The sequence below is a fragment of the Alloprevotella sp. Lung230 genome (genome assembly GCF_014385435.1).
GTDB lineage: Bacteria > Bacteroidota > Bacteroidia > Bacteroidales > Bacteroidaceae > Alloprevotella.
Map to the genome: position 1 here is coordinate 1 of NZ_JACSUD010000014.1, position 57,671 is coordinate 57,671.

Consider the following 57,671-nt stretch of genomic DNA (forward strand, 5'->3'; position numbering starts at 1 on the left):
GTGCAATTTTTGCCTTCATTGCCTTCACCTCTGTCCTAACCATCACTTTCACAGTAACTTATGGGTGAAGGCAAAGCAGGAATTTGCCTTCACCTCCTCCCTCTGTTTTTCGGCAGTTTGTCGATGCGGTGAAGGCAGTGAAGGCAAAAAACACAACTATTATAGTGTATACGCGCGCGAGGAACATCCCATTTTCATCGCCCGCTCGATGCGCATGAGGAGTACGATGAGCGGATAGACATCAGGAGCAACCCATTTTCATCTTCTGTGCTTGTCGTGACAACTATCTCCCATGTAGTTTCATCTACCTCTGAGGTAAATCAAATTACCTCAGAGGTAAATTTTACTCCCGATAGGCGTCCCCTTCGGGGGCGTTCCTTGCAGCGTTGGGCGATCCGTAGGTTCGTCGGGCAAGCCCTCCTCACGCTACGGCTATTCAAATTCGCCCCCTTCGGGGACGCCACAGCCCACAGACACCGCAGCCCACACGAAAAACTCTAATGACCGATTTGGGTTTATCTTAAAAAAAACTTCGCCGTTCCTTTGGTGGGGGCGAAGTTTTATGTACTTTTGCAATGATGTTCTTAGGGAAAGGCTAACTGGCAATTGGAATGCCTACTTGTCGCCCGAAGCGCACTAAGAAAGAGAAGGTTTTGCCTTCTCTTTCTTTTTTTTGTGCCTGCCCGACAGCGGGGGATTATTGGAAATAGACCCGCTTCACACGGTCGCTCACGGAGGTGAGGATTTCGTAGGGGATGGTGCCGAGGCAGTCGGAGAGTGTGGCGATGGGCAGATGGTCGCCAAAGATTTCCACGCGGTCGCCTTCACGGCAGGGGATGTCCGTGACATCAATCATGCACACGTCCATGCAGATGTTGCCCACATAGGGCGCGCGCCGGCCATTGACGAGGCAGAAGGCATTGCGATTGCCCAAGCGGCGGTCGAGTCCGTCGGCATAGCCAATGGGGATGGCAGCGATGCGCGAGGGACGGTCCACGATGGTGCGGCGCGAGTAGCCCACGGAAGTGCCCGCCTCGATGTCGCGAAGCTGGAGGATGGTGGTGTGGAGAGAGGCCACGTTGGAGAGCGTGCGGTTGTCGATGGGGTCGATGCCGTAAAGTCCCAACCCCAGGCGGCACATGTCGAGATGACGCTCGGGGAAGCGCTCGATGCCTGCCGAGTTGCAGATGTGGCGGAGGATGCGGTAGGAGAAAGCCGCTTGCAGTTGGCGCGAAGCCCGGTCGAAGCGGGCAAACTGCTCTGCGGAGAAGGCATCGAAATCCGGCGAGTCGCTCCCGACGAAGTGAGAGAAGACGGAGCGCGGACGGAGTGCCTGCTGGCGGTGGAGACGTTCGATGAGGGGAAGGAGGTCGTGCTCGGGATTGAACCCGAGGCGGCACATGCCGGTGTCGAGCTTGAGGTGGATGGGGAAGTCGGTGATGCCCTCTTGTCGGGCAGCGGCCACCAGCGCATCGAGCAGGCGGAAATTGTAGACTTCCGGTTCTAAGCGATACTTAAAGAGCGTGTGGAGGGCACTCATCTCGGGATTCATGATGAGGATGCCGGCGGTGATGCCCGCCCGACGGAGTTCCACGCCCTCGTCGGCCACGGCCACGGCCAGATAGTCGACCCCCAGGTCTTGGAGCGTGCGTGCCACCTCGACACTGCCGCTGCCATAGGCCGCTGCCTTGATCATGCACGTGAGTTTCGTGCCGGGGCGCATGAAGGAGCGGTAGTAACGCACATTTTCGGCCAGTGCCCCCAGATTGACTTCGAGGGTGGTCTCGTGCACTTTGAGCTGGAGTTCGTCGGCGATGCGTTCAAAGTGGAAGTTGCGGGCGCCTTTGAGCAATACCACCCGGTGGGAAAGGCTGTCGAGCAGGGTGCTGTCGAGCAGACTTTGCGTGCTGTCGAAGAAGTGCTTTTCGCCCGAGAAGAGGTGGTGCATGGCGCTGATGTGCGGCCCGATGCCGATGAGCACATCGACCTGCCGATGGTGCAGCATTTCGGCCACGCGACCGTAGAGGGCGGCATCGTCCTGTCCCGTCTGGCAGAGGTCGCTCAGCACGACCACCGAGGGCTGTTGCTCCTTGCGGCGCGCCAGGAAGTCGAGGGCAATGTCAAGCGAGGCGAGGTCGGAATTGTAGGCATCGTCGATGAGGGTGAGGCCGCGCACGCCGGCTTTCACTTCGAGGCGCATCGAGACGGGTTGTAGTTGCGCCATGCGTTCCCCCAGTTCGTGGAGTGCGGGGAGGGGCAAGGCTTCGCTCGGCAAACTGCACACGGTGACAAAAGCGGTGATGGCGTTTTCGATGGAGGCTTCGTCGGAGAAGGGGATGTGGAAGTCGCACAGCGGCTGCCCGACGTGGTGGCAGACGATGCGTGTGCTGTCGCCCTCGGGATGCACCTTGAAGGTGTAGGCCGCCCGCGAAGAATGGCGCGACCAACTGATGCGCTCGCCGGCAAAGTCGGCCTCTGCGAGACAGCGCACGATGAGTTCGTTGTCGGCATTGTAGACGAGGGCATCGGCATGCTTGAAGAGTTTGAGTTTTTCGAGACACTTCTCTTCGAGCGTGGCAAAGTTCTCCTGGTGTGCCGGTCCGATGTTGGTGAGCACTCCCAGCGTGGGGCGGATGATGTGGCGCAAGGCCGACATCTCGCGTGGCTGACTGATGCCGGCTTCGAAGATACCGAGCCGACTGCGCTCGTTGAGCAGCCACACCGAGAGCGGAACGCCCACCTGCGAGTTGTAGGAGCGTGGCGTGCGGGTCACGGTGGGAGCGTGGTCGAGGAGTTGGTAGATCCACTCTTTGACGATGGTCTTGCCGTTGGAGCCGGTGATGCCCACCACGGGGATGTCGAAGCGGCGGCGGTGCTGTTCGGCCAGCAGTTGGAGGGCTTTGAGGGGCGATGCGGTGAGGAGGAAGGTGGCTTCGGGATATTGTGCAGCGTAGTGGTCGGGGAGGACGCCTACCACGAAACTGCGCACGCCGCGATGGTAGAGACCGTCGATGTAGCGGTGGCCGTCGCCCGTTCGGGTGTGGAGGGCAAAGAAGAGGGAAGTTTCGGGATAGGCCAAAGAGCGGCTGTCGGTGAGCAGCCATTCGATGGTCGGGTTGGTCGTTCCAAAGATTTGGGCGCCTGTGAGCGTCGCTACTTGCTGAAGAGTGTAGGACATGAGGAAAAACGGAATATTTGAAAACAATGGTGCAAAGTTACGACTAAATCGCGGCTGTCCCCCACTTTTGCCGGAAAAGTTGGAGGCGCTCCCGGTGTTTCTGTTCAAAAGTCCGATGGGCGTCGCTGTCGGGATGGAGGGGGCGGTGGGCAGCCTCGCGGCGAAGGGCGGCTCGCTCGCACTCAAACTCCAGCAGCGCCGGCGAGAAGCACCAGTCGCGGAGGCGCTCCCAGATGTAATGGACTGCCTGTTCGGAGGGATGGAGCATGTCGGGCTTGTAGAAGCGGTAGTCGCGGAGCTCGTCCATCAAGATTTCGTAGGCCGGGAAGTAGCTGCTGTGGACATCGGTTGCCGTGAGGGCGTCGATGAGGAGGAAGAGTTTGGCTTTGTCCACTTGCGACGTGTGGAGGCCATACTTCCGATAGCGATAGGGGCTGAGGGTGAAGATCACCCTGAGGTCGGGGCGATGGGCACGCAGCAGTTCCAAGGTCGACCGCCAGAGGTCGAGCAGAGCCGCGAGGGAATCGTTGTCCTCTACAAAGGTGTCGGCCGACGCCTTGTGGCAGTTGGCCACCACCACATCGGGCCGCTCGGCGAGGCGATAGAGATGCGTGGTGCTGAACGTGAGGAAAAGCACATCGGCCTGCGCCAACATTTCGGCACCGGCGTGCAGATGGTCGGTCACGAGCGTGCGGCATTGCGCGCGAGTGTCGCCCACGAACGCTCCCGAGTGCAACCAACTGCGCCAAAGCCCGTCGTGCCCCTGGAAGAGGAAATCGTCGGAAGGCGGTGAGCACCGGAGCAGCGTGCGGAGCAGGAGGGCGATGCTCCGTGCATTGTAGAGCACACCAGAGGGATTGACCAAGGCGTGGCCTTGGGGGAGGGCATCGGTCATGTGCCGCCCCACTTCCTCGGCAAAGCAAGAGCCGATGAGGAGGACGCGGGAGGAAGGAGTGAGCCGAAAGGGAGCGGCATCGAGGAGGACGGGCGTGGTGAATTGCATGGGCAGGGGAGGGGGAGATGAAGGGGAAAAAGAAGAGGACATCAAAGATAAAGTTGTTTTCGTCAAAGATAATCTATAAACCAAACCTTGGTTTATGTAATTCAAAGTTTAGTTTATAGTTTACGCCTTGACTTTTGAACTTTTCTTGCTGAAGCGGCAAACTTTGTCTACGTCGTAGGCCGTTTTCTACTTTGAGCCTATCCCTTCCCGTCGGATATCTACTTAAAAAAACGGCGAAACGAAAGCGGGGATCTCGCTTTCGTTTCGTCCGTCAGTGTCAGGAGGGGATTTTAGTCGTCGCCGGGTACGTCGTCATCGCCGAAGTCGGGCACATCGGGAGCGCCCTTCATGGCGGCCACCACTTTGGCGGTGATTTCTTCCGTCAGTTCGGGATTGTCGGTGAGAGTGCGCTTCAAGCCTTCGCGGCCTTGTCCGAGCTTGGTGTCGCCGTAGCTGTACCACGAACCACTCTTATTGATGACGTCGTATTTCACACCGAGGTCGGCCACCTCGCCGATGTGCGAAATGCCGTGGCCGAAGGAGAGTTCAAACTCGTAGCGCTTGAAAGGAGGCGCGAGCTTGTTTTTGGCAATCTTCACGCGCACCTGGTTGCCCACGATGTTGTCGCCATCCTTGATGCTGGTGATGCGGCGGATGTCGAGGCGCACGCTTGAGTAGAACTTCAGCGCGTTGCCGCCGGTGGTCGTCTCGGGGCTGCCGAACATCACGCCAATCTTCTCGCGCAACTGGTTGATGAAGATGCACGTGGTGTTGGTCTTGGAGATGGTGGCGGTGATTTTGCGCAGCGCCTGGCTCATCAGGCGCGCTTGCAGGCCCACCTTGTTGTCGCCCATGTCGCCTTCGATTTCGGCCTTGGGGGTGAGGGCGGCCACGGAGTCGATGACGATGATGTCGATGGCCGACGAGCGGATGAGTTGGTCGGCGATGTCGAGCGCCTGTTCGCCGTTGTCGGGCTGGGAGATGAGGAGGTTGTCGATGTCTACACCGAGGGCTTGGGCGTAGAAGCGGTCGAAAGCGTGCTCGGCGTCGATGAAGGCCGCGATGCCACCCATCTTTTGCGCTTCGGCGATGGCGTGGATGGCGAGCGTGGTCTTACCGGACGACTCGGGGCCGTAGATTTCGATGATGCGGCCGCGGGGGTAGCCGCCGATGCCCAGTGCGTTGTCCAGACCGATGGAGCCGGTGGGGATGACGGCGACATCTTCTATCTGCTGGTCGCCCATTTTCATGATGGAGCCTTTGCCGAAGTCCTTTTCGATTTTGGCCATGGCCGATTGCAGCGCTTTGAGTTTGGCGGCTTGCGAGTCCTGTTCTATCACTTCTTTCTTTGCCATATTGTTGGAGTTGTTTTGTGGTTTTGCTGTTTTTATTGTTGTTCTGTGGGGCGTTGGAGCTTGGTGTTGTTATGGTGTCGGTCGTGGTCGCGGGCGGTCTTCTTGCGGAGGTTGGCGGCGAAGGCTTCGGTGAGGTCGACGCCCGTCTGGTTGGCCAGGCAGATGAGCACCCACAGCACATCGGCCATCTCGTCGGCCAGGTTGTCGTGCTCGCCCGCTTTGAAGGACTGGTCGCCGTAGCGGCGGGCCATCACGCGTGCCAGTTCGCCCACCTCTTCGGTGAGCACGGCCAGGTTGGTGAGTTCGGAGAAGTAGCGCACGCCGTAAGTCTTAATCCACGTGTCCACTTGCTGTTGGGCTTCTTGAAGGGTCATAAGTATGCGTTTGTGGGCAACAAAGGTACGTATTTCTTTTCAGATGTCTATGCCGCACGGCAGAGGAAATGTGCGAGGCTATTGTTGCTCTTCGTCCATTGGTGCAAAGGTGACGATGCTTCGGGCGATGATGGTCTCGCTGCCGTCGGACGCGGGGCGCACGATGCGCACGGCAAACTGATGTTCGCTCAGGGCGTCGCGGAAGATGTGGAAGCGGTCGCCGCAATAGCCTTCCAGGCCGTAGCTCATTTCGATGCGCGCCACGCGGTGCCGGTCGTGCCACGCTTTGGGGAAGGTGTCGAGCACCATGTCAATGTAGCGGATGGAATTGACGTGCCCGTTGATGTCGAGGTCGCTGTAGACGGCCGTGTGCTTGAGCACCGGTTCGGCCGCCACGCAGCGTCCGCGCGAGGGACGCGCCACCGGCACCTCTTCGGGCAGTACCACGTGGGTGAAACCGCCGTCGGGGAGCGTTTCGAGATTGACGGGCTGGCGCGTGGCGTAGTCGATGAGCGCCCAAGTGGACGTGCCGTGGCCGTAGATGCGTCCATCTGCACCACTGATGGTGTAGAGGCGGTCGGTGAACTGTCCGAAGATGCGCTTCACCCACGTGGCAATCGCATAGTCGTCGCCCGTGCGCGGCAGGGCGCTCACTTCGAGGATGAGGCGCGCCAGCACCCATCCTTGGCGGTGCTCCTTCATGTAGGTGTGCCCGAACCCATGGGCTTCAGCGTGGAGCGAGGAGGCGCGCAGGATTTGGTTGCCCAGGTTGCTCCACGAGAGTCGCCCGGTGTAGTCTTCCTGAAAGGGTTCGACCCGAAAGGGGAAAGCGAGTTTTTTCTCTATCATAAAAAGGAGGGTATTAAAGAGGTAAAACACATTTTTTCGCAGCGGTCGGCGGTGGTTTGCAGCAAAAGTCGTACTTTTGCGCACGATTTAACTGCACAAAACCTCACCCTTCAACCCTCACCGAACCATGGCAAAATACAACTACGAACCCTACCCTCCCGAGGCCATCGACGAACTTCTCCAATGGTATGAGGAGCGCATGGACCGCATCCCCCACACCGCGCTCGACCTCAAGAAAGATATGCATATCCCCGACGTGGCCTTCATGGTGGGGCAATACCTGCCCTTCGTCAAGCGCCATCGTGAAAGCCTGACCTACACACCGCAAATCCGGCACATGTTCTGGCTTCGCGATAAGCTCCGCGAGATAGGATTGTAGACTTTCAGCCGCGCCGCGTCAGTCGGCTTTTCAGCCGCCGCCATCCCTCCACACCGAGGATGGTGAGCCCGGCATACTGGAAGGTTTTGGCCAGTCCGAACCACACCACCCACCACGCGCCTTTTGCACCGCCGCTCATGCCGGCTCCCAAGAGGAGCGGTGCAAAGGAGATAAGGTAGCACGGCACGCAGAGACCCAGCACGACGACGCCGGTGCGAAAGGAAAGCCGACCGAGCCAAGCCTTCACGCGAAGGAGGATTGTACGCATAAGTTGAGGTTTGATTTACAGCGGCAAAGGTACGACTTTCTCTCGGTCCAACCAAACCGCTACCACACCGATTGCACCACGCGCCCCGCTCACAGTTTTGCTGTGAGCGGGGCGTGTGCTGTGGAGCACCTATGGCAGGGCAGAAACTTTGGCATACTCGCGACGGAAAGGATAGTGTCCGCGCTGCTGCTCAAACGTCGAAGGGGCAGCTTTCAGGCGCTGAGAGTCGGTGTGTGGGTTGTAGAGGCGCAGTTGCTCAAGGGCACGGGGAGAGAAAGCGCTAGTGGGGTAGGGGAGTTCGCCGTAGGCAAAGTGAGGAGGTAGGGCAGGAGGCAGGATGTCGAAGGTCAAGGGCAGGTGGAAATATCGTGCCACGGCTTCGAGTGCCATCTGCGTGCCACACGCTTTGCCGTCGGCACTGTAGCCGGCGATGTGGGGCGTGGTGATGAAGGCTGCTTCCAAGAGTTCGCGGTCGATGTCGGGCTCTTTCTCCCACGTATCAATAATCGCTTGACGGATGAGCCCTTCGCGCAGGGCGGTTTTGACAGCAGCAGTGTCCATACATTCGCCACGGGCAGCGTTGAGAAAGAGGGGACGTTTGCGAAGACTGCGGAAGAAAGCTTCGTCGGCTAAATGGAAGGTTGGGCAGGGGCCTGTGGTGGTGAGCGGTGTGTGCAAACAGATGACATCGGCTTCACGGGCTAAATCATCGAGGGTGCAGGGTGCGCCTTTGGGAGGGTCGCAGTGGAGGGTGCGACAACCTTCGGCTTCGAGGGCACGAATGACGGCCGTACCTACATGGCCACAACCCACAATGCCCACCGTGAGGGGATGAGGGAGCGTGTCGAGGGCAAAACGCGGGTCGAGATGTCCGGCTGCCGATGCCAAGCGGAGCGCATTGCGGACATATTGCCCTACACTCGTGGCGTTGCAGCCGGGACAGTTGGCCCAGGCGATGCCGGCCGCCGACAAATAGGCTTTGTCGATATGGTCGTGGCCGATGGTGGCAGTGACAACCAACTGCACACGACTCCCTTCGAGCAAGGCGCGGGTGCAGTGGGTGCGGGTGCGAACGATGAGCACATCGGCGTCGCGCACATCCTCGGCCGTGATGGCGGATCCCGGCAGATAGGTGCAGGTGCCTAAGCGTTCGGCTTGGCCTTCGATGAAGGGGATTTTGTTGTCGATGACGAGGTGCATGAGTGGAGCGTAAGTGGGAGAGAGAAAGAAGGATTTAGAAAGCGGGTAGGGAAGGGTGGCTATCGGCGCAAATTGGCTTTGGGAATGCCCAGTGTTTCGCGATATTTGGAAATGGTGCGGCGTGCCACTTTCAATCCTCGTTCGGCCAGTAGGGCAGCCAAGGTTTCGTCGGAATAGGGGGCAGACTTGTCCTCTTCGGCTATGAGTTCGAGGAGAGCGGCACGCACTTGACGTGCGGCTACGGTGTCGCCGGTGGAATTGGTGAATTGTGTGGAGAAGAAGTGGCGTAGGGAGTAAATGCCGAAAGCAGTTTCTACATATTTTGAATTGACGGCGCGCGAAACGGTGCTGACATCGACTTTGGCGCGTTCGGCCACATCTTTGAGCACCATGGGACGGAGCAGACTTTCGTCATCGTCGGCCAAAAAGAAATTGCGCTGCAAGGCCACGATACTCTCCATCACCGCTTGCAGGGTGTGGTGACGGCGGTGGATACTCTCGATGAAGGCTTGGGCAGATTCCACCTTTTGGCGCGCATAAACAAAGGCGTCTTCCTGCGCACGACTCAGTTGGGCCTTTTCGCCCGATTTTGCTGCCCGCTCTTGGGCATGGCGGTGCATGACGATGGTTTCGGCAAAAGCCGGACTGACCCGAAGTTCGGGAATGCGTCCGCGCAGTTGATGCACCACAGGTTCGCCGTCGGCATCGATGTCGACGCGAAAGTCGGGAAGTACGCTCGGTGCCGTGCTGCGGGTGTTTTCGGCGAGCAGGCTTCCCGGACGTGGATTAAGATGGGCGATGTCGTGACGAATATTGTCGATGGTGGCATCGTCGACATCCAGGCGCTCTTGGATGCGCTTCCAACGGGAGTGCATGAGGTCGTCGAAATGCTCGGCCACCACTTGTCGCGTCCAGCCCGAACGAGGGAGTTGCAGGAGGAGGCATTGTTGCAAATTGCGGGCGCCGATGCCGCGCGGCTCGAATTGTTGGAGCAGATGGGCGAGGTGCTCGATTTGCTCGGGTGTGGTGTCGATATACTCCTTAAAAGCGAGTTCGTCGCAAAGGGTGTCGTTGTCTTTGGAGAGAAATCCGTTGTCGTCGAGCGAACCTACGAGATAGGTCATCACAGCCGCTTCTTCTTCTGTGAGTTGGAGTTCTCCAATTTGCCGATAGAGGTCTTCGTAGGAAGTTTCTTCGTCGGAAATCTGGCGCTCGCCACGTCCTTCCTCTCCTTGTTGGTTGTAGGCTTCGCGGATGTTCTCCGGCACATCATCGAGGGTGCGATAATCGCTCAGGGCATCGCCGATGGGGTCGGTTTCTCGAGGCTCGCTGCTTTCGCCCTCCATCTCCCAACTGCTCTCTTCATGCTCGTTCACTTCAAGGGCTTCGTTGTCCATCAATTCGTTTTGCAAGCGCTCTTCAAAATCGGCCAAAGGCATTTCGAGGAGCGAAGAGAGAAGCACCTGTGCGCTTGATGCAATCTGCACCTGCGCTTGCTGTTGTTGCTGTTGAAGACTTTGGTGGTTGGCCATGGTGGGAAGAGATGAAAGGAAGAAAAGAAAGAAAACGGAAGCCGTCAGGCTGCGGCGAGGGTGTCGGTGGGAAGTGCCTCGTCCTCATCCTCGTCGCTGTTGTCGACAGGTGCAGGAATGAGGGCATTGTAAGGAGCGGTGAGAGCTTTGCACACGCGGTTTTGAAAGCGTCGGCCTATGGCTGCTTTGGCAATGCCTTGGTTGATGATGGCAAAGGCGAGCAAATGGCCGTTGGGGGCGGTGGCATAACCTGCCAGCGAACTGACCCCATCGACGGTGCCGGTTTTTGCCCAAACGCGGTTTTGCGCTGAGGAGTTGAGACACCGCTTTCGCAGTGTGCCGTCGCGCCCCATCACCGGCAGACTCGGAACGAGGGAGTTGAAGACGGCTTCATGTCGATAGGCGTAGCGGAGGGCGGCTACAAGGAGTTCGGGGCTGACGTAGTTGTAGAGCGAAAGCCCGCTGCCGTCGGCAAACTGGTAGTGGTCGGGAGAGAGTCCGATTTTGCGGACAAAATCCTCCATCACCTTTACCGCTTCGGAACGACCTGCATAGAGTTTTCCTGCGGAGGCCGCGATTTGATAGAAAAGGCTTTCGGCAAAAAGATTGTCGGAGCGCTTCATCATCGGCACCAAAACTTGTTGGATGCTGTGGGTGCGGATGAGCAGTAGTTCGGCATCGCCGGTGACGACCCCTTCGTGGATGTTGCCCTCAAGGGTGATACCGGCTTCGGCCAGTACTTTCTCAAGTTGGATGATGAAATGATCTTCGCCCCGATAGAGCAGAGGATTGAGGGGAACGGTGTTGTCGTCCCAACACCAGCCCCATCCCATTAAGTTGGCATCCTTCATGGAGAGGTCAAGCAGGATATTACCTTCGATGCGACGCACACCTGCATTGCGCAGGATGCTGATTATGGCGCCGAGGTCGTCGTGGGAGAAGAGGGGGTCGAAACCGCCGTGGATGATGAGGTGCCCACGCACGATGCTGTCGAGTGGGGCTGTGGTGTAGAAACGGGTGTGATAGCGGTAGTCGCCTCCGAGTTTGTCGAGCGCAACTATGGCCGTGATGACCTTCATCGTGGAGGCGGGACGCATCCGCTGCCGATGGCCGTAGGTGTAGAGGGAGCGGTCGGCAGTGAGATCATAGACGTACAGCCCCAACTGTGAGCGTTGGAGCAGTTCGTCGGTGGTGATGGCGTCAAGTCGCCGCTTCATCTCCTGCCCTAAGGTGTCGAAAGGCACGGACGCAGTGGCCTCTTGTGCTTTCATGCCGGTGGAAGGCAGGAGAAGCAAAAGAAGGAACGAAAGTAGAAAACGTAACATGGTCACGAGAGGTAAGAATTAGCACCTGCCTTCACTCAACAATCTGAGGAGGGCAGGTGCTCATTTCATAGGCTTTGCCCTGTCCGGGCAATGTTACTGATATTTACTGTTTTATTTGATACCCAATTTGGCTTTCACCTGTGCAGTGATGTCGGTGGAGAGGGCTTCGTTGATGGTGACGCCTTGCACCATGGCCTTGTCTACGGCATAGACGTAGCCACCTTCTTTGAGCACAGCATCAAGGGCTTTGTAGACAGCGTCTTGGATGGGCTGCATCTTCTTGATTTGCTCTTGGCGGAAGGCTTGCTCGTTGTCCTGATAGGCCTGCTGAATGCGCTGCTGCAACTCTTGCAGTTCCTGGGTGCGGCGTTGGCGCATGTTTTCAGGAGTCTTTTCATTCACTTCTGCTTCAAACTTTTGTCCTTTGGTTTGAAGTTCCTTTTGCATGGCTTCGAGGTCGGCTTGATACTGCTTTCCGAGGTTTTCAAGCTCCGTTTGCACGGCCTTGGCGGCGGGATAAGCCGTGAGGACATCGTTGGAATTGAAGTGAGCAAACTTTTGAGCAAAGATGCTGAGCGGCGCGGCCATAAGCGCCATAAGAATGAGTTTCTTAAACATATTAGGTGATGAATTTATTTCTGGAGACAAAGTTACGACTTTTACTTGGAATAGCCTAATTTTGAGAGTACTTCATTGCTGATGTCGATGTTGGGCGAAGCAAAAATAATGCCTGCTCCTTCGCTGGCACGATCGAGGATGAGCTGAAAACCGCGGCTTTGTGCCACACCTTTCACGGCATTGTACACCTCTTCCTGAATGGGCTCGAGTAGGGAGGTGCGCTTCTTGTAGAGTTCACCTTGTGGCGAGAAGTACTTCTTTTTCAATTCGGCAGCTTCCTTCTCTTTGGCGACGATGCTTTCTTCACGTTGCTTCTTTTGGGCTTCGCTCAAGAAGACGGCTTCGTTCTGATAGTTGCGGTAGAGGGTCTTGGCTTCGTTGTCGAGGGCTTCGACTTCGGCTTGCCATTTCTTGGAAATCTGGTTGAGTTGCTCGTTGGCGCGTTCATAGGCTGGAACGTTGCTCATGATGTATTCCATATCGATGAGGGCGAACTTTTGGGCTTGTGCACCGGCGACAAAAGCCAAGGTGAGCAGGAGAGTGGCAAAAATCTTTTTCATTGTCTTGGGATTGTGAGATTTGCAATACGTATATCTGTCCACAAAAATAGGGGATAATGTGCGAAATCAAAAAGATTACGTACTGAAAAAGGGAAATTTGTGCTGTTTTTTAACACAAAGTGGATTTCAACTTCGAGTATAAGCGACTTATGGGCTGTGGGTCAGGATAATCCTAATACACTTTTGATGACGGGGAGAATGCTGTGGTTGAGCACTTTGTCGTTCAGTCGATGTCCGCCTTCAAAAAGGATGAAGTGCTCGCGGTCGTAGTGCTTGAGAAAATCTTTTTGGTGGTTGACACTTTCGTCTTTGTCGCCAAAACAGCCCCATACCATGGCTTTATCGGCAGTGGTGATGCCTTTGAATGCTTCTTTTTCGATGACCTTGAATTGTTCAATCATCGTTTTGTCGACCTTGAAATCTTTGGCACCATCTTCGCGTTTGTTGAGAAATTCTCTGCGCCCGATGCCGCGAAAGGTGAGCAGGCGAGAGGTTTGAAACGAGGGATTGACCAAAATGCGGGGAACACCGCGCAACTGTTCGGCATAAAATCCTCCCATTGAGGTGCCGATAATTAGATCGGGGTGCTCCTGCGCTACGATATTTTGCAAAAAAGGAAAAGCTTCGGCCGGCATGACAGGCACATCGGGCGAAAGCACTCGGACACCTTGTGGGTAGAGCATTTGGCGCAACATCTGTGGCGTTCCCGAATGGCCGCTTGATGCAAAACCATGGATATAGAGAATGGTGAGCATGGCAAAAGAGATATGTTTTACACCTCCAACTTCCACGTTGCGCCATCCTTGGTGTCTTTGACCAAGAAACCGAGGGCGGCCAGATTGTCGCGAATCTTATCGCTGGTGGCCCAGTCTTTATCGGCTTTGGCTTTGGAGCGCATTTCCAGCAAAAGGTCGACAGCACCACCGAAAGCCACTTCGCGTTGGGCATTGCCGTTCTCCTCTTGAGCCAGTCCGAGGATGTCGAAACAGAAGGTGTGGAACACTTTGGCGAGTGCTTCCAAACCCGCAGCGGTGATGCTTTCTTTGCCATCGGCCAGTGTGTTGATGGTGCGGCAGGCATCGAAAAGATGACTGATGACGATCGGCGAATTGAGGTCGTCGTTCATCGCATCATAGCACTTCTGTTCAAGCGTGGCGGCATATTCCTCCGTGAGGTTTCCTTGTGCAGAGGGCGTGATACGTGAGAGTTGGCGCACAGCATCCATCAAGCGGTCAAGTCCTTTTTTGGAAGCTTGGAGGGCTTCGTTGCCGAAGTCGAGCGTCGAGCGGTAGTGAGCTTGCAGGATGAAGAAGCGAATGGTCATCGGCGTGTAGGCTTGCTCCAAGAGTTCGTGTTGGCCGGTGAAGAATTGTTCGAGGGTGATGAAGTTGTTGTACGACTTACCCATCTTTTTGCCGGCGATGGTAATCATGTTGTTGTGCATCCAATAGTGTACCATCTGCTTCTTTTGCGAGGCCACGGCTTGTGCAATTTCGCATTCGTGGTGGGGGAATACCAAATCCATACCTCCACCATGGATGTCAAACTCTTCGCCCAAGTATTTGCGCCCCATAGCGGTACACTCGCAGTGCCAACCGGGGAAACCTTCGCCCCACGGTGACGGCCAGCGCATGATGTGTTCGGGGGCTGCCTTTTTCCATAGGGCAAAATCCACTTGATTGCGCTTTTCGCCCACGCCGTCCAATTCGCGACTGGCATCATAGACATCTTCGAGGTTGCGTCCCGAAAGAATGCCGTATTTGAAATCTTCGTTGTATTTCACCACGTCAAAATAGACCGAACCGTTGCTTTCGTAGGCATAGCCGGCCTCAAGGATTTCCTGCACCAAGCGGATTTGCTCAATGATATGTCCCGAAGCGTGCGGTTCGATGGAGGGTGGCAGGCAGTTGAGTCGTTCCATCGCATGGTTGAAGCGGTTGGTGTAATACTGCGCCACTTCCATGGGTTCGAGCTGTTCAAGGCGTGCTTTTTTGGCAATCTTGTCTTCCCCCTCGTCGGCATCGTGTTCCAAATGCCCCACGTCGGTGATGTTGCGCACATAGCGCACCTTGTAGCCGAGGTGTTGGAGATAACGGAAGAGGAGATCGAAAGTGATGGCAGGACGTGCGTGTCCGAGATGCGCGTCACCGTAGACCGTAGGGCCGCAAACGTACATTCCCACACGGCCTTCGTGAAGGGGCTTGAAGAGTTCTTTCGAACGCGAGAGGGTATTGTAGACAAAGAGTGGTGGTGTCATATCAGTGATTGTTTTCTTACAATCTGCAAATATAACAAATCTGCGTGAGATTACAAAATTTCAAGTCGGCAGAAGACAAAACGACCACTGCCGACCTTTTCAGGCGAAAAGGTCGGCAGTGGGGGAAATGGGTTCTTCACGGAAGTAAAGAAATACCCGTTTTTGTGAGCAGTTACTTATGCTTTATGTGCTTGCAGAAAGCGGCGTCCGGCTTCGGCGGCTACGAGCAAACCACCGGCGCTCATAATGATGTCCTTAATCACCAAACGTCCGGCACCTGAGAGATAGGGGAATCCATAGTTGGGGGTGGGGAGGTCGCCGCCGAGATTGGGCACCCAACATTCGGGCGTGGTGATGAGGAAAGAGAGCGTAACGATGCTCATGCCGAAGGTGAGCAGACCGCCCAGCATACCCAAGCGCGGACACCAAATGCCGAGCAGCACGAGCAGGCCGATGCAGACAATCATTGTGCCGAGGCCATAGGAGAAGAGGTAGGTGCCGTTTTGCTGGTGCCATTCGATGTTTTTGGCCACCATTTCGCCTTCCTTGTTCTTGTGAACCACATATTCTTTCACTGTCTTTCCTTCTTTATTGACGGTTGTCTTATTGGAATTGTGGTAGAAGAAACTCATGAAAGGGCTGTTGCTGACGAAAGGCACGATGCCGTCGGCTTCATATTGAAAGGCTTTCAAACCACCAATCCAAGCCATAACCACGAAGATGGCGATGCGCAGGTAGGTGTAAAAGTGACGTTCTAAGCAAGTGAGCAGTTGAGCTGCAAATGTAAAAAGAGAATGAAACATAGGAGTTGAATAAAAGGATTGAATAAAATGTAGGTTATAAGTAGGTGTTCAAAATTAAACGCGGCTATCTTAATTGTAGAATGTTCTCTACTTTCAATTCATTTTGAACACCTACTTAGGTTTGGAAAACGCTCGTTTTACAGACGTTGCCTTACCACAGTCTTGCTCAAAACTCGTGGTTTCGTTTGGGCATTACTCATCCGACCGGCCGTGTTCCGTCAAATTAGAGTCAAACTAATTCATAAGCAAAGGTAAGCATTAAAACTAAATTATAGACGCATACCTCTGCATTTTAACATCGGTTTGTGCAAAGTGCTGATAAAGATAAATCCGGTGAGGGAAAGCGGTAGATTTAGCTCAGAGGTAGTTTGATTTATCTCTGAGCTGCGTAAAACTACCTCTGAGGAAAAATATTTTACTTCCTTTGCGTCTTTCGCGCGCGCCCACGCGCGCGCTACACTACATAAGGGCGTATTTTCCTTCACTGCCTTCACCGCATCTATTAAAGTGCTTGATAAATAGGTGTTTAGGAGGAAACAAAGATAATGTCGAAGTAGAGTACAGTCTATAATTAAGATAGCCACGTTTAGTATTGAAGACCTGCTTATGTGTCGTTTATAGTGATGTCTTTCGTGTACTCTCGTGAGCCCACCACAAGCGAAGGCGGGAAGGGTGAACGTTTTCCTTCCGACATCTTTCACCCATAACTGCAAGATCAACAGAGGTTTATCACCATTGGTGAAGGCAGTGAAGGCAAAAAACACGCACTATATAGTAGAGTACACGCGCGCGAGAGAGAAACAGTGGGTAGTGGTAACCTGGGTTTGGTTTAAGAAAGCGCCTCAAAAAAGATTCTGCCGGCTGTTTAGGGCGTTGGCAGAATCTTTTTAGAAAGGGAAGAGCCGAATCTTGTCGTTTTTTGGGTGAATATGATACAAAAGTTTTGGTAAGTTGTAATTTCTATGTAGCTTTGTACGCTAAATTGTGAGCGCCTACTTATAATCTCAAATTCCAGTATTAAGTTATGAAAAAAGAACTCCTCACCGGAGCGTTGTGCTTAGTGGTAGCTTGTGCCTGGGCACAAAGTGAAAACACCATCAACAAGATGGACAACCGCTTGGAGCAGTTGGTGCAAAATTATCACCAACAAGTGAAATCAAAAACTCCGAACCGTCCTATCCTCAAAAGTCAGGGACAGCATTTCTCAACAGCCGCTGTCGTGAGTCTGACGATAAGCACCCACGACGGACAGGCACAGACTGTGGCCGATGCCATCGTAGCCGCCGGTCATTCGGCCACAAAAATCACTGATAAGTTTGTCGTGGCACGTGTGCCGTTGAGTTATGTCGAACAACTCACAGCGATGCCCGAAGTGAAAAGCGTGGCACTTTCGCGCAAATATAAGCCCCTCCTGAATAAAGCACGTGCGGCAACGAATGTTGATAAGGTGCGCAGTACGAGCGAGTTTACCACTCCGTTTACGGGTAAAGGTGTTGTGCTGGGCGTCATCGACCAAGGTTTCCAATACGACCATATCGCTTTCCAAAAGGAGGGTAAATCACGTGTGGTAAGTGCATGGGATCGCAGCAATTCTAAAAAGAAGACCCAACCTTCCACTACATTGCCCAAGAATGAAACCGAGGGTTCGCACGCCACGCACGTGACGGGTATTGCCGCCGGTACGGATGTGGGCAACAACTTCGGTGGAGTGGCTCCCGATGCAGAACTGGTATTGATTTCTTCCGGTTTGGAGGCTGCCGAAGTGGCGGAAGATGTGGCTTATATCAAGAAATTTGCCGAAACCCAACACAAACCTTGGGTGGTGAACATGAGTTTCGGTTCGCAGATGGGTGGACACGATGGTACTGATCCCACGGAAAACGCGACCAGCGAACTGACGGGCAAAGGCGGATTGATTACCGCAGCCATGGGCAACGAAGGTGAACAGCGCATTCACGGTACTGCAGTGGTACAACCGGGAGAAACCTACTACTTGGTGGTTGAACCCGACGTTCGCGATACTGAACTTTCCGATGTGTTCTATGGTATTTGGGGACAGACCAACGATGGCAAAGAACACTTCAAATTCACTCCGATGCTTTGTGTCGATGATGAGATTTTTGAAGCAAAGCAGGCCTTTTGGGATGAGGTGTTGAAGCGAAATTCCAAAAATGAAGCAATCGCAGAGCACTATAAGGGCATCGAAGACGGAAGTCATAAGCAGTTTTTCCAAGGTTACTATACTTACAAAGGCTTCAGTGAAAAGGCCATTAAATATAATAAATTAGGAAATGATGCCGATGTTCAACTGATGCTTAAAATCGAACTGGCTCCCGGTGAAACTCAGCCCCAAACTTTCCACACTTGGGTGGAGAGCGGCTACGGTCACATCTCTACGACCTCTTTCGATGGTGAACTTATGGTGAAGGGCGATAGCGAATACCTCTGCGGACAAGGTGGCGCGAGCATCCCCAAAGCCATTGCAGTGGCCTCCTTCAACACGGCCGACCGCTGGAAGGCTGTCCTTGAAAACAACGATGAGTATAAAACGCAATCGGGCAAACTCCACGATATCAGCTCTTTCTCCAGCCATGGCCCTTCGCTCGACGGAACCTACAAACCCACGATTGCGGCTCCGGGCAGTATCTTGTCGAGTGCAGTGAACGGTGAGGACAAAGATTGGGAGCGCGAAAATGGAAAGATTGTAGACAACTACATCACCCATGTTAAGACCATCAACAACAAGCCTTATTATTATGGTGCGATGGAAGGTACTTCGATGGCTTCGCCCTTTATGGCCGGTGTGCTGTGTCTGTGGTTGCAGGCTAATCCTGAACTGGACTACGACGACATTATCCATGTCCTCAAAACAACTGCACAGCACGATGAGTTTGCCCAAAACAAGGACTGGAATCCTACGTGGGGCTTTGGTAAGGTGGATGCTTACGCAGGCTTGAAAGAAGTGTTGCGTATGGCGAAAACCACCGGTGTTGAGCGTGTCAATAACTCCGATGCTCCTGTGTCTATCCAAAAGACCGATGAGGCTTGGCGTATTCTTTTCAACAACGCAGAGCGATATGCCGAACTGCGCCTCTTCAATGCCGAAGGTAAACTTCTCTCTTCGCGCCGTATGGAGCAGGTACAGCAAGGTGACGAAACGATGCTCAGTTTCGAAGGGCTTTCGGCCGGAGTTTACCTCGTCAATCTTCGCACAGCAGGCAGCAACACGACCCAACGTGTGCTGGTGAAATAAGGCGGATGGCCTAAACCTAAAAACGACCGCGTCAGAACGATGAGTTCTGACGCGGTCTATTTTGTTGTTTTGGTGACATCTGAGATGAGGATAGCGTAAGTCTCCGGACTACCTCTTAATGTGGCCTTAGTAGGAAAATAAAAACGGCTCACCGCTCCTTAAAGGAGTGATGAGCCGTTGAGGGTAGGGTGTCTTATCGACTTAGTCCTTGAACTTAGCCACAACAAACTCGCGGTTGAGGCGGGCAATGTTGGCGATGCTTTCGTTCTTGGGGCATACAGCTTCGCAAGCGCGGGTGTTGGTGCAGTTGCCGAAACCGAGTTCGTCCATCTTGGCCACCATGGCTTTGGCACGTTTTGCGCCTTCTACACGACCTTGGGGAAGGAGGGCGAATTGCGACACCTTAGAGGCTACGAAGAGCATGGCAGAACCATTCTTACAAGCGGCAACGCAGGCACCGCAACCGATGCAGGTGGCGCAGTCCATCGCTTCGTCGGCATCGGCCTTAGGAATGAGGATGGCGTTGGCGTCTTGTGCTTGTCCGGTGCGGATGGTGGTGTAACCGCCTGCGGCTTGGATTTGGTCGAAAGCGGTGCGATCGACCATGCAGTCCTTGATGACGGGGAAGGCGGCCGAACGCCAAGGTTCAACGGTGATGACATCGCCATCGTTGAAACGGCGCATATAGAGCTGGCAGGTGGTGGCACCGCGCTCGGTTTTGCCGTGGGGCGTTCCGTTGATGTAGAGCGAGCACATACCGCAGATGCCTTCGCGGCAGTCGTGGTCGAAGACGAAAGGCTCTTTGCCGTCGTTGATGAGTTCTTCGTTGAGGATGTCGAGCATTTCGAGGAAGCTCGTATCATCGGGGATGTTCTTCATCTCGCGCTGTTCGAAATGACCAGCATCCTTAGGACCATTTTGCTTCCAGTATTTTACTGTGAAAGATATATTCTTTGCCATTGTTTTGTCTTGTTAGGGTTGGTCAAATTCGATTAGCTCTTGTAGTTACGGGTCTGAACCTTGATGATTTCGTACTCAAGGGGTTCTTTCGAGAGTACAGGAGCAGTGTCGTCGTTGCCTTGATATTCCCAGCAACCCACGTAGAAGAAGTTTTGGTCGTCGCGTTTGGCTTCGCCTTCTTCGGTTTGATGTTCTTCGCGGAAGTGACCACCGCAAGATTCTTCGCGATGGAGGGCATCGTTGGCCATGAGTTCGCCCATGAGGATGAAGTCTTCCAAACGGAGCGCCTTTTCGAGTTCCACGTTTACGCCTTCCTTGCTGCCGGGCACGAAGAGTTCTTTGTAGAACGTCTTGCGCATCTCTTTGAGGAGGTGGAGGGCTTTTTCGAGACCTTCCTTGGTGCGACCCATACCGACATACTCCCACATGATGTGGCCGAGTTCTTTGTGGAGAGAGTCGACCGAACGCTTACCACCGATGTTGAAGAGGCGGTCGATGCGACCTTGCACATACTGCTCTGCGGCTTCAAATTCGGGGAGGTCGGTAGAGAAGCGGGGCACGGTGATTTGGTCGGCCAGATAGTTTTGGATGGTGTAGGGGAGCACGAAGTAACCATCGGCAAGACCCTGCATGAGGGCAGAAGCACCGAGGCGGTTGGCACCGTGGTCGGAGAAGTTACATTCACCGATGGCGAACAGACCTTGGATGGTGGTCATCAGTTCGTAGTCTACCCAAATGCCGCCCATCGTGTAGTGGATGGCGGGGAAGATTTGCATCGGAGTGTCGTAGGGGCTTTCGTCGGTGATTTCTTCGTACATGTCGAAGAGGTTGCCGTAGCGTGCTTCGATTTCGTCACGACCAAAGTCCTTGATGGCTTGTGAGAAGTCGAGGAACACGGCCAAACCGGTATTGTTCACACCGAAACCCTTGTCGCAACGTTCCTTGGCGGCACGTGAAGCCACGTCACGAGGCACGAGGTTACCGAAGGCGGGGTAGCGACGTTCGAGATAGTAGTCGCGGTCTTCTTCGGGAATGTCCTTACCTTGGAGGCGTCCTTCCTGACAGGCTTTGGCATCTTCGAGCTTCTTGGGTACCCAAATGCGGCCGTCGTTGCGGAGCGATTCGGACATCAAAGTGAGCTTAGACTGCTTGTCGCCGTGTACGGGAATGCAGGTGGGGTGAATTTGTACGTAAGAGGGGTTGGCAAAGAGGGCACCCTTACGATAGCAGGCAATGGCGGCCGAGGCGTTGCAACCCATGGCGTTGGTCGAGAGGAAATAGGTGTTGCCGTATCCGCCGGTACCGATTACGACAGCGTGTGCGGCGAAGCGTTCGAGAGCACCGGTCACGAGGTTGCGGGCTATGATACCGCGGGCACGTCCGTCGATGAGAACCACGTCGAGCATTTCGTAGCGGGTGTAGAGTTCTACGGTGCCGGCATGTACTTGGCACATCAACGAAGAGTAGGCACCGAGGAGCAATTGCTGACCTGTCTGACCTTTGGCGTAGAAAGTACGGCTCACCTGTGCACCACCGAAAGAGCGGTTCGCCAACATGCCGCCGTATTCGCGAGCAAAGGGTACGCCCTGTGCCACGCACTGGTCGATGATATTGTTGCTCACTTCGGCCAAGCGATAGACGTTGGCTTCACGAGCGCGATAGTCGCCACCCTTTACGGTGTCGTAGAAAAGACGATATACGGAGTCGCCGTCGTTTTGGTAGTTCTTTGCGGCGTTGATACCTCCTTGTGCCGCGATGGAGTGGGCACGGCGGGGAGAGTCTTGGATGCAGAAGTTCTTTACCTTGAAGCCCATCTCACCGAGGGAGGCGGCTGCCGAAGCACCTGCCAAACCGGTACCCACGATGATGACATCAAGTTTACGCTTGTTTTTGGGGTTCACCAACTTTTGGTGAGCTTTATAGTTGGTCCACTTCTCAGCAACGGGACCTTCGGGAATGCGAGAATTAAGGGTTGCCATAATGGTAATTTCGATTTAGAGGTAAAACTTAGTTTGCACAAGCAGCACCACAAGCCTGACCGCAGAAGAGGGCGGCAAACTGGAACTTGATGACTACGGCAGCAAACATGGCGATGACGATGGTCGAGTAGACCAAACCGATGCACTGCAAGCGGCTGAGCCAGATTTTACCACTGGCACCGAGGGTTTGGAAGGCACTCCAAAAACCGTGGTTGAGGTGAAACCAAAGGGCGCAAAGCCAAACGAGGTAGAGTACGGAGTAGACGGGGCAGGAGAAAGTTTGTTCAATCCAATAGTAACCGTCGGTGGCATAGACGGCTGCCGCGCCCTGTGTGTGCAGGAGTTCGACGAGCATCATCTTTGCCCAAAAGTTGTAGAGGTGCAAGCCCATGCCGAGAATGACAATCAGGCCGAGCACAAACATGTTTTGCGAAGCCCATTCGACTTTGGCGGGACGGTCGGTAACGGCATATTTGCTGTTGCCACGCGCCTTTTGGTTTTGCAAAGTGAGGATGATGGCATAGACGAAGTGAAGGAGTACAAGGACGCCCAGGCCGGCTGTTGCCGCCACAGCATACCAGTTTGCACCCAGCATTTCGCATACCCAGTTGTAGCCTTCACGCGAGAAGAGCGCCACAACATTCATGCAGCCGTGGAACGTGAGGAAGAGAATGAGCGCAAGACCGGTGACGGACATAATCACTTTTCTTCCGATAGAGGAGTTTGTTAACCACATAGTAAGGGAGAAATTTAAATTGTTGATAATGTTTATTTTGCTACGATAGGGAGGAATGGACAAAACGCCTCCTCATTTATGGGGAGGGCGTTTGCTGTGCAAAAGTACTCCTTTTCTTTCAATTTACAAAAAAAAACGTAGTTTTTACGATAAACTCTCTAAGAGCCGCTCTCCACGTGCAGTTTCGGCCGCTCCCAAATCCATAAATTTGTAAAGTGTGTTCAGGGCGGTGCGTTTCAGTTCGGGGTCGTTGCCTTGTGCCGTAAGTTCGCTTTCAAGATGATCAAGCAGCTCGTCGGCATCCCGCTGTGAAGGGCGGTGTTGCGCCATAAAAAGACGACCCAAAAGCAACCAAGCCACGAGGCGGGACATGGGTTGTTCGCTCGCTACGAGGCGGAAGGCGATGTCGGAAGCAAAAGGAAGATGGCAGAGAAGGTGCATCACGAGGACTTGGGCTTCTTCGGCAAAATGGAGTTGTTCTATCCAAAGCAAAGCCAGTTCTTCGTCCATCTCATCGCGGGGCATCAGCATCGGGGCAAGCAACCGGAGTTCGCGGATGTCTTCTTTCCAAAGTTTTGCGGCAAGGGCGGCGGTGTGTGGAATTTCATCGGACAATTCGATGAGCCGCGGTTGGTCGACTCCGAAATTGACGCGATAGGTGAGCCCTTGCTGACGCATCGAACCGCTCAACACGCCGTTCATTGTGGCGCGGAGCATCTTTTTGATTTCGCGGATTTGGTCTTCGAGAGGTAGATTTTGCATAAAGAGTTGGGGGGGAGGGGCGTTTTGCCGCGGTGGCGTTCTCCTCAGTCGGAGAAGGAAAAGGGCGGCAGACGATTAGTATTGGAAGGTGCTGTGTCCCATAAATTCGCGCAGAAGCGAGGTGGGAGGAACGGCGTCCATCGGCATCGGGGTGAAGTAGGTGATGAATTTGCGCAGTCGATAGGCTTCGCTGTATTCGGGTGCGCATTCGGGCACCATCTCCAGCAGGGGGAGAGCCTGTGCGCGCAGTGCAGCCAGTTCGTAGATGAGGGCGGTGTTGATCATCACATCGGCCTGCTCTTGGAAGGGGAAAATCCATTTTTCTTCGCCCGCCGTGACAGAGGGGCAACGACGAATGACTTCCTGCGGATGATAGCCTCGATACTTGTAGTCGCGGCAAATGCGGCGGAGCAAACGGCTGTCGGTGGTGGGGATGTAATTGTGGTCGTCGAGCATGATGGTGGTCAGTGCCGATGCGTAGATCTTATACTTGTTTTCGGCAGGGATACCTTCGCTCAAGCGTGGATTGAGGGCGTGATTGCCTTCGAGGATGAGGATATTGCCCTCTTCGAGTTGCAGGAAGTGTCCCGAAGGCATATTCTTACCGGTGGGGAAATCGTAGAAGGGAAGTTCGATGCTTTCGCCATGGATAAGGCGGCAGATATGGTCGTTGAAGAGCGGGAGATTGAGCGCTTCGATATGCTCAAAGTCGTAGTCCCCTTTTTCGTCCAAAGGCGTGAGTTCGCGATCCACGAAATAGTTGTCCATCGAGATACTCACCGGTTTGCGGCCGCAGGCTTTGAGTTGTACGCTCAAACGCTTGGAAAAGGTGGTCTTTCCCGACGACGAGGGACCCGCAATAAGAATGACCTTGAGTTTCGGGTTGTGGGCGATGTGGTCGGCAATTTGCGCAATCTTCTTCTCCTGCAAGGCTTCGGCCACATTGACCAAATCGTTGGTGTAGCCTGCCTTGATGGCTTGGTTGAGTTCGCCCACGGTGGTGCAGCCCAAGATGTCCTGCCAGTGGTGTTGCTCCTGAAACACACCGAAGATTTTGCTCTGTTCCTTCATGGGGCGGAGTTGGAGCGGATTTTGCGAATCGGGCACACGCAGCAGCAGTCCGTCGCCGTAGCGCATCACGTCAAAGAGCGTGAGTTGTCCGGTGCGCAGCAGGAGCGAACCGTAAAAATAGTTGAGCGTGCCATCCAGCGAATAGTAGTGGGTGTAGAGGTCGCCGATGCTTTCGAGGAGTTTCACCTTTTTGGTAAGACCTTGTGAGCGGAACAATTCGATGGCTTCGGTGGTGTGTACCGTCATCCGACGAAAGCGGAGGTCGGCCGCTACAATCTCCAGCATTTTTTCACGGAGTCGATTGACCACCTCGTCCGTCACGCCGCCCTCAATATCAAGACGGCAATAGTAGCCGTTGCTTACGGGAGTACCGATGCGCACTTGCGAGCCGGGATAAGTTTCGTAGACGGCCTTGTAAAGCACGAAGAAAAGACTGCGCGTGTAGGTGCGCAGACCCGATGGCGAGGTGATGTTGAGAAATTCGAGGTCGCGGGAGTCGTTGATGGTATAGTGCAAACCTTCCACGCGGTTATTGACCTTACAACTGGTCACGCAATAGGGTAGGTTCAGCTGGAGTTGGGCGTAGACCTCCTCGAGCGTAGCCCCTTTGGGCACGTCGTGGTAGTCGTTGGTGTTTTTGCAAAAGATGCGGATGGTTTTCATCGGGAGAAAAAGAAGCATAAAAACCACAAAACGCACAACGCAAGGGAAGCGCGTATGTGAGTTTCGTGGTTGTTGTGAAGTGGTGGAAGGATTTACTCTTCGCCCTTGAAGAGAGGATCCCATGCCGGAAGGAGCGTGGGTTTCTGCTTGAAGAGGTCGAGGGTGCGTTGAGGAACGAAGCGCTTTTCGACTACGAGGCGGAACATATATTCGTCAAACCACTGGTCGGTCATGATGAGGTGGCCGCCTACGCCGCTGTTGAGTCCCCACGAGTTTTCGACCTTCCATTTGCGGGGTTGTCCTTTGTCGTCGAGGTCAACGGCACAAAGCGTCATTGCATGGCTGGAAGCCGAAGCAAAAGTAGAGATGCGTTCAGCCTTCGACATCGGGAAGTCGGTGTTGAAGAGCGAACCGTAGTCGTAGTTGTTGAGGCTCAGTACACCCGACTTTTTGTTGTAGAACTTGCCCACGTCGCACGACATGTACATACGCACACTGTCCTTGATACTGGCAATGGCCATTTGCTTGATTTCTTCAATCGGCAGGTTGAGGTAAGTCCAGTTGTGGCCGTCGTAAGTGTGGCGGTCGAGGTCGATGGCATAGGTCTTGTGGTAGGGACGCGTGGGGTCGTTCATGAGCAGCACGTAGTTGTTTTCCAAATCCCAACCTACAAAGCGCTGGTAGAACGAGAGGGGAGTGTACTTCTCTTCCTTCATCGGGCGACCGTCGGCCGACTTGACAGCGTAGGTAAATTCCGTGGGAGGCTCGCCCAAGCAGGAAGTGAGGATGCGGTAAATTACGCTGAGCATTTCCTCCTTGCGGGCTGCGAGCTTTTTGCCACGTTCGCCGGCAGCATAGGCTTTGCGCAGGGTGAGACCGTATTCGCGCAGTTTGAGGCTGATGAGGGAAGCCATGCGCGAGGTGTTGTTGGCGTTATAACTTTCGGGCATCACTTCGGCAGGTACGGCACCATATTTCGTCACGATGTCTTGCACACCGGTGAAGGTGCCGCCGTCGGAGATGGGGTTCTTGAAAAGCCACTCCACCGTCTTGTCGCTCATGGGCTTGTCGGCCTTGTCGATGATGGATTGCAGGAAAAGGTTGGCCTTTTCAAGTTGGTCGTAGAAAGAGTTGAAACTCTGCGAAAATTCAAAACTCTTGAGCGCCTGTTGTTTGATGACATGGGCGCGCATCACGTTGAGCCCGGTGAAGAGCCAGCAACGACCGCTGGCTGCTTGGTCGGTGATGCCCTTTGAGGGGGCTTCGTTGGAGAAGTAGGTATCGTTCACTTCGGCCGTGTTGGGGCGCGTAGCGAGAAGGTCGATGCCGTTGACGATGAGGGCATTTTGAATGGCCTTATCGGCTTTCGACGAACTGTGTTTTCTGAATTTGGTGAGCATCTCGGGGGTGACGCTGCCGCTTTGCGCCCACGTGCAGAGGGGAGCACCGAGAAGCAAAAGAGAGAAAAGAAGTTTGTTCATGATATTGAAAATTAGAATTTGAGGGACAACGACCACCCATTATGTATGCAGGGGCTTGTCCGCAGAAATACAAATCGGGGGCGGCTACAACCAGCCTTCGGATTGATACCAAGCGATGGTTTCTTTCACACCGCGTTCCAACGGCCATTGCGGTTGGTAGCCCAGTTCTTCGCGTGCCGGAGCAATATCGCACCGCCAGTTGCGCTGACGCAGGATGTTGAACTTGTCCATGTTGAGAGGCGACATTTTGCCGGTGGCGGCGATGAGCAGCGAGTTGATGCGGCAAATGGCGTGGAGTACCCAAACGGGGGCGGTGATGTGCAGCACGTGCCGAACGCCCATTTCACGTTGCAGCAAATCGCTGAAGGCGCGACTGCTGTAGTCGTTGCCATCGCTCAGCAGGTAGGCGCTGCCACTCTTACCGCGAGTCAAGGCGAGGAAACAGGCATCGACCAAATCGCGCACGTAGATGAAGGTGATGATTTGCGGAGTGTAGCCCACGGCAAAGTCGATGTGCTTCTTGATGCTGTCGGCCATGATGAAATAATCCCGTTCGCGAGGGCCGTAGACCCCTGTGGGTCGGAGAATGACGTAGTCCAGCCCTTCAATGGAGGCCAACCCTTCTTCGGCCAAAAGTTTGGAGAGTCCGTAGGCCGTGTTGGGCTGCGGTGTGTCGTTGGCCGAAAGGGGTTGATAACGTTCGGCTCCCGGCAAGGTGCGGCCGTCGGCATCTTTGCGGGCTTTCTCCCGCGGTGCACCCAGCACACTGAGGGTCGATACGAAAACAAAGCGTCCCGTGAGTAGTTCGTGCTTCACCAGCAGGCGTGCCAAGCGCAGGGTGCCTTTGGTGTTGGTGCGTACGAAAGCTTCTTTGGAAGGGGCTTTGGTGGCTCCGGCGGCATGAATCACGTGGTCGAACGCCCCATGTTCTGCGCGGTGTGCGGCCAACTGGCGGTCGAGCGTGTCCTCATTACCCAAATCAAGTTCGAGAAAGTGGATGCGTTCGTCTTGCAAATACTGTCGGCTGCTACTGCTGCGCATACCTGCCCACACTTCAAAACCTTGTTCCAAAGCGTGCTCAACGAGAAACGAACCTACGAAGCCCGAAGCCCCGGTGATGAGTATTTTCATGTTGTTAGGGATTATGCTGCAAATTTACTACATTCTTCTCAATGCTGCAAACGATAAGTCGGTGTTCCGGAAGAATTGGAAAGACATTTCTCCCGATTTTGTGTCGGGTTGTCCCAAGGGCGGAGTGTGCAGATGAGTCGCGCGCCAATCTTTCGGTCTGATTTACCTCAGAGGTAATTTTGTCTATGTCTGAGGTAGATTTATTTTTCTCTGAGGTAGGAAAATCTTCTTCCCGTGCGTTGCTCTCACGCGCGCGTGCGTTACTTGTGATTTTGTGATTTTTTCCTTCACTTCCTTCACTCATTTGCCAAATTTTACCTTATGAGAGGGGTAGGGTGAAGGATGAGCGTAAAGAAATCCTTCACCCGCAAACAGAAGAAAATCAAAGTATTACAACGGCGGTGAAGGATTGAAGGATAAAAACCTGCACTATAGTGTAATATACGCGCGCGAGGCATAAGAAAAACTGTGCGAAATGTTTGTCGGAACAAAACATTTCGCACAGCCTTAAAAATAGATGAGGGGTTGTGTCGCGTTTAGTCTTCGTAGACGCTGAAGTCTTCCTTGCCTACGCCGCAGATGGGGCAAACCCAATCTTCGGGAATGTCTTCAAAAGCGGTGCCGGGAGCAATGCCGGAATCGGGATCACCTTCGGCGGGATCGTAAATATAACCACAGGGGTCGCAGATGTACTTTTTCATTGTCGTGTAACTTAAATTGTTATTGAGTTCGATTTGGATGAACGACGCTTTATGCTAAAAGCGTCCGTTGTTTCTGCTGCAAAAGTAATAAAAAAGGCGCGCGCGACAAAATGTTTGGGCCACTTTTTCTGCTTTTTGTTGAGAACTCGGCGGTTGTGCGAGGTGCGTGTGGCAAATTGGAGGGGCTGATGTGAGGGATTTTTGTCACTCAATCGTTTGGCAGACACCATCGGGCCGCTCGCCATACGCCGCGTATGCCTTGCGCAGAGAGCCACCGAAAGGCGCGCACCAAGCCGCGTTGTAAGGGGGAGAGGGGCGCGCGGAGTGGGCTGGTGGCGGCGTGCAACTGTCGGGCTAATTCGGGGGCGGCGGTACATTGCAGTTGGCCGCACACGATGGCGCAGCGATAGGCCAGAGCCACGCGGGCAGCGTGTGGCGCAGCGTAAGTGTTCAGCGTTCGAGAGATGCTGTTGAGGGTTTGTACGATTTTCGGAAGTTTGTCGGCAAGGGCTTCGCCCGTGATGCTGTCGGCATGCTGATAGATGCGATGGAACACGCCTTGGCACCATGCGGGTGGTGCTTCGTTGAGGAGCAGGCGCACCCCGACTTCGTAGTCGTTCCAGCAAGGCAAGGCCGCGTCCCATCCACCGATGTGCAGGAGCAAGTCGCGTTGTGTCATGAACGATTGGGTCGAGATGAGGCAGCCCAGAATATGATCGGTGAGGGTGGGGGATGGCCACCCATCGCGCACCCTTTCTCGCCCGTCGCCGAACACCATTCGTGTGCGCGCCACGACCCATCGGGCATTGGGCTTCTTATGGGCGGCACGGAGCATCTCTGAGGCAAAATCGGGCGACATCGTGTCGTCGTCATCGAAAAAAGCCACCCATTGACCATGGGCGGCGCGTAGTCCGCAGTTGCGTGCTGCGGAAGCTCCTCGTTGCATTTCGTCGAGGAGTTGTATCGAGAGTTCGGAATCGGGGTGTTCCGTCTGCCAGTGTTGTACGGTGGCTTGGCACATCTTTTTTGAGTCATCGGACGAAGCATTGTCGACGACGATGATTTCCAGCGGTCGGTAGGTTTGCGCGAGGAGCGACCGAAGACTTTCGGCCACCCGATCTGCGCGGTTGTGGACGGTGAGAATGATCGAAACCAGTGGGTGAGGCATAAGTGGAGCGGGGTGAAGAGTGCTTTTGCAAAGATAAGTAGAAAATAAGGCTTGACCAACGCTGCTGCTTGATTTTGTCGCCCACCCTGCGAGAAGTGGTATGAAAATGTGGATTTGTGGCTTGATTTTCGTTTGTTTGAAAAAAAAGAAGTATATTTGCACGCTCATCAGTGTGTGCAGGTGTCAAAAGACGCTGTTGAAGGCATAATAACTACCTTCTCTTTTAGATGTGCATACGAGCGGTGCAGCATTTCTGCTTCTCAATAAGCAACAATCAAAATAATCATAAAATCTCAACTCAAAATCAATGCAAAACAAAGGATTTGTAAAAGTCATTGCGGTACTTTTGGGTCTGATTTGCCTCTATTACCTGAGTTTCTCCTTCGTAACGTCTCACTACGAGAAGAAGGCAGCGGCTATGGGCGAAGTGGCAGGTAAGGCCTATCTGGATTCGCTGCGACAGAGCGAAGGTAATGTTTGGCTCGGCCAAAATTACAAAACTTGCGAAACGCTTCAAATTGGTTTGGGACTTGACTTGCAGGGTGGTATGAACGTCATCCTCGAAGTTTCCGTGCCCGAAGTCGTGACCAAACTGGCCGGTAGCAACGCCGACGACCCCAAAGTCAAGAAGGTGATTGCTGAAGCTCGTGCCGAAGCGGCCACTTCGTCTGAGAACTTCCTCGACGTCTTCGTGAGCAAGTTTCAACAGCAAGTGGGGAAAAACCAACTCGGTGGCGTGTTTGCCCTCAAACTCAAAGACGACGGTATCACGCCCAACAGTTCGGACGCCCAAGTGAAGTCGGCGCTTGAAAAGGAAATCAAGGCCGCTGTGAGCAACTCTTATCAAGTGGTGCAGCAGCGTATCGACCGCTTTGGTGTGGCGCAACCCAACATCCAAATCCTTGAAGGCCGTGGCCAAATGGGACAAATCATGGTGGAAATGCCGGGTATCAAAGAGCCCGAACGTGTGCGTAAACTCCTCCAAGGTTCGGCCAACCTCGAATTTTGGGAAACTTACGACTATGCCGATGTGCAAGCCGCCATCATGAACCTTGACAGCCGTCTTGCTCAGGCCGGTTCTTCCGAAAAGACCGATACCGTGGCCGAAGAGAAGGCTGCACCTGCTCAAACGGCATCGGTCGCTGATGCACTGAAAGCTGCTAAAAACAGCGAAGAAAAGGTGAGCACCAAGGATGCAGCTGCACAAGCCGGGGCTGCCAACAAGGCCGCTCGCTTGAAGAGCAATCCCTTGCTGGCCAACTTCGTGCAGATGGGCAATCCGCAGTATTGCATCGTGGGTTATGCGCTCAGTGCCGACACCGCGGCTATCAACAAAGCCCTCCACTCTCCCTTGGCACAAGAGACTCTGCCCAACGATCTTCATCTCTCTTGGAGCGTAAATCCTGAGGGCGGAGTCTACTCTCTCTATGCGCTGCGCAAGACCAACGGCAAAGCCGCTCTCGCCGGTGCTGTGATTGCCGATGCCAAAGACGACTACAACGAGCACCACAAGCCTGTCGTTTCGATGACGATGACCCCCGACGGCTCTCGCGAGTGGGCTTCCATCACTAAGAAAAATTTGAAGCGTCCCGTTGCCATCGTATTGGATGATGTGGTGTACAGTGCTCCCACCATCCAAAGCGAAATCAATGGTGGACAGAGTCAAATCTCGGGCCACTTTACCACGCAACAAACTCAAGACTTGGCCAATGTGCTCAAGAGCGGTAAGATGCCTGCGCCCACCAACATTGTGCAGGAAGAAACCGTCGGCCCGAGCCTCGGTGCTGCCTCCATCCAAGCCGGTTTCACCGCTTGCGTAGTGGCTTTCGTGCTCCTCATGGCTTTCATGTGTGCTTTCTATGGCTTCATTCCTGGTATGGTGGCCAATGGCGCCCTCATCCTCAACTTCTTCTTCACTTTCGGTGTGCTCACTTCCTTCCAAGCCGCCCTCACTATGAGCGGATTGGCCGGTATGGTGCTTTCGCTCGGTATGGCCGTCGATGCCAACGTGCTCATTTATGAGCGTACGAAGGAAGAACTTCGTGCCGGCAAGAACCTCAAGCAGGCTCTTGCGGATGGTTACGGAAATGCCTTCTCGGCCATTTTCGACTCCAACCTCACCTCTATCATCACCGCCATTATCCTCTACAACTTCGGTACGGGTCCCATTCGTGGGTTTGCCATGACGCTCGGCATCGGCATCGTTGCCTCCTTCTTCACCGCAGTTTGGTTGACGCGCATCGTCTACGAACACTTCACCAACAAGGATAAGTGGCTCGGTTTGACCTTCACCACAGGACTTTCTCGTAATCTCCTCACCAATACCAACTTCGACTTCATGAAGATGGCCAAAAGGACCCTCGTCATTGTTGTTGCTGCCGTTTTGGTGGGTGTTGCAGGACTTGCCGTTCGCGGTTTGCAGCGTGGCATCGACTTCTCCGGAGGTCGCAACTACGTGGTCGAATTTGAACAAAAGGTTTCCCCCGAAGAGGTGAAGAAAGCCGTAGAAGCCGAAGTGGTCAAGACAGGCGAAAAGGCCACGGTGAGCACCCTTGCCATCGTTACCACGCAAAACCCCGCTGTGCGTATCTCGACGTCTTACAAGATTGACCAAAATGATGAGAAGGTCGACCAAGAGGTAGAACAACTCATCTGGCGTGCCCTCCACAACGCCCACCTCATCAAGGCCGATTACAATGTCTTCAAGGATCGCGACAATCGCGTGGGAGGCTCCATTATCTCTGCCCAGAAGGTAGGACCGAGTGTCGCTGCCGATATGGTGAAGGGCGCATTCATTGCCGTCTTCCTTTCGCTGGTGGCCATCTTCATCTACATCCTCGCCCGCTTCCGTAGTGTAGCGTTCTCGGTAGGTGCCATTGTAGCTTTGGCTGTCGACACCTTCCTCATCATCGGTGTCTATGCCCTCTGCTGGGGTCTGGTACCCATGTCGCTCGAAGTCGATCAAACCTTCATCGGTGCCATCCTTACCGTGATTGGTTACTCCATCAACGACAAAGTGGTGGTGTTCGACCGCATCCGCGAAAACCTCGGACTCTATCCCAACCGCGATTCTGAGCGTGTGTTCAACGACTCCATCAACAACACGTTGACGCGTACCATCATGACTTCGCTCACCACCTTCTTGGTGCTCCTCTGCATCTTCTTCCTCGGTGGTGAAGCCATTCGCTCCTTCTCGTTTGCGATGTTGCTCGGTGTCCTCTTCGGTACGCTCTCGTCCATCTTCTTGGCTGCCCCCATCGCCAACAAGATCTACCATCGTCGTGCCGGCAAGTCGGCCCAAGCCTAAGCACAATCTTCTATTCCTCCCCCTCATTGCTCGTTGGAGCAGTGAGGGGGAGTTTTTTTTGAAAGCACTTTCTCTCTCCTGAAAAATATTCATTGCAACCTCCCTGATTGTCAAAGATTTTTAGTATATTTGCCACGCATTTCTGCCGACAAATCATTTACACTATATAATTTACATTAGATGAACGTTATTACAAAGACTGTCTCTTTGCCCGATGGACGCACCATCAGCATTGAGACTGGCAAGTTGGCCAAGCAAGCCGATGGTGCTGTGATGCTCCGCATGAACAACACCATGTTGCTGGCCACTGTCTGCGGTGCCAAAGACGCTGCCCCCGGCACCGATTTCATGCCCCTCCAATGCGATTACAAGGAAAAGTATTCGGCCGTAGGTCGCTTCCCTGGTGGATTTACCAAGCGCGAAGGCCGTGCCGGTGACTACGAAATCCTCACCTCCCGCCTTGTCGATCGTGCCCTCCGCCCCCTCTTCCCCTCCGACTATCATGCTGAAGTGTTCGTCAATATCACCCTCTTCAGCGCCGACGGCGTAGACATGCCCGATGCCCTCGCCGGTTTTGCCGCTTCGGCAGCCCTTGCCTGCACCGATATTCCTTTCGACGGCCCCATTTCCGAAGTGCGCGTGGCGCGCATCAATGGCGAGTTTGTCATCAACCCCACTTTCGAACAACTCAAAGGCGCCGACATGGATCTCATGGTCGCTGCCACCGAAGAAAACATCATGATGGTGGAAGGCGAAATGGACGAAGTGCCCGAAAGTGCGCTCCTCGAAGCCTTGAAGGTGGCTCATGCCGCCATCAAGCCCATGTGCCAAATCCAGAAGGAACTCTCCAAGGAACTCGGCAAGGACGTGAAGCGCGAATACTGCCACGAAGTGAACGACGAAGACCTCCGTACGCAAGTCAAGAGCGAGTGCTATCAGAAGTGCTACGACATCACGAAGTCGGCCCTTGAAAAGCACGAGCGTTTTGATGCTTTCGAAGCCGTGCGCGAAGCTTTCAAGGAAAGTTATGCCGCTGCACACACCGAACTTTCTGCCGATGAGCTCGAAGAAAAGAATGCGCTGATCGACCGCTACTACCACGACGTGGAAAAGGACGCTATGCGCCGCTGCATCCTCGACGAAGGCGTACGTCTCGATGGTCGTAAGACCACCGACATCCGCCCCATCTGGTGCGAAGTCAATCCCCTTCCCGGTCCTCACGGTTCAGCCATCTTCACACGTGGCGAAACGCAGAGTCTGACCACAACCACCCTCGGCACGAAGCTCGACGAAAAGATGGTGGACGACGTGCTGGACAAGAGCTATATGCGCTTCCTCCTTCACTACAACTTCCCTCCCTTCTCTACAGGTGAAGCCCGTGCTCAACGCGGCGTAGGTCGTCGCGAAATCGGCCACGGCCACCTCGCTTGGCGCGGTTTGAAGGGTCAGCTGCCCGACAACTTCCCCTACACCGTGCGTGTGGTGAGCGACATCCTCGAATCTAACGGTTCGTCTTCTATGGCTACCGTTTGTGCCGGTACGCTCTCGCTCATGGATGCCGGTGTGCCCATCAAGGCTCCCGTTTCAGGTATCGCCATGGGACTTATCAAGAATCCCGGTGAAGACAAGTATGCCGTCCTCTCCGACATCCTCGGCGACGAAGACCACTTGGGCGATATGGACTTCAAAACCACCGGTACGCTCAAGGGTTTGACTGCTACGCAAATGGACATCAAGTGCGATGGTCTTTCTTACGAAATCCTCGAAAAGGCACTTGCACAAGCCAAGGCCGGCCGCGAACACATCCTCGGTGAGATGATGAAGACCATCGACCACCCCCGCGAAGACTACAAGCCCCACGTGCCCCGCATCGAAGCTTTCGAAATCCCCAAAGAATTTATTGGTGCAGTCATCGGCCCCGGCGGAAAGATCATTCAAGGCATGCAGGAAGAAACCGGCGCCACCATCACCATCGATGAAGAAGACGGCGTAGGCAAAATCCAGGTTTCTGCTCCCAACAAGGACAGCATCGATGCAGCCGTTGCCAAGATTCGCGCCATCGTGGCCATCCCCGAAGTGGGCGAGATCTACGAAGCCAAAGTGGTGAGCATCATGCCTTACGGCTGCTTCGTAGAGTTCATGCCCTCTAAGGAAGGTTTGCTCCACATCAGCGAAATCTCTTGGAACCGTCTCGAAAGCGTTGAAGACGCCGGTATCAAGGAAGGTGACAAGATCCAGGTGAAACTCCTCGAAATCGACGAAAAGACCGGCAAGTTCCGCCTTTCGCACAAGGTGCTCACCGAGAAGCCCGAAGGTTGGGAAGAACGCCCTGCCCGCCGTCCTCGCCGCGAAGATGGCGAACGCCGTCCCCGTCGTCCCCATCGTGACGAAGACTAATCCTGTTTAAGGACACCCTCCTGTGTCCTCGACTCGATAAAAAAGCCGTGCTGAAACTGCTGTTTTGGCGCGGCTTTTTTTGTGTGAGCGCAACACCCTCTACTCCTATATAGACATCTCGCCCGCCAAAACAGCCACTCCGTACCAATTTTAACACAACTTTAACGCAAATCGGTCGTTTGACAGACGCTTTCTCGCCACGGTAGTACCCATAAGTATTGAGTACAGCCGTGGCGAGAATACTTTTGTCAAACGACCTACTGAAAAGTAGCTCCGAGGGGAATCGAACCCCTATTTACCCTTTAGGAGAGGGTTGTTCTATCCATTGAACTACGAAGCCGGGTGAAGAGTGACACCACGCAACAGCATCGTCGTGTGGTTGCAAGTGGCAGGAGCGCCTACCGCTGTGCCACAATCGAATTGCAAATTTAGCGATAAAAATCGGATGGCCCACACAAAAAACAGTGATTTTGGCGCAGGCAAAGGTAAATCGTGCGTGGAAAGTTTGTGGATAAGAGATTTTTTGCGAATTTTGCGCCAACATCTTCACAACGCCAAATCAAACCTCAATAATTAAAGACTCGAATAGAGGTTGTAGCCTTAGATGGAATACTCAATACAACTATGATGGGATGAGCACAACTGAAATTGCAAAATAGTTATGCGTTGCGTTGGCGAAAAATGAGTGGATGTTCTCTACTTTGATACCCTCTTTGTTTCCATTTTCCACCCTCTCCACTTTGTTCATGCCTCATGTAGCTCGCTACACCCCTTCCTCGCAAAAACAATCTGTCGAAAAATGAAACAAATATAATTGCAAAATATTCTCTTCCGGATCAATTCATTCAAAGGGTGACAGATAGTGCGCTTCGCTATGCTCATGCACATATATCAGACGTATATTATCGATGTTTTTTTGGGGCTACTTTGCAAAGATAAGATATACACTTCACTTTTTCTGTGGATTATTTGTTGGATTGAAAATTTCTTTCTAAATTCGCACACGTCAAACTAATAAACCATATTCCTTTTATGAAAACAGTACTCTCTAAAACCATTTTTCTTTGCATTATTTTATTATCCCTGTTTGTTGCTAGTTGTAGCAATGAGACATTCTTGGAAGAATATAGAGCCACTCAACCGAATGCAATCATCAAAGATTTAAAGTTAACTTCTCTCCCTAGCACTCGAGGTACAAGTGTTTCGGGAAAAGAAAACTTAGTAAGCTTTACAGACGATGCCACAGGAGAAGAGTATGAGTATCTACTCCGACAGGACTCAAAAGACAAATACTCAGCTATATTCGAGACAGAGGATGAACCCATTAAACTCTCGATGAAAGTTCAACAAATCAACGAACATGAATGGGTAATAGAACACGAATATGATAGTCTTTACAAGGCCGTCAAAATAACCACGACACCACTATCAAACGGAAATGTCCTCATTAGCTTGAACCACAAGGCACCCAACACTCGTTCTTATTGGGTTCGAGAAACTTGGTGGGATTGTGTAACCAGATTGAGTCTTTGTAAAGAGTCTGCTATGGTTGCTCTCACTATAGGTTCTTATGCTCCTTGCGTTGCAGCAGCTGCATCTCTTATTTGTTTAGACAATCGAGTTCGAAAACACACTTTTGTGAGAAACAATGACCATGGAAGTATCAGGCCTCTTTAAGCAGCCTGATATTCCTTAGAAGTCTCTCTCGAAGTGTTGTTTTTTCTCTAAATATAGAAGGATATGAAAAAAATCTTCGTTTACATAGTATTTGCTATCATGAATTGTGGGATTGTATACTTTACATGGGATGAACCCTGGGTTCGTTCTCATGAAAACTTTCTAATGGCTTGTATCATTCTATATGGTTTGTTTTGGAATTTTTACGGGAATAACCTTCTTGAAAGATTTATCAATCGTTTTCTTTCATGGTAATTTACTTTAATAACCTATAAGGGGATTTTTCAACACTATATGATGGTCCCATCATCTTGATAGATTTTTCCATCATATTACAAAAACAACCGCTATCATTGAGTTCTTAGACTCATTGATAGCGGTTTTTACGACTATGTTTTCGGTAAAAAATATGGGGGTACAGTGAGAAACTGCGTTCGCCCTCAGAGAGAGGGCGAATATCGGTCGATGTTACCTCCATCAGATGCCGGTTGCTCATAAATGCCCTAACTGTCAAAGCATACTGCGCATTTAAGATAGAAGTGCAACACTCTACCTCACTCTCCTTGTCGTGAAATAGGAGCGCTCTCCTGTGCCACAATCGAATTGCAAATTTAGCGATAAAAATCGGACTGCCCACACAAAAATAGGTTATTTTGGAGCGGGCGATGGCAAATCGTGTGCAGAAAGTTTGGGGATAAGAGATTTTTTTGCGAATTTTGCGCCAACAAACATTCTCAACCTTCAACACCCCTTCCCCACCCTTATGCTCACCCCCATCATCGTAGCCGTTTTTGTGCTGGGCTATCTCTGCATCACCCTCGAAGACGGGCTGAAAGTCAACAAAGCGGCCATCGCTTTGCTCATGGCTGTCGCCTGCTGGGTGCTCTACACTTTCGGTGCTGCTGACTACATCACGCAGTTTCACCTGGCCGACTTCAAAGCCTCGGGCGAGAGTATTTCCGCCTTTGTCTCCTCCCACATCCTGCGCGAGCACTTGGGCGAAGTGGCCGAAACCCTCTTCTTCTTGATTGGTGCCATGACGGTGGTGGAAATCATCGACACCAACGGCGGTTTCAACTTCGTGCGCGATGCCCTCGACACCCGCTCCAAGCGGTCGCTTATGTGGAAAATGGCCTTTATGACCTTCTTCCTTTCTGCCGTGCTTGACAATCTCACCACCACCATTGTGATGATTATGGTGCTCCGCAAACTGGTGCACGATCACAACGACCGTATCATCTACGCTTCGCTCATCGTCATTGCCGCCAACTCCGGTGGTGCTTTCTCCCCCATCGGTGATGTGACCACCATCATGCTCTGGATCAAAGGCTGCCTCACCACCCAGGGCGTCATCAAGGAAATCTTCATCCCCAGTCTTGTTTCGATGGTTGTGCCGGCCGCCATTTTGCAATTCAGCCTCAAAGGCGAACTCTCCTCTCCCTCGGGCGAAACTGCCGAGGCCACTACGGGGCATCAGTTCACCAAAATCGAGCGCAACAGCATCTTCTGTCTCGGTGTGGGCGGCCTGCTCTTTGTGCCCATCTTCCACAGCCTCACCCACCTGCCCCCCTTCATGGGCATCCTCTTGGTGCTCGGATCGCTTTGGGCGCTCACAGAAGTGTTCTATCGCCGCCGGAAGCACCGCGACAGCACGATGAAGCAGCGCGTCACGAGCATCCTCCGGAAGATCGACATGACCACCATCCTCTTCTTCCTCGGCATCCTGCTGGCTGTGGCCACTTTGCAAGAAACCGGCGTACTCACCGCCTTTGGCAAGTGGCTGAATGAAGTGTCGCACGCAAACCACTTCCTCGTCACCGGCTTCATCGGTGTGGCGTCGGCCGTGGTGGACAACGTGCCCCTCGTGGCTGGTTGCATGGGCATGTACGACATTGCGTCGGTGGGCGACTTTGCCCGCGATGGTATCTTCTGGCAACTCCTCGCCTATTGTGCCGGTGTGGGCGGCTCTATGCTCATCATCGGCAGTGCTGCCGGCGTGGTGGCCATGGGCTTGGAAAAAATCCCCTTCGGCTGGTACATGAAGCGCATCACGTGGATTGCCGCTTCGGGCTATCTGGCCGGCATCCTCGTCTACTACGTGGAGCGCGTCATCCTCCAGATGTAAAAACAGAAGCCGACGTTCGGCTTATTTCTCATTCTAACAACGAATTCTAAATTATTATTGTATGAAAAAGTCTTTTCTCTGTTTGATTGCTTTCCTTTCGATGGCAATTTCAGCACAAGCTGGCGATGTTATCCAGTTGGGTGTGATGGGCGGTTATAATCTTACTGCTGTCAACTTCAAACGAGGCTCACTCGACAACACTTTAATCGGTAAAAATGGTTCGGGTTGGTATCTCGGCCCGAAGGTTCAATTCAATGCCTTTAGAGGATTTGGCCTCAATGCCGCCCTTGTTTACAACCAGTGCCGCTATACGTTGGAAAACACAGTAGGTGAACAAAGCAGCAAAACCACCCACTCCTTCAACATCCCCTTAAATTTGAAGTATTCCTTCGAAGTGCGAGGCACAGGCGTTCATTTCACCACCGGCCCTAACTTTGCATTCAATGTCGGCAATCGTTCGTGGAATTTCAGCAATCTGTTGAGCAGCAAAAAACTGGGTAACACCTCCTACGAAGTGAATGGTGTTTTCAAAAACAAAGTAATCAACACGACTTGGAATATCGGAGCCGGAATTAACATTTTCTCTTCGCTTGATTTAGGTATTGTCTACAATTTCGCAATCGGAAAAGTCGGCAAGTCCGCTTTGAATCAAACAGGGATTAATGCCGGAGATTTGGTTCTACCCTCTTACAAAACCAATACCTTCAGTTTGCAGGCCAGCTATTACTTCTAAACATTTTTCTCCCATCTTCGCACAACTATCTCAGAGGTAGTTTTTCCTACCTCCCATCCGCGTGAAACTACCTCTGAGTTTGTTGGAACTTGGGCACAAAGGACACCATAAGGCGCACCGCTCTGTGATGCCCTCTCCTCAATCCCTCGCGCGCGTACGCGCGCTACTTGTGTTTTCGTCTTTTTTGCCTTCACTGCCTTCACCCTTAGTTGATTTTGCTGAGATTCAGCAGAGAATCGGTGAAGGAAAAGCACCCCTTTGCCTTCACCCGTAACGTTCTGAAAATCTTTTTGATAAGGGCTTTGGTGAAGGAGTGAAGGCAAAAAACAATCCATATTGTAGGTATACGCGTGCGCGTGAGGATGCCCCATTGTTTGCTGTATTATCTTCTAAAATCTCATTTTCTCATGATTCGTATCAACTGTTTCTTCCAGGCCAACGAAGGCCAATATGATGCTGCCCTTCAAGTGGCACTGACCCTCACCGCTGCCAGCCAAAAGCACACCGGCTGCGTGTCGTACGATGTTTTTGAAAGCGGCACCCGCTCCGATGTCTTCATGTTTTGCGAGACGTGGACCGATGCCGATGCCCTCGCGGCACATGCTGCCACGGAAGACTTCAAGAGTGCCATTGCGCAGCTCGAAGGTCTGGGCAAGATGAAACTCGAACGCTTCGAGTTCTAAGTCTCCCCCGCTCTCTTTCCCACCCGCATGAAAGGTTTAGCGACGTGCTGCTTGTAGTCCCTTCTTCAGGCAGAACGTCCCTAAACCTTATCTGCTTTTCTCTGTATTCTCCTACCTCTTATGCTCAAGAACATTCCCCCCATCACGCGCAATCTCCTTTTTATCAACATCATCGTCTTTATGGTGCAGCTCGTCATCCAGCAGCGCACCAACGATGTGCTCACTGAGATTTTCGGGTTGCACTTCTTTTTAGCTTCCGACTTCCGCATCTGGCAGTTGCTGACCTACATGTTCCTCCACGGTTCGTGGAGCCACGTGTTGCTCAACATGTTTTCGCTGTGGATGTTCGGCCGCATCATCGAAGGGACGATGGGGCAGCGCCGTTTCCTGATTTACTATCTCATCACGGGGGTAGGTGCAGGTTTGTGCCAAGAACTTTGGCAGTTCGGCCAATACTACCTGTCGGGAATGCACCATTACACCATGGTCAATACCGGTATGGAACTGCTGCCGATGGATGCTTTTCTCAACCAATGGGTGACGATTGGCGCCAGCGGTGCGTGCTACGGTGTGCTGTTGGCCTTCGGCATGACCTTCCCCAACGAGCGCATCATGCTCCTCTTCCCTCCGATACCGATGAAGGCCAAATACTTCGTGATTGTCTATGCCCTCATCGAAGCCTATTCGGCCTTTGCCTCCAACGGCAACGTCGCCCACTTTGCCCACTTAGGGGGAATGTTCTTCGGCTGGCTCTACTTTGTGCGCTGTCGTCGACAGCAGCGCGCCTCCTCTTCCTTCGGTGGATGGCAGCACTATGCCGGATCTTCGTCCGGGCAGGGGAGCACTTCCGGCAACATCTTGCAGCGCATCCGCAACGCTTTCGGGCGGTGGGGCGCCGGATTGGAGAACGCTCTGCGCGGATGGTTCGGGTCGAACGATAAAGGGCGCAACGAACGGCGCAACATGCACACGCACTACACCAACCCCGACCACGACTACAACGCTCGAAAGCGCGAACAGCAGGCACGCATCGACGCCATCCTCGACAAGGTGCGCCGCTCGGGCTATGCCTCGCTCACCGAAGAGGAGAAGCGCCTGCTCTTCGACCACAGCAACCGCCGATAAAATCCACCCTCACGCCTATGTTTCGCCGCATCTATCAGTTTTTCAAGCGTCCCGAACGCAACGTCTTTGTGCGTGCCATTTCCTCGGTGGCAGCCGGTGCTTCGGTGCTTTCGGTGCTCGGCTTGTGGCTCTGTGTGCTGAGTGTATGGGTCAGTCCTGCCGACTTTAAGTTGGCCGGATTGATGGGCTTGTCTTTCCCCGTCATGTTGGCCGGCACAGTGGGATTGTTCCTCTTTTCGCTCCTTTTCGCTCCGCGGCGGGCTTGGATCACCGCTGTCGGACTGATTTTTGCTTGGGGCAGCATCAGCGACTACCTGCCTTATCATCCTTTCCAGCGTGCCGATGCCCAATCCGACGATCAGCTTAACACCTTTTCGCTGATCAACTACAACACCGCGGGGATGGGCGGCAGTTACGACGCACAAAAAGGCATCTTTGCCTATTTGCAAGCGCAGCACGCCGACATCGTTTGTTTGCAGGAAGTACCGCAGTCGCCCCAGATGATGGCGGAGTTGAAAACTTTTTCTGATAGTTCTGCCCTCCGGCATCTTCACGCCACGTCCAACCCGCAGGCGGCACTTGTCCTCTTGAGTCGATACCCCATCGTACGCCACGAGCGCATCACCGAAATCGGCGGCAACGGGGCATGGGGATATTGGCTGAAACGAAACGGGGGCGACACCCTCCTTGTGGTCAACTGCCACCTGCGCTCCAACGCCCTCACCCGCGACGAGCGGGAAAGTTATGCCGGATGGGTGAAAAACGCCGAAGCGCAGAACGAGAGCGAAGCCTATCGCACCGCCCATCATTTGGGTGCCAAGATTGCCCATGCCTCACAGGAGCGGGCACTGATGGTCGACACGCTCTGCACCTTCCTTGACCGGCATCAAACGATGCCCACCGTGGTTTGTGGAGATTTCAACGACACCCCCATTTCCTACACCTGCCACCGCCTTTCGCAGGCCGGCTTAAAGAGCGCTTTCTCCACCGTGGGCAAAGGGCTGGGGCGCACCTTCAACCGCGATGCCTTCGTCGTGCGCATCGACCATGCTTTTGCTTCACCGCAACTCGTCCCCCTCACTTGCCGTGTGGACAACAGCGTCTTTTTCTCCGACCACTACCCCCTCCTCACCCGCTATCGGCTCGAAACGCCCTGAGGGAACTCTTATTTGCTCAAAAGCCGAGAAAATCGTAACTTTGCACAAAATAACAATTTCATTCTGATATGAATCTCGAAAAGCAACTCACCGAAGCCATCGTCAAGGCGGTCAAAGCCCTTTACGATGCCGATATTACCCCCGAGCAGGTTTCGCTCCAAAAGACACGCCCCGACTTTGAAGGCCACCTCACCCTCGTGACCTTCCCCCTCTTGCGCATCTCCAAGCGTAAGCCCGAAGACACCGGAGAAGACATCGCGCTGTGGCTCGTTGAGAACACCGACCTTGTGGCGACTTTCAACATCGTCAAAGGTTTCTTAAACCTCATCATCGCTCCCAAGAAGTGGATTGAACTCCTCGACAGCATCCACGCCGATGCTCACTACGGCTTCACCGCCCCCACGGAGGAGAGCCCGCTGGTGATGATCGAATACTCTTCGCCCAACACCAACAAACCCCTCCACCTCGGCCACGTCCGCAACAACCTCCTCGGTTGGGCGGTGGCACAAATTGCCGAAGCCAACGGCAATCGGGTGGTGAAGACCAACATCGTGAACGACCGCGGTATCCACATTTGCAAATCGATGCTCGCTTGGCAGAAGTACGGCAACGGCGAAACACCCCAGTCGTCGGGCAAAAAAGGCGATCACCTCATCGGCGACTACTACGTGGCTTTCGACAAGCATTATCGCGCAGAAGTGGCCGCCCTCAAAGCCCAACTCCTTGAAGAGGGTGTGAACAGCGAAGAGGCTGAAACACGCGCCAAGGAAGAAGCACCGCTGATGGTGGAAGCGCGCGAAATGCTCCGCAAATGGGAGCAGGGCGACCCCGAAGTGCGCGGACTCTGGCGCAAGATGAACGAATGGGTGTATGCCGGTTTTGACGAGACCTACAAAGCCCTCGGGGTGTCGTTCGACAAGATTTACTACGAAAGCGACACTTATCTCGAAGGTAAGGAAAATGTGGAGGAAGGTCTGGAAAAGGGAGTCTTCTACCGCCGTCCCGATGGTTCGGTATGGGCTGACCTCACCGCCGATGGTTTGGACGAAAAACTCCTCCTCCGCTCCGATGGCACGAGCGTCTACATGACACAGGACATCGGTACGGCTAAACTCCGCTACCAAGACTATCCCATCTCGAAGATGATTTATGTCGTGGGCAACGAGCAAAACTATCATTTCCAAGTACTCTCCCTCCTCCTCGACAAACTTGGTTTTGAATGGGGTAAGAACCTTGTGCACTTCTCTTACGGCATGGTCGAACTTCCCAATGGTAAGATGAAAAGCCGTGAAGGCACGGTGGTCGATGCCGACGACTTGGTGGAAGGTATGATTGCGCAGGCTCGCCAAACGATGGACGAAGCCGGCAAGAACGCTGACATGAGCGAAGATGAGAAGCAGGAGGTGGCGCGCATCGTAGGATTGGGCGCACTCAAATACTTCCTGCTCAAAGTAGATGCCCGAAAGAACATGGTGTTCAACCCCGAAGAAAGCATCGACTTCAACGGCAACACCGGTCCCTTCATCCAATACACTTACGCCCGCATCCGCTCTATTCTCCGCAAAGCGCAAGATGCCGGCATCGACCTTCCCGCTACGCTCCCCACAGGAGTGGCGCTCTCCACCAAGGAAGAAGAAATCATCCAGCAGTTGGCCGATTTCGCCGCTGTGGTACGTGCTGCCGGTGAGGATTTCAGCCCTTCGGCCATCGCCAACTACTGCTACGATTTGGTCAAGAACTACAACCAGTTCTACCACGAGTTTCAAATCCTGCGCGAAGAAAACACCGATCTGCGTGCTTTCCGCCTCGTCCTCTCGCAAAACGTGGCGAAGGTCGTACGCCTCGGTATGGGTCTCTTAGGCATTGAAATGCCCGAACGTATGTAAAGAAATTATTTCTACAACGTGAGGAATTAGACGTTAGATATTAGCGCTTTTTGCTCTAATATCTAATGTCTAATTTATCATATAATCGTCTACTATTTATACAGAATGCGCCATCAAATCAAAAGAACATTGTTTTTGGCACTTACCCTACTGGCAAGTGTTTCATTTTCACATGCAAACCCTATCACCCAAGGGCAGGCTTTGAACATAGCCTCAAAATATCTCAACCATCCAACACTCTCATCAAAGAAGACGCTTAACACCCGTGCGGTGGCAGCCAAGGAACCACCGGCTTATTATCTCTTTACCAGTGCTAAGGATAAAAAGTTTGTGATTATCTCCGGAGAAAGCGGACTGAACGAAGTGGTGGGCTATGGAGACAACTTCTCAAAAGAGGGCAGCGAACAGCCGCCTTATTTCAAAAAGTTTTTGAGCGATTATGAACGCGTGGTAAAAGCCGTGCGCAACACCAAGCGGGAAGCGACGACTCCCACCATGCCTCTCAAACGAAAAGTGGAACCGCTGCTCACTTGCAAGTGGGGTCAATACTTTCCTTTTAACAAATATACCCGTGTTGTGGATGGAAGAACTACGCCCACGGGCTGTGTGGCCACGGCTACGGCACAAGTGATGTATCACCACAAATGGCCGAAAAAACGCCCGGAGGGTTATATAAAAACCGAGGGCGACGAAGCCTGGAAGAGCGCCACTTACTGGTGGAGCGACATGGAAGATACCGCCGACAAGATGTTTTCGGAACGCTCCAAACAAGCTGTCGGTGTGTTGATGCGCGACATTGGTAATGCAGTGAATATGAGGTATTACTACAAGGGGAGCGATTCTAACCTGCAATATGCTTGTAATGCGCTTCGGGATCAATTTGATTATACCGTGCGCTTCCTCGACAAAAACTTCATGCCCGCCAATGAATTTCTCAAAGAAGTGATGCAGGAAATCTCTAACGGCTACCCTGTTTTGGTTGTAGGAGGTCCGCACGCCTTTGTATATGACGGCTATGATGAACGCGGCTTTATACACACCAACTGGGGCTGGGAAGGTGAATACGACGGCTATTTTGACATTAACACCGTTTATTTGAACGTTTACGGCTTTGCCCTCAGTGGCACTTTCTGGGACGATATTTCGGTTGTCTTTGCCCATCCCAATGATGGAAAGGCCACTCCTTTTCCGGAAATAGCACGTGGCTTAGATGCCCGTACCACCACTGCATTCACCATCAATCAAACAGAAGCTGCACGTACAGGGAGTTTCAGTGCCGAAATTAAAAGATTAGGTTCGTACAGTCCGGTGAAAGGCGAATTGGGCGTGTTTGCCGGAAAGGTGGGGTTGGCACTTTACAACGACAAAAAGGAATGCGTGAAAATCTTTAATTCTACCAGCGACAACCAAATTTGGGCGTCTATTTTCACCTCGATGTCGTTTGAAGTGAACGATATTCGTTTTGAAGATGTTCCCGACGGGCATTATCGCTTAGTACCTGTATTCTCTGAAATGCTCAATGCTCAGACGAAGCAAAACGGGGAGTGGAAGCCCATTCAGCATGCCAATGAGATGGACGTAGAACTCACGGCCGATGCGGTGCGCATCAACCCCAACAACCCGAAAGATGTTGTCATTATGGAGAAAAGCCCGAGCCTGCTGGCTCCTTTCTATGAAGACTCGAGCAATATGGCGGCTTTTAGTTTCACTATGTACAACCCCGGTCGGGAAGAAGTGCGGGGCGACTTAGTAATGACCCTGAAAAGCCAGGAAACCCAGAAAGAGTTTAACGCCTATCTGCTGACGCCCAATGTGGTGGCACAGCGTTTGGGACACACTTCTTTCGTCATCAATATGCGGTCGCAGTATAACAATCCGGGCGATTTTGGTAACTTGAAAGCAGGTAAGTACAACGTAACACTATCGATCAAAGTCAAGAGAAAGGGCACCGAAGTGATTGTCCCGATTACGATGAAAGAACCTTTTGAAGTGGAAGTGCTGCCCCATATCATCAGCAGTACCTTTGAGTTTAATTCGGTAGATTTCTTTGTAGATGGTGCCGAAGCCAATTACAGCACTTTCCAACTCAATGAAATCAACGAAATCGGTTTACAAGTGCATTCCACAATACGTGGGTATCCCCTTCGGCAAGGCTATCGCGGCCGCATTTACTACCGTCTGCTCGATTTGACGGAGCGTGAATGGATTGACTTAGGTGCCGTTGAGGGAGTTTATCTGCCTTGTGAACAACCCAACGATGCTGGAAAGACCCGCATCACGTTTGAGGATTCAAAACTGAAACCCAATCGTACTTACGAAGTGCATATTGAGGTTGACCGAAACGGCAAGCGTGAAAATGTTTGGAACCCTCATGTGCAACGCAACGTGTTCTACACGGCCGAGGAATTGAACCCCACCGCCATCGGTTCCCTTGATAGCAAAAAGGAAGCAATCAAACCTATTTTTGATCTTAAAGGCGTGCGCCAAACCTCGGTTTGGGAAGCCCTTCCTGCCGGCACCTACATTGTAGACGGCAAAAAAGTCATCAAGAAATAAAACGTCGGTTGATTTCGTTTGAAATGAAAAGACAGCCGTAACATTCCCACCCACCTCATCCTCTATGGCAAAGAAACCGAAATTTTACGTTGTTTGGCGCGGTCTCGTCCCCGGTGTCTATGAGTCGTGGGAGGAGTGTGAAGCGCAGGTGAAAGGCTATGAAGGGGCGGTCTACAAAAGTTTTAAGACACGCGAAGAGGCACTTACGGCTGAACTGCAAGACCCTGCCGACTATATCGGCACCAAGGGCACGGACACCCTCTCCGGCAGCGGCAAACCCGCCCCTCAGAGTGCGCCACAGCGCATTGCTGCCCCCGAAGGCCGCACCGTGACGATGCCGTCCGGAGAGGTGCTGAAAATCATCGAACACGAAGCCATCGCCGTCGATGCGGCTTGCTCCAAAAATCCGGGGCCGATGGAGTATCGCGGCGTGTATCTGCGCACAGGAAAGGAGATTTTCCACTTCGGCCCAATCGAAGGCACGAACAACATCGGTGAGTTTCTCGCCATCGTCCACGCTCTCGCCATTCTTGAGCAAAAGGGGCTGAAAATGACCATCTACAGCGACTCGCGCAACGCCATCAACTGGGTGCGGCGCAAACAGTGCAAAACCACCCTCGCCCGCAATTCCCGCACTGAGCAGGTTTATGCCATGATTGCCCGTGCCGAAACGTGGCTCAAAGCGCACCGCGTCACCTGCCCCATTCTGAAATGGGAAACTCAAGAGTGGGGGGAAATCCCTGCCGACTTCGGCCGCAAATAGTGCGGATGGGCAATCCGTTTATTCCAAAATCTCAATGAGCTTTTTCTTGTAGTTGACCACGAACGGATGCCCCTCGAAGGCCGTGGCGCGGAGCGTACCCATCTCGTCGCCGGGATAACCGAGCACATAGTCGGTGGTGAAGCGAAAATCGCCGATTTCAGTTGTTACGCCTTCGTACACAGGTATCGTTTCTTCCGAAATCCCTCGCTGCAAACTTCCGCCTTCTTTGGTGAGTGCCGTTGAGGGGAAGGGATAAATGCCGTGGGGCAGAATGTTTTTCCCTAAATCCATGGTGAATTGTAGCCGTACCTTGCGACCGCCTACCTTGGCTTTCAAGAACATCATCGTACTTTCGTAGGTGCTCCCTGTTTTCCACTTCAATCTCGTCTTGCTGTAATGCAGTTTCGGACTGCATGGTGTGAACGTTTGGCCTTTCAAGTCCACGCGCCAAGCCTTTCCGCCCAGCACATTGTTCCCGATGACCACTCGGGGCATGTTTCCCTTAAGTCGCCTCTTGGTTTCCATCACCAAGCACCATACTTTCCGATAGGTTTCGCCGCAGAACTCCAAAGAGTCGAGTTGCAGCACACAACATCCCCTTTTTTCGCCATTGATGGTGGAGGGTTTCAGTTGGGAGATGTCCACCCCAAGACTGTCCACAACGTAGGTGGAGTCGAGCAGGCAGTGGGACATACCGGTGCTCAGCCCGACCTCAAGGTGGTGTGCCACATTCTTGTGGTGAATTGTTGCGTCCACCATCAGAAAATGTGCTCCGTAACGAAACGATGAAGCAACGGTGCACAAGGGAAGTGCGCACATCAAAACACAGAGGCAGCAGCGGCATGACCGCCCCAAGGCCTTCCATAGAAGAGGGAAAAAGGAGAAGAGAGTTTTCATAGGGTAGGGGTATGTAATTCGAGAGGACTACTATTCGCCCCACACCAAGCCTTGCTCACCGATGCGGAAGGTGGTGGGCAGGGCAGGGAGGTGGGCTGCGCGCTGGGCCATGGCCAAAGCCACGTGCCCCATTGTGCGGCGGAGGTTGATTTCGATGCAAGGGTGCAATCCGGCAGGTGTGAAGAGGACGTCGATGCCCAGCGGTCCTTCGTAGCGTCCTTGCAGAAGCCGGGAAAGTTGTTGTTCCAAGAGCGCCACAAGTGCGGTGAAACTCCGTTGCGCCACATCGAACGTGGGAATCAGGTGTGGACAACAGCGCTGCCACAGGGTGAGGAAGTCGTGCTCCAATGCCGCAGGAGCGGCCACACGTTGCCCACAGTAAGCACCGCCCGCGGTGGTGGCAAACAGCGAAGGGCCAAGGTAAACAATCCGCCCATCGGTCTGCGCCTGAAATTCCAATGCCCCGTCAGCCAAACGCTCGTAGCGAGGTTGCACTTCGACCGCCCCCTGACGGTCGATTGTTTTTTTGATACGTGCCAAAAGCGGGGTGGGGAGGTCGGAATTGCAGGGGAAAACACCGCGACCGCTGCTGCTCCAAGGTTGTTTGACCATCGCCTCGCCGGAGCAGTGGGCAAGGGCAGATTTCACCTCGGCGAACGTTGCGCACCACCAACTGTTGCCTTTCAGCACTCCCGCCGGCAGCACTTCGTCGTTCAGTGCGTGCAGGAAGCGTGTGGTGGATTGGCGCGAACTCAAACTGCGGAGGTGTGCCAACCGAAGGGCATCCGGAAGCAACCGCTCGGGAGTACCCAGCCGTTGCAGCATACCCACGATGTGGGCATCCCATCCCCATGGCTCAATGCGGTCGATGCGTCTCCAATCGGGAGGTGTAACTGCATCCAAACCCATCGCCTCGGGCAGCCGGAGCACCTCGTCGTCCTCTGCCGCCCACCAGCGCGGTAGGTCGGCCAGTACATCGCCCAAACGGCGGGCGGCACGGCTCGGGCAATAGTCGGCACGTCCGAAAGCGAGCGCTTCATCGTGGGAGGGGTTGAAAATGTGGAGCGTGGGCATGCGGTTAGTCTTTGTCGAGGGCGGAGAGATAGGGGCGGGCGGCATCGGACGTGAGTACTTGTTGCGCCGTGGCATAGCCCGCCTCGTAAAGGGTGCGGAGCTTATTGGTATTGGTCTCCAACCGATCTACTTCGACCGCACGTTCAGGACGGATGCAGAGGGCGATGCCCGATTCTTCCAATCGCTCGACAAGAGCAATCTTTTCATTGTAGACGCGCCGCATCCGCGACAGCACGACCCGCAGACGCGGATAATTTTTGTAGATAAAGCGGGGCACTTTGATGTCTTTGCCGTCGCGATAGCCGTGCTCATGGGTGAGTACCACCACGAGACGCTGACAACCCTGCTGGAGAGCGCGTTCAGTGGGAATGGGGTCGACAATGCCGCCATCGAGCATAGGTGTGTCATCGACAGGGCAAATGGGAGAAACGAAAGGCAGCGAAGAAGAGGCTTTGCAGATGGCCAAAACGCGTTCGCGCGAGGACGTTTCGGTGAGATATTCGGCACGTCCGGTCAGGCAGTTGGTCGTCACCATTTCGAAGCGCATAGGGCTGCTAAAAGCCGCTTCATAATCGAAAGGAATCAGTTCGTTGGGTAGGCGGTCGTAGAGCAGCTCCTGATCCAAGATGGCGTGGGTGTGCCAAAGGTGTTTGAGGCCTACATATTTGTAGTATTTCAAAATGTCGATGGCGCACTTCCGTGCTCGGCCGCGCTGGCCGCTCACGAACGACATGCCGTGGCAGGCCCCGGCCGATACACCGATGCCATAAGAAAAGGTGAGCCCGGCATCCATCATGTAGTCGAGCACACCGATGGTGAAGACGCCCCGCTGTCCGCCTCCTTCCAAAACAAGTCCTGTGTTGCCATTGATTGCCATTAGCCTAATTGTTTTTCATCCACATCTTTCTGTCTGACCCATGAGAAAGTAGGATAATTCCACGAAAAAGTCTATTAAAAGATGTGCAAAGTTAGTGTTTTTCAAGGGAAATGGTTATCTTTGCCGCTAATAAATAGTCTTAAAATACCACTTGTTATGCTTTTTTCTACGAACACATACGTTGAGCGTCGTGCGCAATTGCGCAAGCTGGTAGGCGACGGTATCATCGTACTGATGGGCAACAACGAATGCCCTTACAACTACCCGGCCAACACTTACAAATATCGCCAAGACAGCTCGTTTCTCTACTTCACCGGGCAGCATCGCGACGGACTGGCACTCGTCATCGACTGCGAGAGCGGTGTGGAGACGCTCATCGGCAACGACATCGATATCGACGACATCATTTGGACAGGGCCTGTCCCCTCGATGCGCGATATGGCCGATGAGAGCGGCATTGCCGAAACGGGGCCGATGAACGAACTCGCGCGCCTCATCAGCCTGGCCAAACACACCGGACGGAAGGTGCATTTCCTCCCGCCCTACCGCCACGACATCATGATCCAACTGATGGACTTGACGGGCATCCATCCGCGCGACCAACGTGCCGCTGCGAGCCTCGACCTCATTCATGCTGTGGTGAAACTCCGCAATGTGAAAACGGCCGAAGAGGTGGAAGAACTCGAACGCGCCGCCCGCATCGGCTACAAAATGCACACCACCGCCATGCGACTTGCCGTGCAGGAAGGCGTCACCGAAGCCTATATCGGTGGCATCCTCGACGGCATTGCCGCGAGCGAAGGCAAGCACGTATCCTTCCCCAGCATCGTGTCGATGCATGGTGAGGTGCTGCACGGATTTCCCTCGCCTCGTCCACTCGAAAAGGGGCGCCTGCTCCTCGTAGATGCCGGCGGCGAAACCCGCGAGGGCTATTGTTCCGACCACACTCGCACCACGCCCATTTCGGGCACCTACACCCAGCGGCAGCGCGACATCTACGACATCGTGGTGGACTGCCACGACCTGGCCCTCACCGAAGCCCGCCCCGGCGTGCGCTATATGGACGTGCACCTTGCCGTGTGCCGTCTGATGACCGAACGTCTCAAAGCCCTCGGTCTGATGAAGGGCGATGTGGATGCCGCTGTGGCCGCCGGTGCTCACGCTCTCTTCCTCCCTCACGGCCTCGGCCACTCCATGGGCATGGATGTGCACGACCTCGAAGGGCTTGGTCAAATCAACGTAGGTTATGACGAAGAGACGCGTCCCTCCGACCAGTTCGGACTGGCCAGTCTGCGCTTTGGCCGCCGCCTCGAAGTGGGCAACGTCGTGACGGACGAACCGGGTATCTACTTCATCCCCGACCTCATCGACCTGTGGCGGAGCGAAGGCACAAACCGCGACTTCCTCAACTTCGACGAAATCGAAAAGTTCAAAGACTTCGGCGGCATCCGCATCGAAGACGATCTCCTCATCACCCCCGACGGCTGTCGCTTCCTCGGAGAAGAACGTATCCCCTACCACGCCAAGGACGTCGAAGCCTTTGTGACACAATAAGCACAGCTGCGCTCGCTCAACGGCATCGCTGCCGGAGAGAAGGCGTGCGCCGTACGGAACATTGCATAATCATTTTAATAACAATTTATCCTTTCATGAAAAAAACGCTCCTCATCGCCCTTGCAACGCTCTGCACCCTGGGGGCTGCTGCCGCTAATCCCAAAACACCGGCCGCAAAAAAAGATACGCTCATCTTCACCACCGTTGTGACCAACCCCGTGACCAGCATCAAGAACCAAAATAACTCTGGTACCTGCTGGTCCTATTCTGCCCTTGCTTTCCTCGAAAGTGAAGCCCTCCGCAAGAACCCCAGTCTCGACCCAAAGAAGCTCGACCTCTGCGAGTCGTTTTTGGTGACGAAAACCTATACCGACCGTGCCGACCGCAATGTGCGCACCCACGGTGACGCCAGTTTTTCTCAAGGTGGCTCTTTCTATGACGCTATCTACTGCATGCAGCACTACGGTCTCGCTCCCGAAGGCGTGATGCCCTATCCCAAACTCCCTTACGGCGACAGCTTGTTCAACTTCACCCAGTTCTGGCCCGGACTTGAAGCCTATGTGAAAACCATTGCCACCGGCAGCCACAAGACTATCAATCCCATCTGGAAGAAGACGGTGCAACAGATGCTCGATGGCTACTTCGGCGTAGCCCCCGAACGCTTCACCGTGGAAGGCAAGGAATACACGCCCAAAACCTACGTGAGCGACTATCTCCGTCTCGACCCCAACGACTACGTGAGCCTCACGTCCTACACCCACCACCCCTTCTACAGCTCGTTCATCCTCGAAATCCAAGACAACTGGCGTTGGGCTTCCAGCTACAACCTCCCCCTCGACGAGTTCATGAGGGTGATGGAGAGTGCCGTGCGCAACGGCTACACCTTTGCTTGGGGTGCCGATGTGAGCGAAGACGGTTTCTCCCGCCGCACCGGTCGCTTCAAGTGCGTGGCCACCGTACCCGACACCAAGCAAACCGCCGGTGTGGGTTCCGACCAATCGCGCTGGACAGGCGAAAAGGCCGGTGCTAAAATTGCCGCCAACGATGCCAAGGGCGAAAAGACCATCACGCAAGAGATGCGTCAGTTGGCTTACGACAACTGGGAAACGACCGACGACCACGGCATGCAAATCTACGGTATCGCCAAGGATCAAAACGGCAAAGAATACTTCATGATGAAGAACTCGTGGGGTGAGTTCGGCCCCTACAAAGGCTTCTGGTACATCTCTAAGCCCTACGTGGCCTACAAGACCATGAACATCGTCATCAACAAGAACGCCATCCCGGCCGACATTCGTGCAAAGCTCGGCATCTAATCTCCTTGTTTTGCCAACTCATTACATAGCAAAAAGCCACCATTATCCCATTGTGATAATGGTGGCTTTTTGTTATTTCTGCTTTTCAAAAGTGTGTATAAAATCAAGTCAGAGGTACAAATTCAGTTAATAAACGAAGCGCGCCCCAAAGAAAATTAGAAAAATCTTTTTGTGAGCCACAACTTTATTCGTACCTTTGTTTCGGCGGAAAGGAAATGTGGCTTCAGCACGCCCGACAGCCCCTGAAATCTTTCCTTGCCCAACCTCGAAAGATCACAAACCCATAAATAATTTATCAACCAATGGCAACATTAGATCTCACCAAGTACGGTATCACCGGTACCACCGAAATCGTACACAACCCCTCCTACGAAGTGCTCTTCGCAGAAGAAACCAAGGCCGGTCTCGAAGGCTTTGAAGTTGGTCAAATCACCGAACTCGGCGCAGTAAACGTGATGACGGGTATCTACACCGGTCGCTCTCCTAAGGACAAGTTCATCGTGATGGACGAAAACTCCAAGGATACCGTTTGGTGGACTTCTGACGAGTACAAGAACGACAACAAGCCCATGAGCGAAAGCACTTGGAAGGTGGTGAAAGACCTCGCCAAGAACGAACTCTCCAACAAGCGCCTCTTCGTTGTCGACGCTTTCTGCGGTGCCAACAAGGACACTCGTCTGGCCGTTCGCTTCATCGTAGAAGTGGCTTGGCAGGCTCACTTTGTGACCAACATGTTCATCAAGCCTACGGCTGAAGAACTCGCTTCGTTCGAACCCGACTTCGTGGTTTACAACGCTTCTAAGGCTAAGGTTGAAAACTTCAAGGAACTCGGCATCAACTCCGAAACTTGCGTAGCCTTCAACATCACTTCCAAGGAGCAAGTCATCCTCAACACTTGGTATGGTGGCGAAATGAAGAAGGGTATGTTCTCCATGATGAACTACTACCTCCCCCTCCGCGGCATCGCTTCGATGCACTGCTCGGCCAACACCGACATGAAGGGCGAAAACACGGCTGTCTTCTTCGGCCTCTCCGGTACGGGTAAGACCACCCTTTCCACCGACCCCAAGCGTCTCCTCATCGGTGACGACGAACACGGTTGGGACGACAACGGCGTCTTCAACTTCGAAGGTGGTTGCTACGCTAAGGTGATCAACCTCGACAAGGAAAGCGAACCCGACATCTACGCTGCCATCCGCCGCGATGCACTCCTCGAAAACGTTACTGTGGCTGCCGATGGCAAGATCAACTTCGCTGACGGTTCTACCACCGAAAACACCCGCGTTTCTTACCCCATCAATCACATCGAAAAGATTGTCAAGAACGTACACCCCGTTTCCGCTGGTCCCGCTGCCAAGAACGTCATCTTCCTCTCTGCCGACGCTTTCGGTGTGCTGCCTCCCGTTTCTATCCTCGACGCACAGCAAACTCAATACTACTTCCTCAGCGGTTTCACCGCTAAGCTCGCAGGTACAGAGCGCGGCATCACTGAGCCCACTCCCACCTTCTCTGCTTGCTTCGGTCAGGCCTTCTTGAGCCTCCACCCCACGAAGTATGCTGAAGAGCTCGTGAAGAAGATGAACGTGAGCGGTGCCAAGGCTTACCTCGTCAACACTGGTTGGAACGGTACCGGCAAGCGCATTTCCATCAAGGACACGCGTGGCATCATCGATGGCATCCTCTCCGGCGCCATCCTCACCGCTCCCACGAAGAAGCTCCCCATCTTCAACTTCGAAATTCCCACTCAGCTCGAAGGCGTGGACACCCACATCCTCGACCCCCGCGACACTTACGCTCAGGCTTCTGAATGGGAAACCAAGGCTCAGGACCTCGCTGCCCGCTTCATCAAGAACTTTGCGAAGTACACCACCAACGAAGCCGGTAAGGCCCTCGTTGCTGCAGGTCCCCAGCTCTAATCGCTGACACACACTGAAACTTCCCTTTCAGTCCCCCATTTTCAACGCCCCTCTCACCTTGTGTGAAAGGGGCGTTGCTTTTTTTCTGAGGCTTCGCTGCATAACTCGCTGAGCCTATATGCCTGGATGTTGTGCATGTCTCTCTATGAATATATAGACATCTCGGCGTCGATTTCAGCCACATGCCCCTGACTTTAACACGACTTTAACATTTTGGAGGATTGAATAGAGAGGTTTTAGCTCAGAGGTAGTTTTCTCTACCTCTGAGGTAGTTGGATTTAGCTTTGAGGTAGATTTTCAGAGGAAGCTGAAAATCCAAAGAAACTTCATGATTCCAGATTTTATCGAAGTTATCGGGAATCCGGCAGTTTTCATGGAAAAGTTGTCCTCAATTTTGTCTCCTCGCGCGCGTATACACACTACAATAGGGGCTGTATTTTTCCTTCACTGCCTTCACCTCTCCCCAAAATGAGTGGCTTTTGGTGAAGGCTTTTGGATGGGTTGCCTTCACCCGTAAATAGCAGAAAATGAGGACATAAACCACTTGGTGAAGGCAGTGAAGGAAAAATGCAGCCCCTATTGTAGTGTATATGCGCGTACGCGCGCGAGGAGAGGTTCGGTGTCCACGTCCTTAGTTTCTTTGCTCGTCATACCAGCTGTCGAACTTCTCGCCGCGCACATAGCCGCGCTTCACGCCGTTGAGTGGTATTTCGCGCACGAGCCCTTGGTCGATGAGTTTCACGAGGTCGGCCTTGGCTGTGGTGGGCGTGATGCCAAACCGCTGAGACAAGTCGCGAACGGTGAACATCTCCTCCCGATTTTTTGCAAAAAGAGTGAGGAGTTGGGCTTGACGAGGGTTGAGGCCGCCGCGATGGAGCAGGTGGGCGGCTTGTTGCTGCTGATCTTGTTTGTGCTGAAGGTAGGTGCGCAAATCGCTGAATGCCTTCTGTAGTACCTCTAAATGGAATTGAATAAAATAGCCCATGTCGTTGCCATCGGCCTCAGTGTAGAGGAAGGCGTTTTCGTACGCCTTTTTGCGGCGCTTGATTTGTACTGATGGGTGGAGGAAATTCTATCATGGTGGCGGCTTTTGCGGTAAAAGTAAGCAATCCTTTCCAATTTTACAAGAATTGGAAAGGATTTCAGTGTTTTTGCTCCGAAATAGTCTGTTTTTGCTTGCTTTTCTATTTAATTCTTTCCAATCTTTGAAGAATTGGAAAGGATTGGAGGGAATTAGAAAGAATGGGTCTTGTTAAAGAGAGGTACTGATGGTGGAAAGCAGAAGGACTGCATCAGGCTCGAAAGCGTGATGCAGCCCTTGAGGAAAGGCGTGAGCGTCCTCTATTTGATGTCGGCCACCCACTTGAAGAGGCGGTTCCAACGGACTTTGCCATCAAAAAGTCCGTAGTCGGGATTGAGCGAAAGCCACACGAAGAGCGGTTTGCCCACGATGTGGTCTTCGGGGACGAAACCCCAGAAGCGGGAGTCGGCGGAGTTGTCGCGGTTGTCGCCCATCATCCAGTAGTAGTCCATCTTGAAGGTGTAGCTTTGGGCGCGCTGTCCGTTGATGAAGATGTTGCTGCCGCGCACTTCGAGGCGGTTCTTCTCGTAGACCGCGATGCAGCGCTCATAGAGGGGAAGGTTGTCGAGGGTGAGGGCAATGGTAGCCCCTTTCTTGGGAATCCAGACAGGGCCGTAGTTGGCCGTCGTCCAGCGCTTGGCCTTGTTGAGGGGGAAGAGCCAATTGCCGTAGGCAGGAGAGAGCGGGCCGACGGTGCAGAGGGCAGGAAGTTGCTGAAGCGTGCGTTTGGTGGCCGGCGTGAGGGGCATGCGGATGGGGCGGCCGAGGGTGAGGGCATCGAGGCTTCCGCCTTCGGCTGCGGGGGGCAGACCGAGGTCTTCAAAGGAGATGTCGTTGTCTTGGAGGAACTCGGTCGAGGGCATTTGCTTGAACGTGACCTCGTAGGCCTGCTGCGCACGTTCGGGCTGCGGCTGAGGGCGATGGTCGAGGTAGACGATGTT

Annotated in this window: 44 protein-coding genes and 1 tRNA gene (1 of these 45 running past the window's edge); 16 read left to right on the forward strand and 29 right to left on the reverse strand. The window is 53.4% G+C overall.

Features of this window, described 5'->3' with window-relative positions; genetic code table 11:
• Positions 1-697 precede the first annotated feature (697 nt).
• From H8527_RS07720 to H8527_RS07740, 5 genes are all read right to left on the reverse strand, one after another.
• Positions 698-3,178 carry a bifunctional UDP-N-acetylmuramoyl-tripeptide:D-alanyl-D-alanine ligase/alanine racemase gene (locus tag H8527_RS07720; RefSeq protein WP_187547077.1) on the reverse strand — a complete coding sequence of 827 codons (2,481 nt, stop codon included), beginning with the start codon at positions 3,176-3,178 and terminating at the stop codon, positions 698-700.
• Between the two features lie 43 nt (positions 3,179-3,221).
• Positions 3,222-4,223, reverse strand: a complete 1,002-nt coding sequence (locus H8527_RS07725) for a GSCFA domain-containing protein (protein WP_187547078.1) — start codon at positions 4,221-4,223, stop codon at positions 3,222-3,224.
• A 248-nt stretch (positions 4,224-4,471) separates the two neighbouring features.
• Entirely contained in the window at positions 4,472-5,536 is a 1,065-nt protein-coding gene (gene recA, locus H8527_RS07730; RefSeq protein ID WP_187547080.1) for a recombinase RecA, read from the reverse strand.
• A gap of 32 nt (positions 5,537-5,568) precedes the next feature.
• Positions 5,569-5,910, reverse strand: a complete 342-nt coding sequence (locus H8527_RS07735; RefSeq protein ID WP_187547082.1) for a nucleotide pyrophosphohydrolase — start codon at positions 5,908-5,910, stop codon at positions 5,569-5,571.
• 78 nt (positions 5,911-5,988) lie between these two features.
• Positions 5,989-6,759 (reverse strand): acyl-[acyl-carrier-protein] thioesterase, encoded by a 771-nt coding sequence (locus H8527_RS07740; RefSeq protein ID WP_187547083.1) that lies wholly within the window; start codon positions 6,757-6,759, stop codon positions 5,989-5,991.
• 127 nt (positions 6,760-6,886) lie between these two features.
• On the opposite strand from H8527_RS07740, the gene H8527_RS07745 reads away from it, so the two are divergent.
• On the forward strand, positions 6,887-7,138 hold the full coding sequence (locus tag H8527_RS07745; protein WP_187547088.1) for a hypothetical protein: 252 nt from the start codon (positions 6,887-6,889) through the stop codon (positions 7,136-7,138).
• 4 nt (positions 7,139-7,142) lie between these two features.
• Here the strand turns inward: H8527_RS07745 and H8527_RS07750 are convergent, their stop codons facing one another.
• The 9 genes from H8527_RS07750 to H8527_RS07790 all read right to left on the reverse strand — a co-directional run bounded on the left by H8527_RS07750 (position 7,143) and on the right by H8527_RS07790 (position 15,701).
• On the reverse strand, positions 7,143-7,406 hold the full coding sequence (locus H8527_RS07750) for a hypothetical protein (RefSeq protein ID WP_187547090.1): 264 nt from the start codon (positions 7,404-7,406) through the stop codon (positions 7,143-7,145).
• Positions 7,407-7,535: 129 nt separating this feature from the next.
• A complete protein-coding gene (locus H8527_RS07755; RefSeq protein WP_187547092.1) occupies positions 7,536-8,606 on the reverse strand; it encodes a 4-phosphoerythronate dehydrogenase in 1,071 nt (356 codons plus the stop codon).
• A 59-nt stretch (positions 8,607-8,665) separates the two neighbouring features.
• Positions 8,666-10,138 (reverse strand): RNA polymerase factor sigma-54, encoded by a 1,473-nt coding sequence (rpoN, locus tag H8527_RS07760; protein WP_187547093.1) that lies wholly within the window; start codon positions 10,136-10,138, stop codon positions 8,666-8,668.
• Positions 10,139-10,182: 44 nt separating this feature from the next.
• Positions 10,183-11,463, reverse strand: coding sequence for a D-alanyl-D-alanine carboxypeptidase/D-alanyl-D-alanine-endopeptidase (gene dacB / locus H8527_RS07765; protein ID WP_187547095.1), 1,281 nt, complete (start codon positions 11,461-11,463; stop codon positions 10,183-10,185).
• A 111-nt stretch (positions 11,464-11,574) separates the two neighbouring features.
• A complete protein-coding gene (locus H8527_RS07770; protein ID WP_187547097.1) occupies positions 11,575-12,081 on the reverse strand; it encodes an OmpH family outer membrane protein in 507 nt (168 codons plus the stop codon).
• A 41-nt stretch (positions 12,082-12,122) separates the two neighbouring features.
• Positions 12,123-12,641 carry an OmpH family outer membrane protein gene (locus H8527_RS07775; protein WP_187547099.1) on the reverse strand — a complete coding sequence of 173 codons (519 nt, stop codon included), beginning with the start codon at positions 12,639-12,641 and terminating at the stop codon, positions 12,123-12,125.
• A 161-nt stretch (positions 12,642-12,802) separates the two neighbouring features.
• Positions 12,803-13,396: a YqiA/YcfP family alpha/beta fold hydrolase gene (locus H8527_RS07780; RefSeq protein WP_187547101.1), complete on the reverse strand. Its 594-nt coding sequence runs from the start codon at positions 13,394-13,396 to the stop codon at positions 12,803-12,805.
• A 17-nt stretch (positions 13,397-13,413) separates the two neighbouring features.
• Positions 13,414-14,898 (reverse strand): cysteine--tRNA ligase, encoded by a 1,485-nt coding sequence (gene cysS, locus H8527_RS07785; protein WP_187547103.1) that lies wholly within the window; start codon positions 14,896-14,898, stop codon positions 13,414-13,416.
• 176 nt (positions 14,899-15,074) lie between these two features.
• A complete protein-coding gene (locus H8527_RS07790) occupies positions 15,075-15,701 on the reverse strand; it encodes a DUF417 family protein (RefSeq protein ID WP_187547104.1) in 627 nt (208 codons plus the stop codon).
• Positions 15,702-16,725: 1,024 nt separating this feature from the next.
• On the opposite strand from H8527_RS07790, the gene H8527_RS07795 reads away from it, so the two are divergent.
• Positions 16,726-18,954, forward strand: coding sequence for a S8 family peptidase (locus H8527_RS07795; RefSeq protein WP_187547106.1), 2,229 nt, complete (start codon positions 16,726-16,728; stop codon positions 18,952-18,954).
• Between the two features lie 201 nt (positions 18,955-19,155).
• On the opposite strand, the gene H8527_RS07800 is transcribed toward H8527_RS07795, so the two are convergent.
• The 9 genes from H8527_RS07800 to H8527_RS07840 all read right to left on the reverse strand — a co-directional run bounded on the left by H8527_RS07800 (position 19,156) and on the right by H8527_RS07840 (position 29,606).
• Entirely contained in the window at positions 19,156-19,914 is a 759-nt protein-coding gene (locus H8527_RS07800; RefSeq protein ID WP_187547108.1) for a succinate dehydrogenase/fumarate reductase iron-sulfur subunit, read from the reverse strand.
• 32 nt (positions 19,915-19,946) lie between these two features.
• Positions 19,947-21,893 (reverse strand): fumarate reductase/succinate dehydrogenase flavoprotein subunit, encoded by a 1,947-nt coding sequence (locus tag H8527_RS07805; RefSeq protein ID WP_187547110.1) that lies wholly within the window; start codon positions 21,891-21,893, stop codon positions 19,947-19,949.
• 28 nt (positions 21,894-21,921) lie between these two features.
• Positions 21,922-22,629, reverse strand: coding sequence for a succinate dehydrogenase/fumarate reductase cytochrome b subunit (locus tag H8527_RS07810; RefSeq protein WP_187547112.1), 708 nt, complete (start codon positions 22,627-22,629; stop codon positions 21,922-21,924).
• 144 nt (positions 22,630-22,773) lie between these two features.
• Positions 22,774-23,391 carry a DNA alkylation repair protein gene (locus H8527_RS07815; RefSeq protein WP_187547114.1) on the reverse strand — a complete coding sequence of 206 codons (618 nt, stop codon included), beginning with the start codon at positions 23,389-23,391 and terminating at the stop codon, positions 22,774-22,776.
• 75 nt (positions 23,392-23,466) lie between these two features.
• Positions 23,467-25,143 carry a nucleoside kinase gene (locus H8527_RS07820; RefSeq protein WP_370539237.1) on the reverse strand — a complete coding sequence of 559 codons (1,677 nt, stop codon included), beginning with the start codon at positions 25,141-25,143 and terminating at the stop codon, positions 23,467-23,469.
• Positions 25,144-25,217: 74 nt separating this feature from the next.
• On the reverse strand, positions 25,218-26,606 hold the full coding sequence (locus H8527_RS07825) for a C1 family peptidase (protein ID WP_187547116.1): 1,389 nt from the start codon (positions 26,604-26,606) through the stop codon (positions 25,218-25,220).
• Positions 26,607-26,690: 84 nt separating this feature from the next.
• Positions 26,691-27,737 carry an NAD(P)-dependent oxidoreductase gene (locus tag H8527_RS07830; RefSeq protein ID WP_187547118.1) on the reverse strand — a complete coding sequence of 349 codons (1,047 nt, stop codon included), beginning with the start codon at positions 27,735-27,737 and terminating at the stop codon, positions 26,691-26,693.
• A 536-nt stretch (positions 27,738-28,273) separates the two neighbouring features.
• Positions 28,274-28,438, reverse strand: coding sequence for a rubredoxin (gene rd, locus H8527_RS07835; protein ID WP_187547119.1), 165 nt, complete (start codon positions 28,436-28,438; stop codon positions 28,274-28,276).
• 208 nt (positions 28,439-28,646) lie between these two features.
• Positions 28,647-29,606, reverse strand: a complete 960-nt coding sequence (locus H8527_RS07840) for a glycosyltransferase family A protein (protein WP_187547121.1) — start codon at positions 29,604-29,606, stop codon at positions 28,647-28,649.
• Positions 29,607-29,913: 307 nt separating this feature from the next.
• Here H8527_RS07840 and secDF point away from each other — a divergent pair, with 307 nt between their 5' ends.
• Positions 29,914-32,913 carry a protein translocase subunit SecDF gene (secDF, locus tag H8527_RS07845; RefSeq protein WP_187547123.1) on the forward strand — a complete coding sequence of 1,000 codons (3,000 nt, stop codon included), beginning with the start codon at positions 29,914-29,916 and terminating at the stop codon, positions 32,911-32,913.
• A gap of 180 nt (positions 32,914-33,093) precedes the next feature.
• Complete coding sequence (gene pnp / locus H8527_RS07850; RefSeq protein WP_187547124.1) at positions 33,094-35,310, forward strand: polyribonucleotide nucleotidyltransferase; 2,217 nt, start codon at positions 33,094-33,096, stop codon at positions 35,308-35,310.
• A gap of 268 nt (positions 35,311-35,578) precedes the next feature.
• Here the strand turns inward: pnp and H8527_RS07855 are convergent.
• A tRNA-Arg gene (locus tag H8527_RS07855) sits at positions 35,579-35,650 on the reverse strand.
• Positions 35,651-36,342: 692 nt separating this feature from the next.
• On the opposite strand from H8527_RS07855, the gene H8527_RS07860 reads away from it, so the two are divergent.
• The 9 genes from H8527_RS07860 to H8527_RS07900 all read left to right on the forward strand — a co-directional run bounded on the left by H8527_RS07860 (position 36,343) and on the right by H8527_RS07900 (position 48,015).
• The gene (locus H8527_RS07860; protein WP_187547125.1) at positions 36,343-36,987 is read left to right on the forward strand and encodes a hypothetical protein; all 645 of its coding nucleotides are present in this window, start codon (positions 36,343-36,345) and stop codon (positions 36,985-36,987) included.
• A 763-nt stretch (positions 36,988-37,750) separates the two neighbouring features.
• Complete coding sequence (gene nhaD / locus H8527_RS07865; RefSeq protein ID WP_187547128.1) at positions 37,751-39,112, forward strand: sodium:proton antiporter NhaD; 1,362 nt, start codon at positions 37,751-37,753, stop codon at positions 39,110-39,112.
• A gap of 61 nt (positions 39,113-39,173) precedes the next feature.
• Entirely contained in the window at positions 39,174-39,845 is a 672-nt protein-coding gene (locus tag H8527_RS07870; protein ID WP_187547130.1) for a porin family protein, read from the forward strand.
• 407 nt (positions 39,846-40,252) lie between these two features.
• Positions 40,253-40,528 (forward strand): putative quinol monooxygenase, encoded by a 276-nt coding sequence (locus tag H8527_RS07875; RefSeq protein ID WP_187547132.1) that lies wholly within the window; start codon positions 40,253-40,255, stop codon positions 40,526-40,528.
• Between the two features lie 120 nt (positions 40,529-40,648).
• Complete coding sequence (locus tag H8527_RS07880; protein WP_187547134.1) at positions 40,649-41,653, forward strand: rhomboid family intramembrane serine protease; 1,005 nt, start codon at positions 40,649-40,651, stop codon at positions 41,651-41,653.
• A gap of 17 nt (positions 41,654-41,670) precedes the next feature.
• Positions 41,671-42,810 (forward strand): endonuclease/exonuclease/phosphatase family protein, encoded by a 1,140-nt coding sequence (locus H8527_RS07885; RefSeq protein WP_187547135.1) that lies wholly within the window; start codon positions 41,671-41,673, stop codon positions 42,808-42,810.
• 68 nt (positions 42,811-42,878) lie between these two features.
• Positions 42,879-44,696, forward strand: coding sequence for an arginine--tRNA ligase (gene argS / locus H8527_RS07890; protein WP_187547137.1), 1,818 nt, complete (start codon positions 42,879-42,881; stop codon positions 44,694-44,696).
• A 105-nt stretch (positions 44,697-44,801) separates the two neighbouring features.
• Positions 44,802-47,252 (forward strand): C10 family peptidase, encoded by a 2,451-nt coding sequence (locus tag H8527_RS07895; protein ID WP_187547139.1) that lies wholly within the window; start codon positions 44,802-44,804, stop codon positions 47,250-47,252.
• 64 nt (positions 47,253-47,316) lie between these two features.
• Positions 47,317-48,015 (forward strand): viroplasmin family protein, encoded by a 699-nt coding sequence (locus tag H8527_RS07900; protein WP_187547141.1) that lies wholly within the window; start codon positions 47,317-47,319, stop codon positions 48,013-48,015.
• Positions 48,016-48,033: 18 nt separating this feature from the next.
• Here H8527_RS07900 and H8527_RS07905 read toward each other — a convergent pair whose 3' ends face one another.
• The 3 genes from H8527_RS07905 to H8527_RS07915 all read right to left on the reverse strand — a co-directional run bounded on the left by H8527_RS07905 (position 48,034) and on the right by H8527_RS07915 (position 50,863).
• Positions 48,034-48,774 (reverse strand): hypothetical protein, encoded by a 741-nt coding sequence (locus H8527_RS07905; protein ID WP_255498552.1) that lies wholly within the window; start codon positions 48,772-48,774, stop codon positions 48,034-48,036.
• 168 nt (positions 48,775-48,942) lie between these two features.
• Complete coding sequence (locus H8527_RS07910; protein ID WP_187547143.1) at positions 48,943-49,986, reverse strand: hypothetical protein; 1,044 nt, start codon at positions 49,984-49,986, stop codon at positions 48,943-48,945.
• 4 nt (positions 49,987-49,990) lie between these two features.
• Complete coding sequence (locus tag H8527_RS07915; RefSeq protein WP_187547144.1) at positions 49,991-50,863, reverse strand: patatin family protein; 873 nt, start codon at positions 50,861-50,863, stop codon at positions 49,991-49,993.
• A 156-nt stretch (positions 50,864-51,019) separates the two neighbouring features.
• On the opposite strand from H8527_RS07915, the gene H8527_RS07920 reads away from it, so the two are divergent.
• The 3 genes from H8527_RS07920 to pckA all read left to right on the forward strand — a co-directional run bounded on the left by H8527_RS07920 (position 51,020) and on the right by pckA (position 55,649).
• Positions 51,020-52,417, forward strand: a complete 1,398-nt coding sequence (locus H8527_RS07920) for an aminopeptidase P family protein (RefSeq protein ID WP_187547146.1) — start codon at positions 51,020-51,022, stop codon at positions 52,415-52,417.
• A gap of 95 nt (positions 52,418-52,512) precedes the next feature.
• The gene (locus tag H8527_RS07925) at positions 52,513-53,733 is read left to right on the forward strand and encodes an aminopeptidase C (protein WP_187547148.1); all 1,221 of its coding nucleotides are present in this window, start codon (positions 52,513-52,515) and stop codon (positions 53,731-53,733) included.
• 302 nt (positions 53,734-54,035) lie between these two features.
• Positions 54,036-55,649 (forward strand): phosphoenolpyruvate carboxykinase (ATP), encoded by a 1,614-nt coding sequence (gene pckA / locus H8527_RS07930; protein ID WP_187547150.1) that lies wholly within the window; start codon positions 54,036-54,038, stop codon positions 55,647-55,649.
• A 631-nt stretch (positions 55,650-56,280) separates the two neighbouring features.
• Here the strand turns inward: pckA and H8527_RS07935 are convergent.
• Complete coding sequence (locus tag H8527_RS07935; RefSeq protein ID WP_187547151.1) at positions 56,281-56,634, reverse strand: MarR family transcriptional regulator; 354 nt, start codon at positions 56,632-56,634, stop codon at positions 56,281-56,283.
• A gap of 356 nt (positions 56,635-56,990) precedes the next feature.
• Positions 56,991-57,671 carry the end of a S26 family signal peptidase gene (locus tag H8527_RS07940; protein WP_187547153.1) on the reverse strand. 786 nt of this gene lie beyond the right edge of the window, so 681 of the gene's 1,467 nt are visible here — the last part of the coding sequence; its start codon lies beyond the right edge, outside the window — the gene reads right to left on this strand; it ends in the stop codon at positions 56,991-56,993.

Excerpts from the sequence above, each read along its gene's own strand:
- H8527_RS07720 (WP_187547077.1), bottom strand. The coding sequence starts at position 3,178 with ATGTCCTACACTCTTCAGCAAGTAGCGACGCTCACAGGCGCCCAAATC.
- H8527_RS07725 (WP_187547078.1), bottom strand. The coding sequence starts at position 4,223 with ATGTCCTCTTCTTTTTCCCCTTCATCTCCCCCTCCCCTGCCCATGCAA.
- recA (WP_187547080.1), bottom strand. The coding sequence starts at position 5,536 with ATGGCAAAGAAAGAAGTGATAGAACAGGACTCGCAAGCCGCCAAACTC.
- H8527_RS07735 (WP_187547082.1), bottom strand. The coding sequence starts at position 5,910 with ATGACCCTTCAAGAAGCCCAACAGCAAGTGGACACGTGGATTAAGACT.
- H8527_RS07740 (WP_187547083.1), bottom strand. The coding sequence starts at position 6,759 with ATGATAGAGAAAAAACTCGCTTTCCCCTTTCGGGTCGAACCCTTTCAG.
- H8527_RS07745 (WP_187547088.1), top strand. The coding sequence starts at position 6,887 with ATGGCAAAATACAACTACGAACCCTACCCTCCCGAGGCCATCGACGAA.
- H8527_RS07750 (WP_187547090.1), bottom strand. The coding sequence starts at position 7,406 with ATGCGTACAATCCTCCTTCGCGTGAAGGCTTGGCTCGGTCGGCTTTCC.
- H8527_RS07755 (WP_187547092.1), bottom strand. The coding sequence starts at position 8,606 with ATGCACCTCGTCATCGACAACAAAATCCCCTTCATCGAAGGCCAAGCC.
- rpoN (WP_187547093.1), bottom strand. The coding sequence starts at position 10,138 with ATGGCCAACCACCAAAGTCTTCAACAGCAACAACAGCAAGCGCAGGTG.
- dacB (WP_187547095.1), bottom strand. The coding sequence starts at position 11,463 with ATGTTACGTTTTCTACTTTCGTTCCTTCTTTTGCTTCTCCTGCCTTCC.
- H8527_RS07770 (WP_187547097.1), bottom strand. The coding sequence starts at position 12,081 with ATGTTTAAGAAACTCATTCTTATGGCGCTTATGGCCGCGCCGCTCAGC.
- H8527_RS07775 (WP_187547099.1), bottom strand. The coding sequence starts at position 12,641 with ATGAAAAAGATTTTTGCCACTCTCCTGCTCACCTTGGCTTTTGTCGCC.
- H8527_RS07780 (WP_187547101.1), bottom strand. The coding sequence starts at position 13,396 with ATGCTCACCATTCTCTATATCCATGGTTTTGCATCAAGCGGCCATTCG.
- cysS (WP_187547103.1), bottom strand. The coding sequence starts at position 14,898 with ATGACACCACCACTCTTTGTCTACAATACCCTCTCGCGTTCGAAAGAA.
- H8527_RS07790 (WP_187547104.1), bottom strand. The coding sequence starts at position 15,701 with ATGTTTCATTCTCTTTTTACATTTGCAGCTCAACTGCTCACTTGCTTA.
- H8527_RS07795 (WP_187547106.1), top strand. The coding sequence starts at position 16,726 with ATGAAAAAAGAACTCCTCACCGGAGCGTTGTGCTTAGTGGTAGCTTGT.
- H8527_RS07800 (WP_187547108.1), bottom strand. The coding sequence starts at position 19,914 with ATGGCAAAGAATATATCTTTCACAGTAAAATACTGGAAGCAAAATGGT.
- H8527_RS07805 (WP_187547110.1), bottom strand. The coding sequence starts at position 21,893 with ATGGCAACCCTTAATTCTCGCATTCCCGAAGGTCCCGTTGCTGAGAAG.
- H8527_RS07810 (WP_187547112.1), bottom strand. The coding sequence starts at position 22,629 with ATGTGGTTAACAAACTCCTCTATCGGAAGAAAAGTGATTATGTCCGTC.
- H8527_RS07815 (WP_187547114.1), bottom strand. The coding sequence starts at position 23,391 with ATGCAAAATCTACCTCTCGAAGACCAAATCCGCGAAATCAAAAAGATG.
- H8527_RS07820 (WP_370539237.1), bottom strand. The coding sequence starts at position 25,143 with ATGCTTCTTTTTCTCCCGATGAAAACCATCCGCATCTTTTGCAAAAAC.
- H8527_RS07825 (WP_187547116.1), bottom strand. The coding sequence starts at position 26,606 with ATGAACAAACTTCTTTTCTCTCTTTTGCTTCTCGGTGCTCCCCTCTGC.
- H8527_RS07830 (WP_187547118.1), bottom strand. The coding sequence starts at position 27,737 with ATGAAAATACTCATCACCGGGGCTTCGGGCTTCGTAGGTTCGTTTCTC.
- rd (WP_187547119.1), bottom strand. The coding sequence starts at position 28,438 with ATGAAAAAGTACATCTGCGACCCCTGTGGTTATATTTACGATCCCGCC.
- H8527_RS07840 (WP_187547121.1), bottom strand. The coding sequence starts at position 29,606 with ATGCCTCACCCACTGGTTTCGATCATTCTCACCGTCCACAACCGCGCA.
- secDF (WP_187547123.1), top strand. The coding sequence starts at position 29,914 with ATGCAAAACAAAGGATTTGTAAAAGTCATTGCGGTACTTTTGGGTCTG.
- pnp (WP_187547124.1), top strand. The coding sequence starts at position 33,094 with ATGAACGTTATTACAAAGACTGTCTCTTTGCCCGATGGACGCACCATC.
- H8527_RS07860 (WP_187547125.1), top strand. The coding sequence starts at position 36,343 with ATGAAAACAGTACTCTCTAAAACCATTTTTCTTTGCATTATTTTATTA.
- nhaD (WP_187547128.1), top strand. The coding sequence starts at position 37,751 with ATGCTCACCCCCATCATCGTAGCCGTTTTTGTGCTGGGCTATCTCTGC.
- H8527_RS07870 (WP_187547130.1), top strand. The coding sequence starts at position 39,174 with ATGAAAAAGTCTTTTCTCTGTTTGATTGCTTTCCTTTCGATGGCAATT.
- H8527_RS07875 (WP_187547132.1), top strand. The coding sequence starts at position 40,253 with ATGATTCGTATCAACTGTTTCTTCCAGGCCAACGAAGGCCAATATGAT.
- H8527_RS07880 (WP_187547134.1), top strand. The coding sequence starts at position 40,649 with ATGCTCAAGAACATTCCCCCCATCACGCGCAATCTCCTTTTTATCAAC.
- H8527_RS07885 (WP_187547135.1), top strand. The coding sequence starts at position 41,671 with ATGTTTCGCCGCATCTATCAGTTTTTCAAGCGTCCCGAACGCAACGTC.
- argS (WP_187547137.1), top strand. The coding sequence starts at position 42,879 with ATGAATCTCGAAAAGCAACTCACCGAAGCCATCGTCAAGGCGGTCAAA.
- H8527_RS07895 (WP_187547139.1), top strand. The coding sequence starts at position 44,802 with ATGCGCCATCAAATCAAAAGAACATTGTTTTTGGCACTTACCCTACTG.
- H8527_RS07900 (WP_187547141.1), top strand. The coding sequence starts at position 47,317 with ATGGCAAAGAAACCGAAATTTTACGTTGTTTGGCGCGGTCTCGTCCCC.
- H8527_RS07905 (WP_255498552.1), bottom strand. The coding sequence starts at position 48,774 with ATGGTGGACGCAACAATTCACCACAAGAATGTGGCACACCACCTTGAG.
- H8527_RS07910 (WP_187547143.1), bottom strand. The coding sequence starts at position 49,986 with ATGCCCACGCTCCACATTTTCAACCCCTCCCACGATGAAGCGCTCGCT.
- H8527_RS07915 (WP_187547144.1), bottom strand. The coding sequence starts at position 50,863 with ATGGCAATCAATGGCAACACAGGACTTGTTTTGGAAGGAGGCGGACAG.
- H8527_RS07920 (WP_187547146.1), top strand. The coding sequence starts at position 51,020 with ATGCTTTTTTCTACGAACACATACGTTGAGCGTCGTGCGCAATTGCGC.
- H8527_RS07925 (WP_187547148.1), top strand. The coding sequence starts at position 52,513 with ATGAAAAAAACGCTCCTCATCGCCCTTGCAACGCTCTGCACCCTGGGG.
- pckA (WP_187547150.1), top strand. The coding sequence starts at position 54,036 with ATGGCAACATTAGATCTCACCAAGTACGGTATCACCGGTACCACCGAA.
- H8527_RS07935 (WP_187547151.1), bottom strand. The coding sequence starts at position 56,634 with ATGGGCTATTTTATTCAATTCCATTTAGAGGTACTACAGAAGGCATTC.